Source organism: Winogradskyella vidalii (assembly GCF_013403955.1).
Taxonomy (GTDB): domain Bacteria; phylum Bacteroidota; class Bacteroidia; order Flavobacteriales; family Flavobacteriaceae; genus Winogradskyella; species Winogradskyella vidalii.
In genome coordinates, this window is record NZ_JABFDG010000005.1 from 288357 (window position 1) to 346027 (window position 57671).

Below are 57671 nucleotides of genomic sequence, written 5' to 3' on the forward strand. Positions count from 1 at the left end.
ATTTTGGTTAGGGAGAACAAAAGGGATTTCAATTTACGAAAAACTATCATACCCCTTGATGTTATTAGCTTTTCTAAGTATTTTACAAGATTGGTCATATGCCTATGATTTATATTATGGTTTTGATATAGATCCCAAAATGACGTCTGTTTTTAACATCCATTTTTTAAGCTCACTTTTATTTATTGCAGCTTTTGGTTTTATAGTTTGGCTCTCTAGAAAAGACAACTATATTTCAGCATTTAAACCCGATTCAACTTGGTATAAATTATGTGCTTTTGCTATTCCTGCAGTATTTTTGTTTAGTACTTACTATGCTTTTAGGTTGGAAATCGAATTCTATTGGGATCAATTATATTATGGATCGACAATCAATGTTACTTACGAAGGAAGTTATAATGATACCGTTTATAACTATGATTTAAAGGATTTTAAAACCATTTGGATTGTCAATTATTCATTACTGTTTATGGCTGTGTTAGCTTTTGTGAATCTAAAATTGATCAAGAATAAAATATTAGAAAAAATAGCATTAGGCTTAACGGTTATTACTATTTTAACATTCTTATCATTAGGCCTCTATGCTATAAGTGGATTAAGAGAAAGCTATTTAATGCCTTCAGAATATTTTGCGGTAGACAGTTTCTATTTATGGATTCGCTATGTGTCTTTTATCTTTTTAGCCTTAGCTTTATTGACCTGTTATAAATTTATTAAACGTGAAGGTATCGCCAAAGGTTATAGAATTGCTTATGATATTTTATTACACCTTTCAATTATTTGGGTGTTAAGTAGCGAACTTATTCATTGGATGGATATGTTTGGTTATGATGCTATGTACAAACTAGGCCTAAGCATTCTCTGGGGGATTTATGCTTTTATTTTAATTGCTTTTGGCATCTGGAAGAACAAACCGTATTTACGAATTGGCGGTATGGTTTTCTTTGGTATTACCTTAGTAAAATTATTCTTTTACGATATTGTGCATCTCAATACCATTTCTAAAACTATTGTGTTTGTATCACTTGGTATATTACTTTTAATTATTTCATTTTTATATAATAAATACAAAAACCAAATTACAGATGAGAATAACGACTAAGCTATTTACGGTTTTTTTTATTGGTTTTTCACTTGTTTGTTTTGCACAATTAGAAACTTACAATTATAAGAGAACACTTAACAATGTTAGCGATGAATGGCATCAAATTATTTTGCCAGAAGCTGTATTTGGAAATTTAAACCCGAGTTTTTCAGATATAAGAATTTATGGAATTACCCATAAAAAGGATACTATTGAAGCGCCTTATTTTCTTAAGATTTTGTCAGATAAAATAAGTAATAAGACTGTTCCTTTTAAAATTATAAATAAAACGAAAAGTAATGAAGGCTATTATTATACGTTTCAGTTGCATTCTGAAGCTACCATCAATCAAATTAAATTGAATTTTGAAACACAGAATTTTGACTGGAAAGTTGATTTACAAGGCAGTCAAAATCAAAACGAATGGTTCACAATACTTAATGATTATAGAATATTAGCTATTAAGAATACATCGACAAATTTTAAATTTACAACACTTCAATTTTCTGAAACTAAATACCGTTTTTATAGGCTTTTTATAAAGCATAATGAGCAGCCTGAGTTAGTCTCTGCTCAGCTTTATCAACAAGAAATTATAGAGGGAAGCGCTGTTGATTTTTCAGTTAAAAAGTTGACAACGGAAGACGACAAACAGCTTAAAACCACAACAATTGATTTAGAATTAGAACAAGCTGTAGCCTTGAGTCATTTAAATATAGATATCAGCAATACGTTTGATTATTACAGGCCTATAAAAATTGAATACCGTAGAGATAGTACAAAAACTGAAAACGGTTTGATTTACGACTACAAAACCATAACAAGTGGTACTTTAAATTCTTTAGAACCCAATCATTTTAAGTTTCGAGATATTATTGCTAAACACTTAAGGTTAACAATATATAATGAAGATAATCAAGCCTTAACGGTTTCTAATGTTTTGGTAAAAGGCCATCAATTTCAAATGATAGGACGTTTTACTGAGAAAGCGGATTATAGTCTGGTTTACGGCAAATCTTCTGCAAGATTACCTAATTACGATATAACTAAATTTGAAACTAAGGTTCCGGAGCATTTAAAAGCTTTAAAAGTAGGAACGGAAGAATTGATTTCAAAACCTAAAAAAGTTACCGTAAAACCATTGTTTGAAAACAGTTATTGGCTTTGGGGAATTATTGGTGTGGCAATTTTAATTATAGGTGGTTTTACTTTGCGCATGTTGCAAAAAAGCTAAGAAATATCAGTTTTTAACCTACAATTTTTCCATCAACCATAGTTAATTTTCGGTCAGCCATGTCAGCTAGTTCTTCGTTGTGTGTTACAACCACAAAAGTTTGATTGAATTCATCTCTTAATTTAAAGAATAACTTGTGTAATTGGTCAGCAGAAGCACTGTCTAAGTTTCCAGACGGTTCATCTGCAAAGATGATATTCGGATTATTAATTAATGCTCTTGCAACTGCCACACGTTGCTGTTCGCCACCAGACATGCTATTTGGTTTGTGGTGAATTCGCTCTTTTAAACCTAAATAATCTAATAGTTCAATAGCACGTTTTTCAGCATCAGCTTTAGGTGTATGATTTATAAATGCTGGAATGCAAACATTTTCTAAGGCTGTGAATTCAGGTAATAATTGATGAAATTGAAATATAAAACCAATGTTCTTATTTCTAAATTTAGCTAAGCCTTTATCGTTGAGTGTTTTTATAGATTGGTCGTTAATTACCAATTCAGTATCCGATTTATAATCGGGTTTATCTAAAGTTCCTAAAATCTGAAGCAATGTGGTTTTACCTGCGCCAGAAGCACCAACAATAGAGATGATTTCGCCTTCTAAAATGGTTAAATCAACGCCTTTTAAAACTTGTAGGTTTTTATAGGCTTTCTTAATTTGCTTTGCGGAAATAACTGTTTTACTCATACGCTGTGAAAGTAATACTTAATGCATTAATCTACAATTTTAAACTACAGATTTATGGTCTTTAAACTATAATCCTTAAAATAGGAAAGATGAAATTTTAAACCTTTTTATTCTTTAACTCTAAATTACATTGTATTATGCCGAAAATGGCAGTTGATATTTATTTGGAATAATAATTGCTTTTAATTTTATAATAATATTGATTTTTTAACGTGTTAAAAATAAGAATGCTTCAGAAAGTATATTTATAAAACGCTGCATTATTCACTTACAGTACTTAAAAATTCAACTGAAATTATCTAAAACGAAATGAATAAATACAAAAAATTAGGATTAGGGCTTCTTTTTGATGCCTTAGGTCTTGTCTCTTTTATAATTCCTGGTGTCGGCGAATTTTCCGATATTGTTTGGGCGCCTGTTTCAGCATGGCTAATGACCAAATTATACCTTGGTAAACCCGGTAAGGTTGCAGGTGTTATTTCTTTGGTAGAAGAAGCATTACCTGGCTTTGACGTTATACCAACATTTACACTTATGTGGTTGTACACTTATGTTTTTAGCTCGGATAAACCAGTAGAAGAGATTTAAATGGTTATAACGTATAAGTAACACCAACATTTACATTGCGTCCCATATTTAAAATACCATCCGTTTTTAATCGTGATAAATGGTGGATGTATTTGGTGTTCAATAAATTAGTTGCCGATACGGATACATTCATATCATTATTAAATACGTTAAAAGTGCCGCCAATACCAACGCTTAGTAAATTATAAGCTTCTGAAGTTGTTTCAAAAGTATTCACGTTATTTTGTGCAAATGTAGAACGTAAAGTTGTAAACGCATTAATTTGTTTAATGGCTTTTGTATCAAATTCTACCCTAAGCGTATTTGTTAATGAATTTGCAGGAATTAAAGGTAAATAATCGTCGTTATCCAATTGTCCTGTTACAGTTTCAAAACTGCTTTCCAGGTGTAACCAATGTATAGGGTGCGGATGCAAATGCAAGCCAAATTCGCCACCATATAAAGAAGCATTTTCTTGTTCGTATAAAAATACAGGGTCGTCATTTATGAAGTCACCATTCGGATTTAAGAAAATATAATCGTTGACTTTATTATAAAACGCATTCGCAAAAAGCTCTATATGTTCATTTTTGTATTCTAAAGCTAAATCAATTTGAAAGTTCTGTTCGTTGGTTAGGTTAATATCACCAATTTCATAACGGTTTGTCCCTTCGTGTGAACCATCAGATGCTAATTCCGCTAAATTTGGTGCTCTAAAACCTGTTGCAAAATTTAATCGAGTTGTAAAGTTTTTAAAAATATCAGTTTTAAACCCTAAAGCTCCATTAAAGGAATTGAAGGTTTTATCGGTATTATTTTCAATAGCAATAGACCTGAAATCGTATCGTGCTCCTAATTGGATATCTATAGTTTCAAAATGTACGTGTGAAGTTGCTAAAACACCAAAATCATTAGTCGTAGCATCAGGGATAAGTATTTCTTCGCCATAATTTGCATTGGTTTGATGCATACCTTGCACACCCACAATAGTCTCAAATTTCCCCAAAGTTGGAAGATTGTATTTTATATCGTAATTAAAAGTGGCTAGCTTCATGTTTAAGGCAGCATCTAGGTGTTCTAATTCGTCTTCATGTTCATCATCATGGTCATCAAAGTCATCATGCTCATCATCATGGTCGTGATCGTGGTCATCATCATCATCATCACCTGCATCATGACTATGGTCGTGGTCCTCAAACTCTTTTCGGTTATTATAGATGTAGCCTAAGGTAATATCTAGACTAGAATCATCAAAAAACACCGTTGATTTTGAACTAAATATATGGTTGTCTATTTGTTGGTAAGGCTGTAGAGGGGTTCTGTCTGTAGATTGGATTCCAATACCTTCAGTCAATCCTAATTTTGAACTATTTATATTGTATCTCAATTCGGTTTTAAATTTTGAAGCCTGATAACCCAATCCAGCTTTAAAATCTTGTTCCCTATAGCGTGTGTTGGTTACGCGATAATCTGCTGTTTCGTAATCTGAATGCTCGGTTAAACTACCTCTAAACAAAAATTTGAAGCCATTGCTAGAAGTTTTGTAACCTGCATTGGTATTATAACCTTTGGTGTTGCTAAAATAATTGATAGAAGCATCTGTAGCAGATTGATCCATGCCAGCAAATCGTTCGGGATTAAGATATAAAACACCGCCTAGAGCGTCGCTGCCATAGAGTAGGGAAGCGGGACCTTTTATAACCTCAACACTTTCTATTCCTGCATCATTTATTCCAAGACCGTGTTCGTCTCCATATTGTTGATTTTCTAAACGTACGCCTTGTGTATAAACCAACACCCGATTAGAGCTCAACCCTCTAATAACAGGTTTACCAATACTGTTGCCAGTACTCACACTTTCCACACCAGCAATTGTAGTTATACCTTCGGCTAATGTTAAGGCTCCTGAGGCTTTTAAGTCTTTTATTTTTTTCTGTTCTACCTTCATCACATTGTCACTTTGTAATTTGTGAAAAGGTGTAGAAATGATAACTTCTTCCATTTCCATGGCAGATTTAAGAAGCTCAATAGATATATAGTTATCCGTCGGCACCGAAATGTTTAAGGATTGGGTTTGAAATCCTATATATGAAAATATTAGCTTATGTGTACCTTTTGATAATTCTAGGGTAAATTCGCCTTTTTCGTCGGTTACGGTACCAGTTTCTATTTCTGGGGCATATACCGTAGCATAAGGAATTGGAGTTTGTGTTGATTGCTCTAAAACTATACCTTTTATAACATTTTGTGCATAACTATTGGCGCAAAAAAGGCTTAGTACTATGACTAGAATTCGACTCATAAATAATGATTTATTAATTTGGAATACGTAGAGTATTTGTAATGGATTAGAACCGCTATTTTTCAATTTTAAAATAGCTTAACATGTTCTTTTTTTAATTTAAGAAGCGTTTTAATCCAAATCGACCCAACATTTTCTTTTCAAATTCCCAGAAGAACTTAAACTGACCAAAAAGCCATCCAAACGTCACGAGGAGTATTTGGTAGAAAACGAGTCCAATAGTAATAAATAAAAACCAGTAAAGAATAGGGTTTAAGTTTTCTTTAGTAATTCCCATGAGTATCATAATAGGTCTTCCAATATATAATGAGGAAGTACCTGTAAACGCAAACACCATAAATACACGAATCATTTCCCATTTATAATCGAGAATCCATTTCTTTTCTAATTTTTTAAATATGAAGAGTGTTAATTTCAATAATAGGAAAAAGAGCCCTGAAGCGATAATTATTTTGAAGACAAAATTATAATCTTTAACAATGGCGTTAGAAATTTTAAAAGCAGAATAGCCCAAAATAATTAGACCAAAAAAGGGAAATAACAACTGCCAATTGTGTTGAATCTCCCAATGTTTTTTAAATTTTTCCATAGCACGAATTTCGTGTAGCAAAACTAATAAATTATGATGTATTTACAGACTAAATTCTGGGCGTAAAAGAAGAGAGGCGTTGTTTGTATTTTATTTGAAAGTAAACAAAGTAATTATATAGCTTATAGTTAATCTCGTAACCGTAGTCCGTACGTGTGTCGTAATCAATACGTAGCTCATATAAATCGGGGTCATAAGACATCGGTTGCAAATTTCTTTGATTCCAAGCCTGTACTAATACTTCGTTTCGGGTTTCTAACCACTCTTGTGTATAATAGCCTTCTGGTCTCGCGGTTCCAGCAAGCCAGGCATTAAAACCAGGCTCTATAATAATGATTTCATAATCATTTTCAGCACTACTTATAGAAACCGTATCACTCTGTATTAAGCTGTTTTCGTTTTCATTATTTATAGTTTGATTGGTGTTGTATGATTTACAACTGGCAATTAAAATAAGAATAATAATAAAGGGAATAATCTTTTTCATCTGGGTTTTGTGTTTTTCATAATCCGATTTTGTTCTCGATGTTGTTAGATTTTTAAATGATAAATATTTGAACAAATTCGTTTTATACGTATTAAAGATATTAAAAATGTTAATGCTTTTTTAGTTTTTATCTTGAATTAACACTACAAAGCACGACTATAAATAGTGCTTTTTCAACCTAAAACTTGTAAAAAGGTCTTTTGAATGCGTAAAGTTATTATTAGAGAAAGGAAAAGTACATAACACAAAAAGCAGCTCTTAAGAACTGCTTTGTAAATTATTATAGAAGTATAAATGTTTTATTTCCCGAATAAACCACCTAAAACATTCCCAATGCCACCTTCGCTTTTGTTGCCACCTAAAACCATGCCTGCAACATCATCAATAACACTACCGTCACCATCAGCATCTAATATTTTTTCTAAGAAATTTTGTTCATTAGCAGCATCGCTACCACCAAGTAAACCTCCTAAAAGACCACTAATATCATTTGAAGAGCTCACATTATTTTGGCTCGCTTGCTTTCCTAAAACCCCCATTAAAATAGGCGCAGCTACTTTTAAGATATTCTGAACAGAACTAGCATCTAAACCTGCTTTTTGTCCGATAACTTGTTGTACACCTTCTTGTTTGCTCCCTAAAACATGACTAAGGATTTTATCGCCATCATTTTTTACCGATTCATCAACACCACCACCAAATAAACCACCTAGGTTATCTAAAATGCTACCATCATGTTTGCCTCCACTAAGTGCTCCCATAAGCCCTTCTGCACCTTCAGTTGTAGAAGCGTTACGCTCCATTGCTTTAGTAAGTACAGGTAATGCCATAGTTAATACACTACTTGTTTTACTCTCATCTGTTCCTGTTGATCCAGATACACCACTGATAATGGTTTTTCCTAAATCGCTATTTAATAAATCTAATATTCCTGCCATTTTTATATATAATTAAGGTTAATAATTTGAATGTTTTAAGGTACAAAAAAAGTCCTACATATAGTAGGACTCATTTTATTTGATATGGTCACATAATTATGTTAACCAAGAATTGTAATAATTTGTTCTGCTAGTTCTGTACCAATTCTATCTTGAGCTTCGTTGGTTGCAGCACCAGTATGTGGCGTTAATGATAATGCAGGATTCATTAATAATTGAATCTCTGGTTGTGGTTCTTTTTCAAAAACATCTAAAGCTGCTCTAGACACTTTTCCACTTTTAATTGCATTGACCAAGGCAACTTCGTTAACAACACCACCTCGAGCAGCATTGGCAATGATTACACCATCTTTCATTTGATTGAATTCTTCTTCACCAATCACATAATCCTTTTGGGCAGGAACGTGTAGGGTTAAGAAATCGGCTTGTTTTAAAACGTCTTCTTTTGAAATGGTTTCGATTTCAAAATTCACTTTTTGACCATCAAAAAAGTCCAATTCTAAATTTGCTTTTTCTAAGAATGGATCAAAAGCTACGACTTTCATTCCTGCGCCAATAGCTACTTTAGCCGTTGCCTGACCAATACGTCCAAAACCAAGAACACCTAAAGTTTTACCTTTAAGCTCGGTACCTTTAGCGTATGATTTTTTTAAGACTTTGAATTTAGCATCACCTTCTAATGGCATATCACGATTAGAATTATGTAAAAAACGTGCTAAACCATAAAAATGACCAAATACTAATTCTGCCACGGAATGCGATGAAGCTGCAGGTGTATTAATAACTTTTAAGCCTTTACTACGAGCGTAATCGACATCGATATTATCCATACCAACACCACCACGACCAATAATTTTAAGGCTAGGGCAATTATCTATAATATTTTTTCTAACTGTTGTTGCACTTCGTACTAAAAGAACATCAATATTTTTCTCATTGATGTAGTTTTCTAATTGCTCTTGTGCTACTGTGGTTGTGATAACTTCATAACCAGCAGCTTCTAAGGCTGTAATTCCACTTTGAGAAACGCCGTCGTTTGCTAATACTTTCATTGAAAAACTTGTTTTTTATTTCCGTAAAAACGGAAATATTAAATTTTGTTATAATTATTTTGTGGTGCGATTCCTATTTGTATTGTCGCTCACTTTAAGCTTTGCTTTCTAACTCGCTCATGACTTCAACTAACGCTTTAACGCTATCTAAAGATAAAGCATTATACATTGATGCTCTATAACCACCAACACTTCTATGACCATTAATACCACTGATTCCTGCTTCAGCACACATGGTATCAAACGTTTCTTTTAGGTTTTCATTCTCTAAAGTAAACGTTGCATTCATGTTAGAACGATCTTCTTTTACTGCAAAACCTTTAAAAAGTGGGTTAAGGTCGATTTCAGAATAAATTAAACGTGCTTTTTTATCGTTTTCTTCTTCAATAGCTTTAACACCACCTAAATCCTTTAACCATTGTAAGGTTAACATCGAGGTGTAAACTGCAAATACAGGAGGTGTATTAAACATACTGCTTTTACCGATGTGTACTTTGTAATCCATCATAGAAGGAATTTTACGAGACACTTTTCCTAAAATATCTTCTTTAACAATTACCAATGTTGTTCCTGCTGGACCCATATTTTTTTGTGCGCCAGCATAGATTAAATCGAATTGCGAATAATCTAATTGACGTGAAAAAATATCACTACTCATATCACATACCATTGGGATTGGTGATTTTGGAAAGCTCTTCATTTGTGTTCCAAAAATGGTATTGTTTGTTGTAAAGTGAAAATAATCGTAATCCTCAGGGATATCATAGCCTTTTGGTATGTAATTGTAATTCGCACTTTTAGAAGAGGCTACTTCGTATATATCATCGTAAATCTTAGCTTCTTTAATAGCTTTGTCTGCCCAAGTTCCTGAGTTTAAGTAACCCGCTCTTTTTTCTAATAAATTAAGAGCAACCATTAAAAATTGCGTACTTGCGCCACCTTGAAGAAATAAAGCTTTATAACCTTTACCTTCTAAGCCTAATAATTCTAAAGCTAGTGAACGTGCATTTTCCATAACATCTACAAAAGATTTGCTACGGTGTGAAATTTCTAGAATTGATAAGCCGTTGTCAAAGTCTAAAACAGCCTTTGAAGCTTTTTCCATTACTGATTTTGGTAATACACTTGGTCCTGCACTAAAATTATGTTTTATCATGAAGATTTTGTTTTCATTTCCGTCCTTAAACAATGCGTTTAATAAAATCGGAAATCTTATTAGATTTTTTTTAAACAGCTACAAAGGTGCTAATTAATTGGTTAAAAGATGTTACGAAAATGATAATTTTTGAACTATGTTTTTAACAAGAAATCAACAGTATCCACATTGTCTGCATAATTCCATAGTTTTGGGTGTTGAGTTTTGCCAAATTCTACTTCAGTGTCTTTAATACCGTCGGTAACAATACATTGAATTTTATCCGATTCTGCCTCTAATTTTAGTTGCAACTCATCACTGTTATCATAGTATTCATAAAATAAGGTGGCAATAGGCGAGGCGTAGCTTTGGTCTTCTTTAATCATTAGAAATCCATTTTCTAGCATATTGAATTCACTCATTAAATATACCGCTTTATTGTAATCGTAATTGTTAGCATATTTAGATTCGTGTATAATTTCGTGCCACTTATAAACGGCATTAAAAAAGGCTTCAAAATTATAAGCTTTAGGAACAAATAGTTTAGATACATTTCTACAACCTAAGCCATAATATCTAAAGATGTCATCAGATAACGCTTCCAATTGAGCTTTGGTTTCATTACCGGTTAATACAGCCACTGAATTTCTGTTTTTTCTAATAATTGAAGGCTTGTTTTTAAAGTAGTATTCAAAATAACGTGCAGTGTTATCGCTTCCGGTGGCAATAACAGCATCAAAATTTTCTAGCTTTTCTTCGGTAAACGTTATTTTACCTTTAAAATCAGGTTCTACAACTTCTAAGTATTTAGCCAAAAACGGCAGCAGATGTTTATCGTTAGACGATTGCTTAACTAATACATTATGACCAGAAATCAAAACACATAGAAAATCGTGAAACCCAACTAAAGGAATGTTTCCTGCCATAATAATGGCAACGGTATTTGGTGTTTTAACGGCGATGTTATAGTTGCTTAACCATCGATTAATGTTGCTTTTTGTTAAGGCATCGGCCCAATTGCGCAATGAAAAAGCGATGTTCTTTTTTGTAAACCATCCATTAGATTCTTCGGCTAATTTTAGCTGGTGTTTAAAGCCATCGAAAAACAAATCATTAGCTTCAACGGTGTCATTTTTTATGCTGTCAATTTGTTGAAATTGATTTAAAAATTCGCCTAATTTTATAAATGCGTTAATTCTTTGTTGTAAATCCATGATGTGTTTGGTTATACGATGTTTTGGCTTTATTTTTGCCATTGCAAAATTACGTAAAGCAAATGAGCAAGAAAAGGTTTGATTTTGATAAATTGTATTTTTCAGAAATCAAATAGGGTTCATTTCAAATTATAATTTAAAAAATAAAAATACTATGGCAATTATAATCACAGACGAATGTATTAATTGTGGAGCTTGTGAGCCAGAATGTCCAAATACAGCTATTTATGAAGGTGCAGACGATTGGCGTTATGCAGACGGTACAAGTTTAGAAGGGAAATTAGTACTTCCTAATGGTAAAGAAGTTGATGCTGAGGAGACACAAGAACCTATAAGTGACGAAGTTTATTATATTTCGCCAGATAAATGTACTGAGTGTATGGGCTTCCATGAAGAACCACAATGCGCTGCGGTTTGCCCTGTAGATTGCTGTGTGCCTGATGAAGATCACGTAGAGACAGAAGAAGAGTTATTAGGTAAACAGAAGTTTATGCACCCTAATGGATAGGCTTTTAGTATGACAAAAACATATAGAAATCCTGAGTCTTTGGCTTGGGATTTTTTTTTGCTTTATTTATAATTTAAAATGAGTTTTATTGATTTTTAGCCCTCTAGAATTCATGGTAATTAAACGACTTGTCCTAGGCGTTATTTTGAAATAAATGTCATTTTAATAAAAGAAAAAGACGAATAAAAATTAATGCTTATATTTATAGTTGAATGTTTGCTTTTGCGCTAAAAAAATATATACTATAACATTTTGTGTTTATCCTAAACCTATACACAATTTTACTAAATGAAAAATACTAAACTTCACCTTTTAATCGCAGATGACGATATTGACGATTGCGATTTTTTTCAAGAGGCTATTGATGAAATTGGCAGAATAACACTTTCTGTATTAAATGACGGCGTAGCGCTAATGAATTATTTATCATCCGAACCCGTCAACTATCCCAATTTAATTTTTCTTGATCTTAATATGCCAAAAAAATCAGGACTACAATGTTTGGAAGAAATAAAGGCTATAGATACATTAAAGAATATACCAATTATAATTTATTCTACATCATTAGATAAAACTGTAGTTGATCAGTTATATGATTTGGGAGCGCATCATTATATCCAAAAACCGGGTGAATTTGCCAATATCAAAAAAGTCGTTGAAAAGGCGATTGCATTATTTTCTTCTACCAATTTAGAACAACGTTCTAAAGAAAATTTTATAATACAACCTTAATTTTTACATGATTATAAAACCCGAAAAGCATAAATTTTTACAAGGCGGTGGAGAAATGGGGCAACTCATTAGGTCTAAAGATTGGAGTAATTCGCCTCTTGGTACCCCTAAAGGTTGGCCACAACCATTGAAAACAACAGTCAATGTACTATTGAATAATTCTTTTGGCATGTGTATTTGTTGGGGAAAAGAGTTAACTCAAATTTACAATGATACTTATACTTCTATTTTAGGTGCCAATAAACATCCACTAGCTTTGGGAGGCAGTTTTAAAGAGACTTTTTCTGAAGTTTGGGATGATATAGGTTCTACTTATAATAGCGCAATGGATGGTGAAGCGGTTAATTTACCTAATTTTATGTTGCCCTTAAACCGAAATGGTACTGTTGAAAACTGTTATTTCGATTTTGCATTTAGTCCTATACAATTAGAATCTGGTGAAATAGGTGGTGTTTTAATTACTGCTATAGAAACCAGCAATAAAAAGAAAGTTGAGGATGATTTAGAGAATAGTAAAAATGAACTCCACTTTGTAATTGAAGCCGCTCAATTAGCCACCTATGATTACAACCCACTAACTAATAAATTTTCGTGTAATACGAGGTTGAAAGAATGGTTTGGTTTGGCTCAAAAAGAACAAATAGAACTTTCAGAGGCCTTAAATATTATCTCAAAAAAGGATAGAAATCGTGTGTCTAATGCTATTTTGGCTGTTTTAGATTATGCTTCTGGCGGCCATTTTGATGTCGAATACACCATTATTAATGAGCTCACAAAAAAAGAAACAATAGTACATGCTAAAGGAAAAGCTTGGTTTAACGATGATAAAATTGCTTACCGATTAACAGGTACCGTAGAGGATGTTACCGATCGTGTATTAGCAAGGAAGAAAATAGAGGAAAGTGAGCGTAATTTAAGATTAATGATTCTTCAGGCACCTATAGCAATTGCTATTCTAAAAGGGGCCGACTATAGAATTGAAATAGCTAATAAATATGCCCTAGAATTATGGGGAAGAACAGAAGATGAGATGCTTAATTATCCCATCTTTGAAACCATGCCAGAACTCAATACGCAAGGCATTAGAGAATTGATGGACGGTGTAGTAAATACAGGTAAAAGTTTTTCTACTTCAGAACACGCTGTTCAACTTCTAAGGAATGGAAATTTAGAAACCCTTTATGTTAATTTTTCTTATGAGCCGTTGTATGACTCTAAAGGAAATATTAATGGAATCATGATCATTGCAAACGATGTTACAACCCAAGTAGAAGCTCGGAAAAAAATTGAAAAAAGTGAGCAAAGCATACGCGTTTTAGTAGAAAGTGCACCTTTTCCGATTGGTGTTTATGAAGGAGAAGAAATAAAAATTACCTTGGCCAATAAGTCAATGATAGATGCCTGGGGAAAAGGAAATGACGTTGTAGGTCTGTTATATGAAGATATTTTACCAGAATTTGAAAATCAAAAAATATATGATCAAATACGTAAGGTTTTACGAACAGGTAAACCATACCATGCTAAAGACCAAAAAGTTGATATTGTAAAAGATGGCGACTTAAATTCCTATTACTACAATTATAGCTTTATGCCTCTATTAAATGAATTAGGGGAAACCTATGCTGTAATGAATATAGCTGCCGAAGTCACCGAACTTCACCAAGCGACACAAAAAGTAGAAGAAAGTGAAAAACGTTTTCGAGATTCTGTAATGCAAGCGCCACTAGGTATTGTAATTGTTAGAGGTTCTGAGAATATCATAGAGATGGCAAATGAAAACTATTTGCACATCGTAGACAAAACTAGAAAGGAATTTGTTGGAAAACCGCTGTTTGATATCTTACCCGAAGTTAAAGACGTTATAGCGCCTATTGTTAAAGATATATATAAAACAGGACGTGCATTCTATGGTTACGAATTTCCTATAAAATTAATCCGCCAAGGTAAAATTGAAGAAAGTTATTTCAATTTTGTGTATCAACCATTAAAGGAAAACAATACTATTACTGGTATTATGGTTGTAGCTACAGAGGTAACAGCAACAGTAAAAGCGAAACACATTATTGAGGAAAACGAAGAGAAATTAAAGCTTATTATTGAAGCCAGTGATCTTGGTATTTGGGATTTAAACCTTAAAACCCAAGAGATGGAAGCATCAGACCGATGCTATGATATTTTAGGGTTTTCAAATACCAATATTTTAACTCAAGAAAAATTAATTTCTAATGTGCATCCAGACGACCTTCAAATTAGAGCTAATGCTTTTGAAAGAGCTTATAAAGTAGGGGTATTGCATTATCAAATTAGAACCATTTGGGATGACCAATCCTTACATTGGAAAGATGTTAAAGGGAAAGTGTATTATGATGAAAATGACGAACCCGTAAGGATGTTAGGTACCGTAAGAGATATTACGGAAGAACGCAACTTTCACCAACAATTATTAGAGCGTGAAGAAAAATTCCGATTGCTAGCCGATTCTATGCCTCAGTTTATTTGGACATCTGATCCAGACGGGAGTCTTAATTATTGGAATCAGTCTGTATTTGACTTTTCGGGCTTAACCTTCGAACAAATGATAAAAGATGGATGGTTGCAAATCATACATCCAGACGATACCGAAGAAAATATTAAGGTATGGACAGAATCCATAAAAACAGGTCAAGATTTTTTATTTGAACATCGATTCCGTAAGCATAATGGTGAGTACCGTTGGCAGTTAAGTAGAGCTACGCCTCAAAGAGATGTTAATGGTGTTATTAAACGATGGGTAGGAAGTAGTACTGATATTCAAGAACAAAAAGTATTTACAGCTAAGCTCGAAAATATGGTGAAACGCAGAACCACTGAGTTAGAAAATAAGAATTTGGATCTCGAAAAAATGAATAAAGAGTTACAATCCTTTGTCTATATTTCTAGTCACGATTTGCAAGAACCGCTTCGTAAAATTCAAACCTTTGCTTCGCGAATCAAAGAAAAAGAGTTAGATAGATTGTCAGATAGTGCTAAGAATTATTTTTCTCGAATGCAAACCTCTGCATTTCGAATGCAAAATTTAATTCAAGATTTAATTGCGTATTCAAGAACTAACGTTCAAGAGAACACCTTTGAAATTTACAATCTACAAGACATCATAGACGATACCAAAGAAACCTTAAGTGAAGAATTAGAAGCCAAAGAAGTTATTTTCGAACTCGAAAACATTTGTGATGTTCGTATTATAACGATTCAATTTCAACAGGTGATTTTAAATCTCGTAAGTAATTCAATTAAATTTACGAAAGAGGGAACAACTCCTGTCATTAAAATTTCATGTGACATATTAAAAGGAAAGAAAACAGGAATTCCGGCATTAAAAAACAACCGTACCTATTGCCATATCCGTTTTTCTGATAATGGTATTGGCTTTGAACAAGAGTATAACGAAAAAATATTTGAAGTCTTCCAGCGCTTGCATAGTAAAGAAGACTATTCTGGTACTGGTATTGGTTTGGCTATAGTAAAACGAATTATAGAAAATCACGAGGGCTATATTGTGGCTACAAGTGAATTTGGTAAAGGAGCAACCTTTGATATTTATCTTCCTGAAGACTAAATTACCGAAAGGAAGAACTAACTTTGCACTTTGCTTGATGATATTATTCAAAATCGAGTGATTTAATAAGAACTAACACCACTATGGAACAATCAGAATTTTTAGAACAACATATATTTACCGGTTTAGACAATGTTAATGATAACTTTGAATCTGAAGCGACACATTATTTTTCAGAAACAGATTTTGCAACCGTTTTGGAACGTGCAGAACACTTTGGGCTAAGCATTTATACTATCGAAGCCCGTTTAGATTCGGAGGTTTTTGGTATTTCTAATCACGAAAAATCAAAAAAGAAAGCCACCGACCCAAAATGGTATACGCAAGCCTTATCTGATTTTAAGAAACGCCAATCCGGATTAGTTTACGGTGCCACTTACAAAGTGTCTCAAAAACTTTTAGACCGCCAATAATAAGCTGCTGATAGTATATAGTTTTAAATGTATGACGTATCAAGATGTATTTATAGAATTTTGGGAACAGGTAAAAGTAAGTATTGATGAAGGTACTTTTGCTAAATTAACTATGGCTAAAACCATAGGGAAACCTGAGCTAAAGAATATTTTTCTAAGACCCATCTATGCTGAAGATGATTTTAGAGTAATACTAAAATACAGTTTTAGACCCAAAGAGGTTGAAGATATAGCGGAGGAGATGAGCTTAGAAGCTGCATTACCTATTATAAAGCAGCACATAAAAACTTCATTTCTATCCGTGTTACTTTTTACGACGACAAAAGATGTGACTTTTAAAGTGAACAAAAAAGGCATCGGTAGTATTGTAGAAGGGGCTCCAACGTTTAAAAACATAGTAGAAGGTTAGAATATTAGCCTTATTATTTCGAATTTTTTATCCTTAGTTTGGTTTTGTTATTTTTACTGCAAATAAACCTATCGAGAAAGTGCAGATGATAGCATTTAACAAAACCATTGCTTACACTGAAACATGGAAACACACTTTGTGGATCGCTTTATTGGTTGGTGTAATTCTCCCATTATTACTTATTACTTTAGAGCCTTTTGATACCAGTAATAGTTTTTCTTATAAACACCTAAGGTTAGCAGGGTATGCAATTTGTATTGTTCTGCCTATTCTCGTAGTTCACCCATTTGAAAATTATGTATATAAGCGGCAAGTGAAGCGTTGGTTTGTGCTAAATGAATTCCTTTATATACTCGTTACGTTATTCTTAATATTTGTATGTTGTTTTTTCTATCACTTTTATGTGGTTAGTGGAGCTTCTACTTTAAACACATCTTATATCTGGGGCTTTATTGGAACGTTCGGATTGCCGTTTACACCAATTATTGTGCCTTTGTGGTTGTATCTGCGTTCAAAGTATGGCGTAATTGAAGTGCCACTTCAAGATAAAAAGAATATCGTAGTAGAAAAAAGCATTACGATTCAAGGCGAAAGTAAATCTGAAACCCTCACTATTTTAGAGTCGGATTTTATCTATGCGCAATCCCAACAAAATTATGTTGAAGTCTTTTATCTCACAAAAGATGGGGTGCAACAAAAAATGTTTAGAAGTACACTTTCTAACATTATAAAACAATTACCAAATGCATGGCAAGTTCACCGTTCGTATTTAGTGAATTTAGATTTTTTAACAGCTGTAGAAGGAAATGCTAGAAAGCGTTTCATGAAAATTTCTCATGTCGAAGATAGCATTCCAATTTCCCAGAAGTACTATGCAGCCTTGTCTAAACGGCTTTCAAATTCGTCCCAAGACCTTCAAGATTAGCCCTGAAGTTTCAATTTCGACACAAAATCCTCAGGTTCATCACACTCTTTTTTTTTAGTGGTTTTTATGCGTTCTATTTGTAGGGAACATTAAAAACAACACCAATGAAAAATTTCAAAATCTTAAGCTTTACAATTTTAATCATAGTATTAACGAGCTGTTCTTCGCGCAAATATGTTAACTATTTAAAAGACCATACTGAAGTTGTAGAAATGGCAGATACGCTTCAATTTAATTCCTTAGATGATGACTTTTATAATAACAAACTCTTTTTTGTAGGAGAGGTTCACGAAGTAGCATCATCACCACGAATTGATTATGCCATGTTCACGCAACTTAACGAGAAAGTAAACATAGACATTTACTTAGCGGAGATGGATATTGCCCAAGGCTATTATCTTCAGAAGTATTTAGAAGGCTCAGATGAACATGAATTAAAAGATATTCTTAAAGAATGGGTAGTTTATATCGGAAGCATCTCCGAGCAATACCGAAACAAATGGGTGAAAATGCGAGCATACTATGCCACACTTCCGGAAGTGTCTAAATTTCAGCTTGTGGCTATCGATAAAATTTCAGATTTCAATCTTTTAAGACAATTACTAAATGAGAAATTACCAGTAGCATATCAATCAACAATTCCAACAGATGCTGAAGAATTAATAACTTGGTCAGAGCAGGAGTTAAATACCATCATAGCGTCAGAAGAATCAAAGCTAACAATAGAGGATACTAACCTTCTTAAAAACATTCAATTTAATTTAGCTAACCATAAGAACATAAGGTCTAGAGATCAATTCATGTATCAGAATTTCAAAAGATATTACACACAAAACCATTGGAAAGACGAAAATATTTATGGTGGTTTTGGATTTGCGCACACTTTACAAGCCTATGATTATAGGTTAGCAGGGAAAATAAAAAATGATACTACGATGCCATATTATAATAAAATGGTAAGCATGAATGCCTTATATGTAGATTCTAAATTAACGGTAGATAGTAGGGCATTGCCAAAATTCATGCAAGATAAAGGTCAGGACTTTACACGATTTAAGTATTCGCAAGATAATCGATTGTTCATGTATATTCAAGGTATAGCGGATTATAAATGTGTAACGGAACCAAATTCTATAAGCTTATTAAAATTAGACGCTAAAGATTCACCGTACTTAAATTCTACCCGAGGAACTAAGGTTAAGAAGCTCATCACTATTTGGGATGGTTTGGATATTTTAGAAGGGACTTCCACCACAGATTACGCGCAATATGTGTTTTTTGTAAGAAATGCCGATTGGATTACGCCTGATGAAAATATATAGTCGCAATCATTCTTTGAAATTCTGAGTTTTAGAAGGGGTCATTTCGAACACATGTAAGAATTAGTATGCTTATAATGGATTAAGTTGATGGTATTCCTCGTGCCTTGGAATGACATATTCTGAATTTTTAATATCTGGTATTGATTTCAAAAAATATAATTCAAACTATTACACAAATAACTTACATTTGCAGTCGCAAAATTTCTCATACACATGCTTTTTAATTGAAAGAAGTGGTTTTGAGAAATAAAGTGTTTTATTAATAAGATTCCCGTTTTCACGGGAATGAAAATATATTTTCGATGAAAGCAGGAATCGTAGGATTACCAAACGTAGGAAAGTCAACGTTATTTAATTGTTTGTCTAACGCTAAAGCGCAAAGTGCCAACTTTCCGTTTTGTACTATAGAACCTAATATTGGTGTGGTAAATGTACCAGACCCTAGATTAGAAAAGTTAGAAGAATTGGTGAATCCGGAGCGTGTTTTACCAGCAACAGTTGAGATTGTAGATATTGCAGGTTTAGTAAAAGGCGCTTCTAAAGGTGAAGGTTTAGGAAATCAATTCTTAGCTAATATTAGAGAAACGGATGCAATTTTGCATGTGTTACGTTGTTTTGATAATGAAAATATAGTGCATGTTGATGGTTCTGTAGATCCTATTAGAGACAAGGAAACTATTGATATGGAATTACAGTTAAAAGATTTAGAAACTGTAGATAAAAAACTAGATAAAGTTAAGCGTGCTGCAAAAACAGGGAATAAAGACGCACAAAAAGAAGAAGCTATTCTTTTAAAAATTAAAGAAAACTTAGAGGCAGGAGTTTCAGTTAGAGCTTTAGAATTTTCTGAGGAAGATTACGAAGAGTTTGTACAGCCATCTCAGTTTATTACCGATAAGCCTGTTATGTATGTGTGTAATGTAGATGAAGGCGCTGCAAATACAGGTAATGCCTATGTAGATAAAGTACGTGAAGCGGTTAAAGATGAAAATGCTGAAGTCTTAGTTTTAGCTGTTGGAACAGAAGCTGATATTAACGAGTTAGATGACTACGAAGAGCGTCAAATGTTTTTAGCAGATATAGGTTTAGAAGAGCCAGGTTCTGCAAAATTAATTCGTTCTGCATACAAGTTGTTAAATCAACAAACCTATTTTACGGCAGGTGTTAAAGAAGTGAGAGCTTGGACGGTTAATGTTGGAGCAACAGGCCCGCAGGCAGCAGGTGTGATTCATACCGATTTTGAAAAAGGATTTATTAGAGCTGAAGTTATTGCTTACGATGATTATGTACAGTTTGGAAGTGAAGCCAAAGTAAAAGAAGCAGGAAAAATGCGCGTTGAAGGGAAGAATTACATTGTTAAGGATGGCGATGTGATGCATTTCTTGTTTAATGTGTAACGGTTTATAGCTTGTTGTGTTTAATCTGTTTGTCTGGTTGAGTGCAGTTGAAACCTCTTTTACAAGTTTATTCGATTACTCGTCAATGCTTTGTTTTAAGGTTAGTTTCTAAGATGAACTAAATCACATCAAATGCAACCCCAGAAATCAAAACTTCAATCAACGCAGACTTAAAAACCTGTTTCGATTTGGCTCGCTATATTGATTTTTATCAGCAAAGTCTAGAGCATACTAACAAAAAAGCATTGCAGGTAAAACTTCAGGCTTTACAGAATTAGGGGAGTCAGTGACTTGGGAAGCCAAACATTTCGGAATTAAACACAATCTCACGTCAAAAATCACTGAATTTAATAGTCCGACTTATTTTGTAGATGAAATGGTTTCAGGTGCTTTTATATCGTTTAAGCATGAGCATGTATTTCAGATATAAAACGACAAAGCATTAATGATTGATAAGTTTTATTTTCAATCGCCTTTTGGAACTTTCGTAAAATAAGTGAATCACTTGTTTTTAAAACGTTACCAGACGAATCTTTTGATGACTAGGAAAATACTTTTAAATCAAAAAGCGGAAGAATTATCTGGTATAAGCGATAACGAGCAATAGGTAGATTACCATGTCCTTGGTCATTGAAATGACGGTTTCATTTAGATTGAGTTTAATTAAGAATATTTTGTCTCTAATTTAGTTAGAATTTGTTGAATTCGTGTCAGGTTTCAGTTATTAAGAGTCAATTTCAACCTCAATTTTAAGTTCAGCTTCATTTTCTTATAAGTTGTTAATTACTTTACCTAGGCCTTATTTCATTTTTTAAGGCGATAGTCTTATATTAGCCTTTCATCTTAATGTTTCCAGAATTTCTATGTCAGAACAGACTAACTATACCGAAGATAACATACGCTCACTCGATTGGAAAGAACATATCCGAATGCGACCGGGTATGTATATCGGAAAATTAGGTGATGGGTCTTCTCCAGATGATGGTATTTATATTCTTCTCAAGGAAGTTCTAGATAACTCTATTGATGAGTATGTGATGGGCGCTGGTAAGACCATTGAAATTTCAGTGCAAGGCGAGCGTGTTATTGTTAGAGATTATGGTCGTGGAATTCCTCTTGGTAAAGTTGTAGATGTTGTCTCTAAGATGAATACAGGAGGTAAGTACGATTCTAAAGCCTTTAAGAAATCGGTAGGTTTAAATGGAGTAGGTACCAAAGCGGTAAATGCATTATCGTCTTATTTTAGAGTGGAATCTACAAGAGATAATAAATCAGCCTCTGCTGAATTTGAGCAAGGGAATCTTACCAATCAAGAGCTCTTAGAAGAAACCAGTCGCAGAAAAGGAACCAAAGTAAGCTTTATTCCTGATGAGATTATTTTTAAAAAATATAAGTATAGAAACGAGTATATCGTAAAAATGCTTAAAAACTATGTGTATCTAAATCCTGGATTAACCATAGTTTTTAATGGTGAAAAATATTTTAGTGAAAATGGTTTAAAGGATTTATTGTCCGAAACTATTAATGAAACGGATTTACTCTATCCAATTATTCACTTAAAAGGTGATGATATTGAAGTGGCACTTACACATAGTAAAACTCAATACAGTGAAGAATACCATTCGTTTGTAAATGGACAAAATACAACCCAGGGTGGAACACATCTAGCAGCCTATAGAGAGGCTTTAGTTAAAACCATTAGGGAGTTTTATGGAAAAAGTTATGATGCATCCGATATTAGAAAGTCGGTGGTGTCTGCTATTGCCATAAAAGTGATGGAGCCTGTTTTTGAAAGTCAAACAAAAACAAAACTAGGTTCTACAGATATGGGGGGTGATTTGCCAACAGTAAGAACTTATATTAACGATTTTGTAAAAACCTATTTAGATAATTTTTTACATAAAAATCCAGATACTGCTGAAAAAATCCAACGTAAAATCCTTCAGGCAGAACGTGAGCGCAAAGAATTATCAGGTATTCGAAAGCTAGCTAAAGACCGTGCAAAAAAAGCCAGTCTACACAATAAAAAATTGCGCGATTGCCGTGTGCATTTTGGAGATACAAAAAATGAACGTTATTTAGAAACCACCCTGTTTATTACAGAGGGAGATTCGGCTTCGGGTAGTATCACTAAATCACGAGATGTAAATACGCAAGCTGTTTTTAGTTTAAAAGGAAAGCCTTTAAATAGTTACGGTTTAAGTAAAAAAATTGTTTACGAAAATGAGGAGTTCAACTTGCTCCAAGCTGCATTAAATATTGAAGAATCTCTTGAGGATTTACGTTACAATAATGTGGTAATTGCAACAGATGCCGATGTTGATGGGATGCACATTCGTTTGTTATTGATTACGTTTTTTCTACAGTTTTTTCCTGAAGTGATTAAAGATGGACATTTATATATTTTACAAACCCCTTTATTTAGGGTTCGAAATAAAAAGGAAACCATTTATTGTTATTCCGAAGACGAACGTCGTGATGCGATGGAAAAATTAAAGCCAAAACCAGAAATCACTCGATTTAAAGGTTTGGGTGAAATTTCGCCAGATGAATTTGTGCATTTCATTGGTGAAGATATTCGTTTAGATCCTGTTATGTTAGATAAAGAGATGTCTATAGAAGAATTATTGTCGTTCTACATGGGGAAAAATACACCAACACGACAAGAATTTATTATTGACAATCTTAAAGTTGAACTTGATGTTGTTGAGGAAGCTATATGAGAACTGATAACAGAAAAGTAAAAAACATCATTGTTTCTATCTATTTTCTATTGGTAGTCATTGCTGTTTTTTTAGCTACCGTTTTTAAATCTTATCATTTATTTGAAGGCAGTTCTTTGTATGTCTTTATAGGTTTACTTGTAGCTGTAGTAATTGTGCACTTTATAGCTCGTTTTTTTGAATACGATAGCGATGGTGCTCAAATTATTATCACTAATAGTGGCTTAATACTTAATGATATTTTTAATTATCGAGAAAATAAAGTGGAAATCGCTAAAGATAAGTTGGCAGGTTTTAGGATTATCAATTATTTCTTTTATAAAAGTTTGATTATTTATTCGACCCAAAGCAATGGAAAGATATTAAAGGAACGCTTTAATATTACGTTGTTAAAACGTAAAAAAATCAAATACTTAAAGCAGTCATTGAGGAAGATTATAAAAGAAAACAAAATGCATAAAGAAGGATAAATGGCAGAAGAACATGAAGAGTTATTAAATGAAGAGAGCGGTAACCACGAAACCATAACTAAGGTTACCGGAATGTACAAAGAGTGGTTTTTAGATTATGCCTCTTATGTAATCTTAGAACGTGCTGTACCTGCAATTGAGGATGGTTTTAAGCCTGTGCAACGCCGTATAATGCACTCCATGAAGGATTTAGATGACGGTCGCTACAATAAAGTAGCAAATATTGTTGGTCACACCATGCAATATCACCCTCATGGTGATGCGAGTATTGCTGATGCGATGGTGCAAATTGGTCAGAAAGATTTACTGATTGATACTCAAGGAAACTGGGGGAATATTTTAACAGGTGACCGTGCAGCAGCATCACGTTATATTGAAGCGCGACTTTCTAAATTTGCATTAGATGTTGTTTATAATCCTAAAATTACCGAATGGCAAGCATCGTATGACGGCAGACGAAAAGAGCCTATTAATTTGCCCGTAATGTTTCCTTTGCTTTTGGCACAAGGAGGCGAAGGTATTGCGGTGGGTTTATCGACAAAAATTTTGCCTCATAATTTTATAGAGCTGATTGAAGCTTCTGTAAAGCACTTAAATGGGAAGCGTTTTACGCTTTTACCAGATTTTCCTACAGCTGGTGTTGCTGATTTTACTAATTATAACGATGGTATGCGAGGAGGGAAAGTTAGAGTACGTGCTCAAATTTCCCAGCGTGATAAAAATACTTTAGTTATTACAGAAATCCCTTACGGAACAACAACATCTTCACTCATAGATTCTATACTGAAGGCTAATGATAAAGGGAAAATTAAGATTAAAAAAATTGAAGATAATACCGCTGCAGATGTTGAAATATTAATTCATTTACCTTCAGGATTATCACCCGACAAAACGATTGATGCTTTGTATGCTTTTACCAATTGCGAAACCTCTATATCACCTTTAGGTTGTGTTATTGAAGATAACAAGCCTTATTTTGTGGGAGTCACAGAAATGCTTCGTCGTTCAACTGATAATACGGTTCAGCTTCTCAAAAACGAACTAGAAATAAAACTTGGGGAGTATGAAGAACAGTGGCATTTTGCATCCTTAGAGCGTATTTTTATTGAAAATAGAATTTACCGTGATATTGAAGAAGAAGAGACTTGGGATGGTGTAATTAGTGCGATTGATAAAGGGCTTCAGCCTCACATACAACACTTAAAGCGTAAGATTACCGTTGAAGATATTACCCGCTTAACTGAAATTAGAATTAAGCGTATTTCTAAGTTTGATATTGATAAAGCACAACAAAAAATAGATGCTTTAGAAGATCAGATAGCTGAAGTAAAACATCACTTAGCTAATCTAATTGACTATGCGATAGCGTATTTTGAACGTTTGAAAAAAGAATACGGTGAAGGAAAAGAGCGCAAAACAGAGATTAGAATTTTTGATGATGTAGATGCTACAAAAGTTGTCATTAGAAATACAAAACTTTATGTTAATAGGGAGGAAGGTTTTATTGGGACTTCGTTAAGACGTGATGAGTATGTAGGAGACTGTAGTGATATTGATGATATTATTTGCTTTACTAACGAAGGCAAAATGATGGTCACTAAAGTAGATACAAAAACGTTCATAGGTAAAAATATTATTCACGTTGCAGTTTTCAAAAAGAAAGACAAACGAACTATTTATAACATGATTTATCGTGATGGTAAAAAAGGGCCTTCGTATGTTAAGCGTTTTGCGGTTACGAGTATGACTAGGGATCGTGAATACGATTTAACTAACGGTACAAAAGGGTCTTCGTTATGGTATTTTTCAGCTAATCCTAATGGAGAAGCAGAGGTAGTAACTATCATGTTGCGTAATGTAGGTAGTATTAAAAAATTGAAATGGGATCTAGACTTTGCAGATATCTTAATTAAAGGTCGGACTTCAAAAGGAAATACTGTTACTAAATATGCGATAAAACGTGTAGAGCTGAAAGAAAAAGGGGTTTCTACGTTGAAGCCTCGTAAAATATGGTTTGATGATACGGTGAGACGATTAAATGTTGATGGTAGAGGTGATTTAATAGGTGAGTTTAGAGGTGAAGACCGTTTGCTTGTTGTGAGTCAATCTGGGCGTGTAAAAACTATTATTCCAGAATTGACAGCGCATTTTGAAGATGACATGATTATTTTAGAAAAATGGATTCCTAAAAAACCATTATCAGCAATTTATTATGATGGTGAAAAAGAACGTTACTATGTAAAGCGTTTCTTAATAGAGCAGGAGGGTAAAGAGGATGATTTTATATCGGATCATCCTGACTCGCAATTAGAAATTGTTTCTACAGATTGGAGGCCAATGGCAGAAGTGGAATTCACTAAAGAAAGAGGTAAGGACCGTAAGCCAAACATGGAGGTTAATCTTGAAGAATTTATTTCGGTAAAGGGGATTACAGCACAAGGAAATCAATTAACTAGAGATAAAATAAATCAAGTAAGTTTGCTAGAATCGTTACCTTACGAAGCACCAGATGAAGTGCATGCTGATGAGTTAGAAGTTGTTGATGAGGAAACTGTTGATACTCCATCTCAAGATAGTGCATCATCTAATACTGATACTTCATCTGAAAGGGATAAAGATGATACCGAGTTGAGTGGTGATGGTCAAGGCTCGCTTTTTTAAATATTAGAAGTTTTGAACTTTTCTAATAAATGCTTAGAAAAAGCTTCTACACCTTTTTTAGACATGTGTGTAGCGTCTTTCCAATAGGAATTGTTATTAGTGTTTTTATATAAATTTGTGAAATCCCAATAATTTAGTCCTAATTCTTGCATTAAATTACTGAGTTTTATGTTGTCAGTGTTACAATTATCATTGTACATAGGAGAAGTGACAAATAAAAATGTTTTGTCAGGTGATTTTTCAACGAAGTTTTTAATTGTTTTTAAATAGTCTAGAGCTATAGGGTTTATAGTATGGTTATCTGTGCATTCTGTGTTAATGTGTATAGATTTAGATAGAGTTAAATCTCTCGTTTCTTTGTTAGATTCATTGACGGGAATAGGATCGTATCCATTGTAGGCTTTGTAGTTATAGCTTGGTTTAAAATAATTTTTAATAATACCGATAGCGCTTCCGTTGTAATTTATGCTGTAATAAAACCTCTGAAAAACAGATAATTGTTTAGATTTATGAAGTGCCTTTGTAATTTTGTTGTCTCTTTGGTACTTGGTTTTTAACCCTCTAATATCAGCGCCATCATAGTTAATGTCAAAGAAATTCTTAGTGTCTATATGAACTAAAATGAGTTGTTTTTTAGTTTCAGGTAAGGTGTTAATTAGAGTGCTATTGTATGCAATGTCTACACAATCTACACCCATATTGAAGCTGTTTTTACTAAATAAGTCAACATTGATATGTCTATTTGCCCTTGAATTTCCAAACACCAGAAAATCGGTATTATCTTTCAAAGCCAAGAAGTGATTTAATTTGCCAATAGCTTGGCCTGTCATTACTTTATCACTACTTTATTTAAGCTAAAGAATGCTAACTTGTCTATTCCATAACTAATTAATAGTATGAGGCTAGTGATTTTTAAGAGTTTCTTTAGAGTTTCTAGATTCATATTCTAAAATTGGAAATAAATAAAGTTTTCAGCTGTTGAGTAGAATAAGCATAGTATTAAAATAATAACAGATACAATTATCGAAAGCTTTAAAATACTAAATCGAACACCATATTCTTCTAGTGTTGTATTAGATCTAAATATTTTTAAGTCTATTAAGATGCCTATTGCAAGGAGGAAAAGGGCATTTATAAAAGTGTTGATGTTTCCGATAAACAAAGAATCATAATTAAAGCTGAAAATTTCAGTTAAAATTGTTGATGCGGAATGGAAGTTTGGGGCTCTAAAGAATACCCAAGCAATAAGTACTACTATAAAAGTGTATATATATCCTAGGTTATTGAAGGTTTTAATTTTAAAAGTTGAAAATGTGTATTTTTCCAAACTTAAAAATAAACCATGAATTCCTCCCCATATAACAAAGTTCCATGAGCTACCATGCCAAAGACCGCCGATAAGCATTGTTAATAATAGGTTGCGATAGGTGATAACAATGCCTTTTCTATTTCCGCCTAGGGAGATGTATAGGTAGTCTCGCAACCAGAAGGAAAGTGACATGTGCCATCGCCGCCAAAATTCAGTTAACGTTTTTGAGAAATATGGAAAATTAAAATTCCTATTAAAATTAAATCCAAAGAGCTTTGCGCTACCAATTGCAATGTCTGAATAGCCAGAAAAATCAAAATAAATCTGAAAAGCATAAAAAATAGTAGCTATCAAAAGTGTTGTGCTGTTGTGTATTTCATAATTCCCGTAGACAGAATCTACGTAAACGCCTAAGTTGTCTGCTATATCTACTTTTCTAAATAAACCAATAAAGATTTGAAAAACATCTGTTTTTAATAGTGTTGTATTGAGGTTTCGTTTTTTTTCAATTTGAGGCATTAAATTAGAGGCACGTTCAATTGGTCCTGCTACTAACTGAGGAAACAAACTAACAAACGTAAAAAAACCAACAATATCTCTACTTGCTTTTATTTGGTTCCTGTAGATGTCTATGCTGTAACTCAAAGTTTGAAAGGTGTAAAAACTAATGCCAACAGGTAGAATTATATTTAAGGTCAAGTCATTGACTTGCCAACCTATCGAAGACATCGTACTGGCAAAGGAATCTGCAAAGAAGTTATAGTACTTAAAAATACCGAGCAGACCTAGGTTAGAGCAAAGACTAGCTAATAGCCAGTTTTTTTGTGTTTTTCACTAATAGCATCTTCAATCTTTTGGCCTACATAATAATCTAGAAATGAGCTAAAAATTATAAGTGATAGAAAACGATAATCCCACCAACCGTAAAAAACATAACTAGAGATAAGTAATAAAATATTTTGCTTTTTATAGCTATCTTTTAGTATCCAATACCCGATAAAGACTAAGGGTAAAAAAACAAGATATTCTATGGAGTTAAAAAGCATTAAATAAATGTTTTAAGAACTGAGTTGGTTTGAAAACAATATTAATATTCTTGAAATATAGTGAATCCAATTTCCGGTAGCCAAATAAGTAATGTGATTTTAGTTAAGCGGATTAAAATAAACGTTCTATAGCTTTAGGTAATTTAAAATTATAGGTGATTTGATTTTTATTCCTCATTAGCTTTTACTGTTTAAGTCACTAAATAAAAGCATTATAACGCGAATTTTAAAATTGGGTTAAAATAAATAATGCTGTACTGAATTCTGTGCCGCTAAATAAAGATGGTGCTATTAATAGAATAGCTAGTCAATTTTTACAGCTGTACCTTTTTCAACATTTAAGGGTTTGTTGGGACGCTTAACTGCGAGCTTATATTCAAAGGTATAACTATCTTTAGTAGTTGATAGAATTTTCATGTGAATAGCGTCTTTTTCTGAATTGCTAGTAGGGTGAAGTTTCTTAAGTATAAATTCACAATCATTAATCCAGCGTATAGAAGAGGTGTCAGCCGTTGCTTCATGGTAATCAATATTGTAATCTTCAGTTCTTTTAAACTTGCTAGTTTGTTCTTTTCCGTCTATAGTGTAGGTAAACTCAAAAGTTCCTGTTTTAAAATCTGTACAGTCGCGTTCAATTGAATAACAACTCGATAATAGTGTTAAAGTTAATAGTGCGGAAATTAGCTTCATTTTAGTCTTTTTACAAAGGTAATCAATCGTGTAATTAATATTAAGGGTTATAACTTTTAAAAGTACCGTCTTTGTAAAAAATAACAATTTTATCAATTTCAGAATTTGATTCGGTTTTAGTTGTAGGAACAGGATTTGAAACTTGTGGTTTTGTTTTTGTTTCTGTTTGGTTTGAATTTGGAGATTCTGAAATTTTATGATCTCGAGGAAAATTTCCCTTGCCATTCATCAACCAATATAATTCTACTTCAGGATAGGTGTGAAGTACCTTCATTACAAAGTCTAAACTTGGTTTATTACGGCCACTTAAAACATGTGAAATACTTGAGCGTTGCACACCGACTTTTTCTGCAAAACTAGAAGCTGTTTCGTTGTAGTAATCAATAACTTTTTGGAGTCTTGTTGTGAATTCGGTGGTGTTTATCATTGTAAACTATAGGGTTGAACATTAGGTGTTACAAATGTAATAAATAGTATTGAGACTATGAATATAAATCACCTAACATTACAAATACACATAAACAATTAGTTTAGATAATATTTTTAAATAACTGATTTATAATATTTTGTTGGTTATTTTTTAAAGTGTTTGAATTGTCTTTGTAAACTGATGGTGTTGTAACCATATGTTTTTTATTTGTTGTTTACGTTTGTAACAAAGTGTGAGCTTTTACTTGTTTACAAATGTAAAAAAGTAAATTGTTACATTTGTAACATTAAATTAAGTGGTATGAATATAGAACTTTTAAACAGCGTATTTTCTTCTGATAAAGCTTCAGATTTGCAAGGTCGTTATATTACCAATTCTCACATAGAAAAGTGTTTTGATGCGTTTTCTAAAACTAGAATTTCAACACTTGGACATTCTGTTGAAGGTCGTCCTATTTATAGTTTTAAATTTGGTCACGGTCTTAAAAAAGTATTAATATGGTCGCAGATGCATGGCAATGAATCAACATCGACTAAAGCACTTTTTGATTGTTTTAATCTCTTTGAAGGTGAAAATGATATCATAAAACACATTTTAGAGCAATGTACTTTATTGGTTATTCCTATTTTAAATCCAGATGGTGCTGAACGCTATACGCGTATTAATGCGAATAAAGTCGATTTAAATAGAGACGCTCAAGATTTGTCGCAGCCAGAAAGTAAAGTTCTGAGACAAGCTTATAATGACTTTGAGCCTGATTATTGCTTTAATCTTCATGGGCAACGAACTATTTTTAGCGCAGGGGAAACTAATGCTGTAGCGACACTTTCTTTTTTATCACCTGCACAAGATGAAAGCCGCTCGTTAACGGCTAATAGAAAGTCTGCAATGGCAATTATTGCTGCAATTAATGATTTGGTGCAAAATGAAATTCCTGGAGCTGTAGGGCGCTATGATGATGGTTTTAACTTAAACTGCGTAGGTGATACATTTCAAAATTTTGGTGTACCGACCTTATTGTATGAGGCGGGTCATTATTCTAATGACTATAGTAGGGAAGAAGTGCGACGTTTTATGTTTATAGCTATCTTAAAAGGGCTTGATGCTATTGCTTTGGGAGTCGATAATAGTGGTTATGATGCTTATTTTACGATACCAGAGAACTCTAAATGTTTTTATGATATTATTTTACGAAATGTTAAATTAAAGGAATCTGAATCGGATCTCACAGATGTCGGAATTCAATTTGAAGAAATTTTAGTGGGAAATGAGGTAGAATTTATTCCTAAAATTGCTGCAATTTCAAAATTAAATCAGAAATATGGGCATCGAGAAATTGATGCTGAAGGTCAAATTTTAGCTAAGAAAGAAAATTCCGACCTAAATATAGGCGTCGAAATCGATTTCGTAATGCTAAAAAATGAAAGAATCTTGCTGAAACCTTGAAATAATTCAATTAAAATACATAATTCCTAATGTAAATGTTCTATTTTTGCATTTACTTTAAAGATAATAAGATTATGGCAAAATTTAAATTAGATGAGGTTGATCACCAAATCCTCGACATGCTCATCGATAATACACGAATCCCTTTTACAGATATCGCAAAGAAATTGTTGATTTCTGCAGGAACTGTTCATGTGCGTGTGAAAAAAATGGAAGAAGCTGGTATTATAATGGGATCGTCCCTGACATTAAATTACCAAAAGTTAGATTATACATTTATAGCTTATGTAGGTGTTTTTCTTCAAAATACCTCGCAAACTAAGTTTGTTTTAGAGCGTATTACGCATATTCCTTATGTGACTGTCGCGCATATCACTACAGGTAAGTTTAATATCTTTTGTAAGATAAGAGCTAAAGATACTATGCATGCTAAGGAGATTATTTTTATGTTAGATGATATTGATGGTGTCTATAGAACTGAAACAATGATTTCTTTAGAAGAAAGTTTAAATGATAAAAAACGTTTGATGCATACCATTTTTAATGAGTTGTAATCAATAGTTAGAAAACTATATAGAAAGCCCTTGTATAATTAATACTTAGGGCTTTTTTTATAATCCTACATTTATGAACGAAAGTCTTATAAGCAAAAGTGAATACAATAGTTATTATCAAACGTATATCGATAAAGTTAATTCTGGTATTTCTGTTGTTGAAAGTTTAAAGAAGAATTTAGACGTTGTTGTATCTTTTTACTCAGGTATCCCTAAGGCAAAGCATGATTTTTCTTATGCAGAAGGTAAGTGGACGGTAAAAGATGTTTTGCTTCATGTTATTGATACTGAGCGAATCTTTGCATATCGCGCCTTACGAATAGCGCGCTTTGACGGTACGGCCTTACCAGGCTTTGAGCATAATGACTACGTAGAGGCTGCTAGTGCTAATCATAGAACCTTTACGAGTCTTGTAGAGGAGTATAAATCTGTTAGAGAAGCTACAATAACGTTGTTTAGTAGTTTTAGTTCTGAAGCCTTATTGCAAATAGGTGAGGCAAGTGGATTTCCTATTTCAGTTAGGGCTATTGGCTTTATAATTGTTGGACATGATCATCATCATGCCCAAATTATAAAGGAACGCTATCTTTAGTTGGCGTAGTGTTCAAAAGCCTCTGAAATTAGTTCGTTGCTAACCACACAGTCTATTTTAGGTTTGCCTATAGCTTCAAGTAATACAAATTTTACAATGCCATGGCTGTTTTTCTTATCGTATTTTAATAAATCTATAATATGGTTTTGGTCGTTTTTGGTGATGTCAACCTTAGAGAATGTTTTTAATATTCCTGTTGAAATTAATTCTAAATCTTCAGTACTTAATCCACATACTTTTGTCGATAAATACGTTTCTAAAAGCATTCCAATAGCTACAGCCTCGCCATGAAGTAAAGGTGTTTTGTCAGCATTTTCTAAGAAGTAACTTTCAATGGCATGACCTAAAGTATGACCGAAATTCAATATTTTTCTCAGACCTTGTTCTTTTGGGTCAGAAGTCACTACTTTGTTTTTTATAACAACAGAATCATAGATTAATTGATCTAAATCAGAGATGCTTAGTTTTTCTAAGTGTGTTAAAGTATTCCAATAAGTCTCGTCGTATATTAAGCCGTGTTTCAGCATTTCAGCAAAACCAGAAACCATTTCATTTTGTGGTAAAGTGTCTAAAAAACTAGTGTCTATAGCAACCATTTCCCCTTCATTAATCACACCGATTTGGTTTTTTAATACACCTAAATCAACGCCTGTTTTACCACCAACTGATGCATCTACCATAGCTAATAAGGATGTTGGGATATTAATATAAGTAATTCCTCGCATATAAGTACTGGCTACAAAACCACCTAAATCGGTAACAACACCACCACCGAGATTAATTAATAAGCTATGGCGATCGGCATTATGTTCTGATAAGGCTTCCCAAACCCCTGTACAGATATCTATCGTTTTATGTTCTTCGCCATTAGGCATTTCCATAACTTCTACAGTGATATCAGAAGATTCTAGACGCTCCATAAATTTTGGTAAGCAATAATCATGTGTATTGGTATCTACAAGAATAAAAATTATAGAAGGTTTGGCCTTTTTTATATAACTGTTTAGTGCTGTGTATACTTCAGAATTAAAATATACAGTACTATTTTTTGTTGCAATAGAATTCATTATAAATGATATAGTTTAATGGTGTGAAAATACTTCCTTTTTCAGAAAAAAGTAAAACATATAATAAATATATTTGTGTTTATATATTTTGCTAATGATAAATCACTCTCTTTTTGAAAATACAGCAACAGCGTTTACGCTTAAATCTAATACGGAATTAGATCGTGCTTATTTTTTGTTTAAAATGATTTCTTCAGCGCCTTTGGTACGGATTGGTACGGTTGCAACTAATTTTGCGCTAAAAGCCAATCTACCCGTTGAAGGGTTAATTCGTGCTACGGTTTTTGATCACTTTTGTGGCGGTGTTAGTGAAGAGGATTCTTTACCTGTTATTGATAAATTATACACGGAAGGTGTAAGTTCTGTTTTAGATTATTCTGTGGAAGGTAAAGATGTAGAGAATCAATTTGATAGTGCTATGGAAAAGATCATTAAAATCATTCATTTTTGTGATGATCGCGAAGCCATGCCTATTGTTGTTTTTAAACCATCAGGATTTGGGCGTTTTGAGCTCTATCAGAAGAAAACAGAAGGGAAGGCTTTTACGGCAGATGAAACAGCTGAGTGGGAACGTATTGTAGGGCGTTTTGATGCGGTTTGTAAATTGGCCAAAGAAAAAGATGTGGAAGTACTTGTTGATGCCGAAGAAAGCTGGATGCAAGTTGCTGCTGATGATTTGGTTGAAGAGATGATGCGCCGTTATAATAAAGAGGTAACCATAGTTTACAATACCTTGCAATTATACCGTTGGGATCGTTTTGATTACTTAAAAGATTTGCACCAACGTGCTAAAGCGGCTGGCTTTAAAATAGGTATGAAAATTGTTCGTGGGGCTTATATGGAAAAAGAGCGTGAGAGAGCCTTAGAAAAAGGTTATGATTCGCCAATATGTGAAAATAAAAAAGCTACTGATGATAATTTTAATGAGGCGCTAAATTACATTCTCAATCATTTAGACGAGATATCTGTATTTATCGGGACGCATAACGAAGCGAGTTGCTATTTGGCAATGGAGCTTATGGAGGCGCTTAAAATTTCGAAAGTAGATAATAACGTGTGGTTTGGTCAATTATATGGGATGAGTGATCATATTAGCTTTAATTTGGCTGCCCAGGGTTACAATGTTGCTAAGTATATCCCTTTTGGTCCGGTAAAAGATGTTATGCCTTACTTAATACGAAGAGCAGAAGAGAATACATCTGTTGCAGGACAAACTAGTAGAGAGCTAACCTTATTGAAAAAGGAAAAGAAACGCCGTAAGTTATAGTGTAAAGTATAACTAATGGTTTATAATAAATAAGAAAACCCAATGCATTTTGCATTGGGTTTTTATTATGTCTAAATATCTTTGAAGATTATTCCTCTTCAGATAATTTTTTCATTTCAGTTTCAACCATATCGTAGAACTGATCAATTTTTGGCATTACAACAATACGTGTACGTCTGTTTGTCGCTTTGTTTTCAGCAGTATCGTTTTCTACTAACGGTACATAGTGGCTACGACCAGCAGCAATAAGTTGTTGTGGGTTAACATCTAAGCTTTCTAAAACTCTTACAACAGAAGTGGCACGTTTTACACTTAAATCCCAGTTATCTACTAATGGAGGTCTGCTGTAAGGTACGTTATCTGTATGCGATTCAACCATAGCTTCAAAATCAGGTTTGCTATTAATAACTTTAGCTACTTTTCCTAAAACTTCTTTAGCTCTAGAGGTGACGTTATAACTTCCACTTTGGAATAATAATTTATCAGCAATAGAGATAAATACCACACCTTTTTCTACATTAATTTCAATGTCTGGATCGTTGATACCTACGGCTTTCTTAAGGCTAGTAACAATAGCAAGTGTTACACTATCTTTTTTAGTTAAAGCGTCTTGTAATCTTGTAATTTTTAAATCGCGCTCTTTTAAGCTTTCTAATGATTTTTCAAGGTTTTCAGAACCTTTTTTAGTTAAAATCGTTAAATCACCTTTTGTATCAATTAAATCCTGGTTAGACTTACGTAAATCAGCCAATTGATCTTTCATTGTTTCTACTCTTGCATTAGCAGCAGCAACATCTGATAGACAGCTATTTAATTTAACGGTCGCCGTATTTAATAAATCTTGACTTTCTTGATATCTTTCTTGAAGTGCAACATGCTCTTTTTTAGAGACACACGATGCCATAAATAGCAGAGAAAACACACTCAATAACATTAATTTTTTCATAATTCCAATTTAGTTTAAATAGTTTATATAAGCTAAACAAAATTATGGAAAAGAATAGAGGAGTTGACAACGATTAACATAAATTTTAACAGTTTTAATTAAATTAAAAGGTTTTATTCTTTTTTATAAAATAATACCAGACAATACTGTTTATTTTGTAATAGCCTGAGCGCTTTGGTAAGTGCTTTCTTTGCTTTAAAAGTCGTGGTAAATTGCGGTAAAATACTAAGTGTGCTTTAAAAATAGCAAAGAAAAATGCTAACTTTAGTTGGAGTAAAAATCGAGCAGCAGCAATACCGTCTAGCAGCATCCTAGTTATAACTCTACCAGCCAAATTAGCATCTGTGTTTTTAAATAATGTGGCTAAGCTATTTCTAAAATTTAAATAGGTTTTTTTAGGGTTTGCACTATTTAAAGTAGCGCCACCAACATGATAGATGGTTGATGAACCTACATATTTTGTAATGTAGTTCTTATTAAAAGCACGCCAACACAAATCTATTTCTTCCATATGTGCAAAATAAGAGGCGTCAAAACCATTTAAAGTTTTAAAAACGGTGTTTCTAATAAAGAGACAAGCGCCAGAAGCCCAAAAGATTGTTTCTGTAGTGTTGTATTGTCCTTTGTCTTTTTCAATAGTATCAAATAAACGTCCTCTGCAATAAGGGTAACCATACTTATCTAAAAAGCCACCAGCTGCACCAGCATATTCAAAATGGGTTTTATTTTTATAATCTAGAATCTTAGGTTGAATAATGGCAGTATCTGCATTGGTATTAAATTCTGAAATAATAGGTTGAAGCCAGTTTTCTGTCACTTCAATATCGCTATTCAATAAACAAAGTAGTGGTTCGTTTACTGATTTTAAAGCGTCATTGTAGCCTTTGGCATAGCCACCATTACTGGTGTTTTTAATAATTTTTACAGAAGGAAAATGTTTAGCAACAAAAGCAACAGAATTGTCTGTAGAAGCATTGTCAGCCAAATAAATTACAGCATCATCAGAATAAGTGAGAACAGATGGTAAAAATTGTTCTAGTAAATCTTTACCATTCCAGTTTAAGATAACTATCGCAAGATCTTTTGTTTTAAGCATTTATTGAGGTTTATAATCTGGAATAGTTTTTAGAAACGAATAACGTTCATTGTCCATATCCATTTCACAATAATAATGATTTAAACCATTAGTAACCATTAAAAAGGTGGCATTTAAAACTAAATTATAACGCGCAATTTGATCAAAAGTCGTTTGGTCTATTTTTATGTGGTGCGATTTGCATTCTACAATTAAATGAATACTTCCATCAGGATTAAAAATCACAATGTCATAGCGTTTTTTTAAGCCGTTAATGGTCAGCTCTTTTTCGACATTAATAAGTGATTTTGGGAATTTTTTATGAGTAATTAAGTAATGAACACAATGTTGTCTTACCCATTCTTCGGGTTGAAGAATGATGAATTTTTTCCGAATGACATCAAAAATAGAAATTTTATTTTCAGTACTTTTGAAACGGTATTCAAACTTTGGAAAATTGAGTTCTTGCACTAGTGTATAATCGATTTTTTTCAAAGTTAAAGTAGAATATTAAAATCACAATGATTATATCTCAAAATCTGTAAGTATACATCAGTAGTGTAGCTAGCGATTTGGAGGTTACAACTCTTAAACTTGGAATTTTTTAAACTTTGGACGACGTAAAACAATTAGTAGCTGCAATAAAAAGGGGAGACCTTAAGCCTATTTATTTTTTAATGGGTGAGGAAGCTTATTATATTGATAAGGTATCAGATTATATTGAGGATAATGTGCTCGATGAAGCTGAAAAGGGGTTTAATCAAATGGCACTTTACGGAAGGGATATAACCATAGATGATATTGTGAGTAATGCTAAGCGCTACCCAATGATGGCAGAACGTCAAGTGGTTATTGTAAAAGAAGCTCAGGATTTAAGTCGGACTATTGAGAAATTAGCATCCTATGCAGCTCAGCCGCAACCCACAACAGTTCTGGTTATAAATTATAAATATAAAAAACTAGATAAACGTAAAGCGTTATACAAAGCGATTAAAAAGGTCGGTGTTGTTTTTGAAAGTAAAAAGCTATACGAAAACCAAGTTTCTGATTGGATTAGACGTGTTTTAGCGGGGCAGAATTATGATATTTCCCCTAAAGCGGCACAGATGTTAGTGGAGTTTTTAGGAACTGATTTAGGTAAAATTGATAATGAACTCAATAAACTTAAAATTGTATTACCAGAAGGAACGCAGATTACACCAGAACATATCGAAGCTAACATAGGTATTAGTAAAGATTATAATAATTTTGAACTCCGAAAAGCTGTTGGTCAGCGTAATGCACTTAAAGCACATCAGATTGCGAAGTATTTTGGTGAGAATCCTAAGGATAATCCTCTCGTTGTAACTGTTGCTTTAATGTTTGGTTTCTTTTCGCAGTTATTACAGCTTCATGGTATGACTGATAAAAACCCTAGAAGTGTAGCTTCAGCTTTAAAGGTCAACCCTTATTTTGTGAATGAATATATTGAAGCTGCTAGAAATTACCCCATGAAAAAGGTCAGTTACATTATTGGTGTATTACGAGAATTTGATGTTAAAAGTAAAGGGGTTGGTGCTAATGCAGTACCTCAAGGCGACTTGCTTAAGGAGTTGTTGGTTAAGATTTTAGGGTGATTTTATTTGTGGTTTTAATTATTTAGCGATATTGGTTGAATTTTGCTTTCCAATGCATAGATTTCAAATGAAAAGTCTTAAGATTTTATTTTAAAAAAAACTTAAGACTAACACTAAATTATACTTGTAAACTCATAAAAACTAAGAGGTCTTTTCCATTTGCGACTTTGTAAGATTTACTACGACCATAGCTTTTTCTAACTCATCATTATGAACCCAAACCTCTTGAAAACCTTGGTTCATAGAACCATAACCAGCTAGGCGCTGCGATTCGCCTTCATCCTTAATAATAGGAACAATTCCTGCGTATTGTAATTCTTCTTTAATACGTGTAACTAAAATAAAATTACCATAATAAACTTTTGTATATTCTGTAGTGCTCATAATTAATAGGTTTTAATTTTTAAGAAAAGTTACGAAAATTTATTGATATTTTTTCTAAATAATTCACAATTTTATTTATTATAACTATGAGTTTGTATTAAGTAATAGTTTTTGACTATTGAAATATTAGATAATAAAATATCATATCTTCTATTAGGATTTCATTATATTATACTTTTACCAAAGAAAATCACTAACAAATTATAATATATGGAAAATTCAACTAATAATTCTGCGGATTCAATACATAAGGAAAACGAAGAATTAAATCCACATGGCGGATCAGGTACAGGTAAATGTCCTTTTATGCAAGGTGCTATCACTACCACTGAAAAGTCAGTAACCGATTGGTGGCCAAACACCCTAAATCTAGATATTTTACATCAACATGACACCAAAACTAACCCTCTAGGAGCAGATTTTGATTATCAAGAAGAACTAAAAAAATTAGATATAGCCGCGTTAAAACAAGATTTACATGATTTTATGACTGATTCTCAAGATTGGTGGCCTGCAGATTGGGGACATTATGGAGGATTGATGATTAGAATGGCATGGCATGCTGCTGGATCTTACAGATTAGCTGATGGACGTGGTGGTGGTGGCACCGGTAATCAACGTTTTGCACCTTTAAATTCTTGGCCAGATAATGTGAGTTTAGATAAAGCGAGACGTTTATTGTGGCCTATTAAGAAGAAATATGGCAATAAAGTAAGTTGGGCCGATTTAATTATTCTTGCTGGAACTATAGCTTATGAAAGCATGGGCTTAAAAACCTATGGTTTTGCCTTTGGCCGTCAAGATATTTGGCATCCAGAAAAAGATGTGTATTGGGGTGCCGAAAAAGAATGGTTAGCTCCAAGTGATGAGCGTTATGACAATGTTGATCGTCCAGATACGATGGAAAATCCATTGGCTGCCGTACAAATGGGTTTAATTTACGTGAATCCAGAAGGTGTTAATGGTAAGCAAGACCCCTTAAAAACAGCTTTACAAGTTCGTGAGACGTTTAAACGTATGGCGATGAATGATGAAGAAACGGTGGCGTTAACGGCAGGTGGTCATACGGTTGGTAAAACACACGGTAATGGCGATGCTAGTATTTTAGGTCCTGATCCAGAGAGTGCCGATGTAGATGCGCAAGGTTTAGGTTGGTCTAACCCAACAAAATCTGGTAAAGGTAGATATACGGTGACTAGTGGTTTAGAGGGGGCTTGGACTACACATCCTACAAAATGGGATAATGGTTTCTTTGAAATGTTATTTAATCACGAATGGGAATCTGTAAAAAGTCCTGCGGGAGCTGATCAATGGGAACCTGTAAGTATTAAAGAAGACGATAAGCCTGTAGATGTTGAGGATCTAACAACAAAGCTTAACCCAATGATGACCGATGCTGATATGGCTATGAAAATGGACCCTATTTACAGAGAGATTTCATTGAAGTTCATGAATGATTTTGATGCGTTTTCAGATGCTTTTGCACGTGCTTGGTTTAAATTAACACACCGTGATATGGGACCAAAAGACCGTTGGTTTGGACCAGATGTACCTCAGGAAGATTTAATTTGGCAAGACCCAATTCCGAAAGGAAACTATGATTATGATGTAGAGGCTGTTAAGGCTAAGATTTCAAGTACAGATTTAAGTATATCAGAATTGGTTTCTACGGCTTGGGATAGTGCTAGAACCTATAGAGGGTCAGATTTTAGAGGCGGAACTAATGGCGCGCGTATTCGTTTAGAACCTCAAAATAAATGGGAAGGTAATGAGCCTGCTCAATTAGAAAAAGTACTAGCGGTTTTAGAGCCAATTGCAACTGAATTCGGAATTAGTGTTGCAGATGTAATTGTATTAGCTGGAAATGTTGGTGTAGAAAAAGCCATTAAAAATGCAGGTATGTCTGTAAATGTACCTTTTGCTCCAGGACGAGGCGATGCAACACAAGATATGACTGATGTGGAATCTTTTGAATCTTTAGAGCCTTTAGCAGATGGTTATAGAAACTACCAGAAACAAGAATATGTGGTGAGTCCAGAAGAAATGCTACTAGATAAAACTCAATTATTGGGGTTAACGGCAGCAGAAATGACTGTTTTAGTAGGAGGTATGCGTGTTATGGGCACCAATTATGGTGGTACTAAACACGGTGTATTTACAGAAAATGAAGGGGCTTTAACTAATGATTTCTTTGTTAACCTTACGGATATGATTTACGAATGGAAATCTAAGGACAATGGTACCTATGACATTCAAAACCGTCATACCGGTGAAGTAAAATTTACGGCAACTCGTGTAGATTTAGTATTTGGTTCTAATTCTATTTTACGTGCCTATTCAGAATTATATGCACAAGATGATAGTAAAGCGCGATTTGTAACCGATTTCGTTGCTGCTTGGTCTAAAGTGATGAATTTAGGTCGATTTGATATTTAATAATTATAAACACTAATCTTTTGAAAAAGGAATGGACTATTAACGTGCATTCCTTTTTTATTAAATCATAGAATATGAAAAAAGATAAAGATATTTTTTTTGAGGCTATTCGTTTGAATGATATTGACAGAATAAAAGCGCTCTTAAATATATGTCCTCAACTATTAAGTGAAAAGGATGCACGTGGTTTTACGCCGCTAATTTTAGCTACTTATTTTGATAATGAAATGATAACGGACGTTTTAATTCAAAATAAGGCCGATGTTAATGAAAAGGATGCTTCGGGAAATACTCCATTGATAGGCGTTAGTTTTAAAGGAAATACAGCATTAGCAAATACTTTAATAGCTCATGGCGCGGATGTAAACGCTGTAAATAATAACGGTACAACCGCTTTAAGCTTTGCAACACAGTATAATAAATTAGCCATTGTAGAACTCCTTTTAGAGCATCATGCGGATAAGGCCGTAAAAGATAATGAAGGTCAAACAGCTTTAGATTATGCGAAAGACAAAGGATTTACGGCGATTGTTTCGGTTTTAGAATCGTAATAATAGTCTAGAGCATTGTAAATGGTGTTGCTGCATTGGGTTAGATATTATTTCTGGACACCTGTGGAACCCTGAGGCGAGGGGTGCAATTCATAGGTGAAATCAGGGTGGATGTTAGCCTCATCACGATGTGCTACAAACAATATACTGGTGTCACTTTCCTTGGCGATTTTATTTATTAAAGCCGAAATAAGCGCTCTACCTTCATCATCAACATTAATTAAGGGTTCGTCTAGGATTAATAAAGGCGGATGTTTAATCATTGCTCTTGCGATTAATATTAAACGTTGGGTTGCTGGTGCTAACTTAAGAAAAGAGGTGTTCTTTTCTTTCGTTAAATTGAGGACCTCCATCCACTGCGCAGCCGTTTGTATTTGTAGGGTTGATGGTGTTTGGTATAGGCCAACACTATCAAAAAAGCCCGAGATAATCATGTGCTCTACGGTATGGCTTCGTTTAAATAATTCTAACATTGCAGGGCTGATATAGCCTATCTTTTGTTTGATATCCCAAACACTTTCACCGCCGCCTTTTTTCTTACCAAAGAGGTAGAGGTCTTGGCCGTAACCTTTGGGGTTGTTCCCATAAATCATAGCTAGTAAGGTGGTTTTACCAGAGCCATTAGGCCCTATTAAATGCCAAAACTCCTTTTTTTTGATCGTCCAGTTGATGTCTTTTAGAATGGGACGTTCTTCATAAGTCACATTGACATTATTGAGCTCAACGAGTACTTCTGGAATATTGGTGTAGGTTGTTATTGCGGGTGGGATGTCTTTATTAAAAACGAACTCCATGTTATTAAAGCTATAGTCTTTTATGGGGGTTACAGCTTTAAGCTTGGCTTTTTGAAATGTAAGGATATGGGTGATTATTGGTAATAAATCATCTTGTCTGTTGAAAATAAAGACGATTGGTATGTTTTTAGACAAGGCTATTAATTGCTGTTTTAATTCTGCTACCGATGCTTTATCTAAGGTTTCATAAGGATTGTTTAGGACTATAAAATCTGGGTTGTGTTGGAGTAGATGCGACAGCAATGCTTTTTTCTGCTCCCCTGAAGATAATGTTCTAATGCTTCGGTTTAGTCCGGAGGTTAACTTAAAATTATCATGTTTTTCTTCTTCTTCGATATAGTTTTCTAAAACGGTATTGGAAAACAGCAGCCCTTTTTTGCCTTCTAAGCCTGGTAATTTATAGTCGCCGTTAAGAAGTTTAGGTAGCCAATGCGCTTGTGGTGCTTGCGTGGTGTCTTCAATGGCATAGTGGTGATGTGATGGTGTCATTAGTCGAGTTAGAAGTGTTTTAATATTTGAGCTGTTTCTAATCCTAATTCATGTGAATAGCCATTGTTCTTTAACGCTGATTCAATGGCTGTAACCGTTGCTAGCAAATTATAAATGGTTTTCTCGATTGCATTTATGGCGTGCTGTCGATTATTCAATGATTTTATTTTTTTGATCGTTAATGGTCTCTGAAATTCTAGTATTCTACCTTTGATTTATTCTTTAATTTATTTTCTATGATAGGATATAGGTTGTACGTTGGATAAATTTCTGTTGTAAAAGCCTTCCATGCCGTTCTTTCAATTGCTAAATTCACAGCGGATAATTTAGAGGCAGGAAGTTCTAACACTACCACTTGACCAAGTCCCATAACTACAAACCAATTCACTACAGAAGTCCCTTCTGGAGGGAGATTTTCATAAAAGCCTTGATCTGTTCTTATTTTTTCAATCTCATTTAAAGTCATACTTTGATCATGTTTAAGAACGACGGTTAATAACAACTTGTCATCTTCTTTTTCAGAACTGGGTGTTGTATCTAGCGTTACTTTTGACTTATTTTTCAATTTATGTTCAATAATAGGATACAAATTGTACGTGGTATAAAATTCTGTTTTAAAAGCTTTCCAAGCCGTTTTCTCAAGCGCCACATTCACCGTTCTTAATTTGGAAGCAGGAAGTTCTAATACTACCATCTGACCAATTCCCATTACCACATACCAATCCACAACTGATACACCTTCTGATGGGAAATTTTCATAAAATGCTTGATCGGTTTTTATCTTTTCAATCTCATTTAAATTCATACTTTGATCGTGTTTAAGAACGATGGTTAGTAACAACTTGTCATCCGCTTTTTCAATGCTGGTAAGGGTATCAGCCGATTGTGCATGAACAATCATTTGTAGTAAGAATAATGGGAGTAATACGGCGTATTTCATGTTTTATAAATTTTAGTGTCAAATTTTAGACTTGATTCTACTTAAAGTTTCGTGTGATATATTGATATAAGAGGCTACAATTTTGTTTGGTAAACGCTTCACAATGTTTGGGTTTATCTTGAATAATTGCTTGTATCTTTCTGCTGCATCTAGTGTCGTAAAAGAGATTAATCTTTTCGCATTATTGACATAAGCTTTTTCTAAATAGATGCTATAAAAATCTTTCCATTTAGGAACAATGGTCATAAGATGTCTAAAATCATCGTGAGTGATGTATAGAAGTTCACTGTTTTCAATCACCTGAATTGTTTCTTGTGCCGGTTCATTGGTAATGAAACTCACCAGTTCTGTAGCAAATTGATTTTCGAAGGCGATGTAACGTGTGACGTCTTTTCCTTCTTCATTGATGTAAAAAAGCCTTAAACAGCCTTTTTTTACGAAATAACTCACCTGACTATTCTTTCCATGGGACAGCAAAATGTCGTTTTTCTTTTTTTTAATTGTTTTAAAATAAGACAACACGATTTTTAAATCTTCATCATCAATATTTATATTCTTTTTTATGAAATTAGTGAGTTCTATAGTGTCTGTCATCTATTTGTAGTCTCTTACAAATTTACGATAATGCATAATATCTTGTATAGATAGTACTATTAAATTATGCTCATCTGCAAAGTCTAAAATGGTGTCCATTTTTGCCATTGTTCCATCATCGTTCATTAATTCACACAGTACAGCTTCTGGTTGTAAGCCTGCTAATTTCATTAAATCGACGCTGCCTTCCGTATGACCTTGTCTTTCAAAAACACCATTGTTTTTTGCTCTTAAAGGAAAGATATGACCGGGTTTTGCTAAATCGTTGCTTGTCGCATTTTCTTTACAAGCTGCTTTAATAGTTGTTAGCCTGTCTTTAGCAGAAACCCCTGTGGTAACGCCTTCCTTTGCTTCAATTGAAATGGTAAAAGGGGTTTGGTAACTGCTGGTGTTTTCTTTGACCATATAAGGTAGTTCTAACGCATCTGCTTTTTTATTCGGTAAGCAAAGACAAACGATACCACTGCATTTTCTAATCATGAGTGCCATTTGGTTATTCGTCATGGTATGAGCAGAGAATATTAAATCTCCTTCATTTTCTCTGTCTTCATCATCCATAAGGACTATTCCATTTCCGTTTTGTAGGTGTATTAGGGCTTTTTCTAAGCGTTGTTGACTGTCTTTATTAAATGTTGTTAACGTCTCTATTTCTGTAAGTACCATTTTTGTTTTTATTATTGATAGGCAAAACTAATACTGTCTAAAGTCAGATTATTTGACTTAAGTCAATAAATCGATTTTTTATTACTATAAGTTGTTTGCTTTGGTCTAAGTTGGCTTCAGACATGCTATAAGGTTGTTTTAAGCTTATTATAAGTATGCTATAACCACGCTATAACCTGTATTATAATTTTTTGTATATTGCTGTATTGTAGGTGTTTAACTTAAATTTTGGTGGTATGGCAAAGCAGACTGGAATTATTCCTTTAGTAGGGACCTTAAATGGTATTAATTTTTATTATTTGAATGGCAAACCGATTGCACGCAAAGCGGGTGGTGGTTTTACTAAAAAAGCGATAAAGAACAAGGCTAGCATGCAGCGCGTACGCGAAAATGCTGATGAGTTTGGGCATTGTTCTGCAGTGAATAAAGCGTTTAGATTGGCATTGACTCCGTTTTATAGGGGGTATACTTTTTCGCATTTTCATAGTCGTTTGATGGGCTTGTTTACGCGTATTAAGGCTTTAGATACGATCAACAAACGCGGTAAACGTGTTGTTGCTGAAGGGCTAGGGCAGGCGCAAGGGCTGCAATTATTAGAGCAGTTTAGTTATACACCGGCTTGCAAGGTAGGGCAGGTTTTACCTTTTGAGTTTGGTATTTCTAACAGTGATTATACGTTGACCATTTCTGATTTTAACATAGCGCAGGTAGGCTTTGCGGATGGTGCTACCCATATGGCGCTGACGTATGGGGTTTTGGATTTTGATTTTAACCATTTAAATTATGCCTTGCATTTGGCTCCTCCTTTGGTTTTAGAGCGGTCTTATACGGGGTCTACTTTGGTTTTAACGCCTGATACGTTGCCCAATGGTTTGGGTACTGCGCTATGTGTGCTTGGTGTACGGTTTTACCAGGAGGTTGATGGGGCTTTGTATGTTTTAAATGCTAAAGATAGTGTTGGGATTGCGGTTTTGAAATGTTTGTAGGAAGATTGGGGTAGTGGAGGTGTTTTAGTTTATGAATAGAGCCTAATTTCTTTTTTATGCTAGCAACGTGTTTGTGTATGGTTAGTTGCGTGGTTAAGCAACTAAGTTAGCAAACTTTTATGAACCCGTGAAAATTCCGCAGGAATTTTCGCAAGTAGGCTAGAACAAAGCAATTAATTATACACGGTGTTGGCATTTCGTTGTTTTTTCGTGTTAATTTTGTTAATCTAAATTCCAATGTCCAATATCTTGTTCATCGTCAGGCAAACCTAAATATGGTATATCTATATTACCTCTATCTTCATCTTCTTCTAAAGCGTCAATCGCATCTGACATTGCTTGTTCTTTCCAAGTATAATCTTCACGCTTTTTATTGATTTTTGGATAGTGAAATTTTCCTATTACGAAAGTTGCAGGTATGAAGATTCCATTTCTTGTTATCCCATGCTGATCTTCCAAAGGTTCTGATACATCAAACATCGTTTTCACTTCTGTTTCACAGTCAACTTTGTTGCTTCGGTAGGCATAACATTTATCATAAGTATAATCACAGAGTCTTTTTATGATTTTGTTATGAACACCTGTTATATAACTCATTGTGTGTACAGGATAGTCATATCTGTCGTAGATATACTCTCTCTTATACATTAAGTCTTTGGTAATATCCATAACATTAGCATACATATTACTTCTGAAATAATTCATTGGTGCAATGACTTCAATTGTCGTCTTTATACGCTCGTCATACTCATTTATAACGCTTTGTACTATTGCATGATATGTGTCTTTGTGTATTCTCATATCTTATATCATTTTGATTTAATGTAAAATCCAATTTCTGTTTTGAATATTTACTCTTTATCCATCTTCCTTTCTAGCAATGAATGCCAACTCGTTATATCATAACTTTTATAAGTGATATCCTATAAATTTAGCGGGATATAACAAAAGTTACTTGTCCTAAAAATTAGGCGTGTTAAAGTTAATTATATTTATGAATATAGCTATACGTAGTTGTACGTATATGTCTCTAAATCATGGCTAAGTTAAAAGTTTCTGTTCTAGATAATTTACGGTAAACCGTAATGCTTAAGTTATAACAACCAAAACCCTATAAAACGCCAAAAACCACCAGGCTTTTGCTTTGTGTCTCATTCCTCCAAGTTCCCCATTAACGTCAAATTTTCGTTCGTTTTTGTTTGAGTTTGGTATTACTACTACGGATTTTTGTATGTTTTAAATGCTAAAGATAGTGTGGGGATTACGGTTTTGAAATGTTTGTAGGAAGATTGGGGTAGTGGAGGTGTTTTAGTTTGTTGCGTTACGTTATTGAATAGCGCTAAGTTTTATGGAATTGTTTGGGACGGTCTTGTATATGAAACGTAGCGTATAAATAGACGCTAAACTTTCGGATTGTACACGAGCCAAATTTTTATTTTTTATATTTATCTTTTAATGTTCTAAATATACAAAAATAAAAAATTGGCGACTTCGCAAATACACCTTAACTTCGATTAAGCAACTAACTATCTATTAGCTATATACGTTGTTTAGTAACGTTTTTTCTCTTCAGTTCGATTTCCCCTGTAGTTTCTCTTGATGTCCAATATTCTCCGTCCATTTCAGAAATTTTGAAACCGTCAAAACTCAATAAAGTTGTTCCGTAATGTATTTCACTTCTTTCTCTTACACTTCGTTTAGGTGTATTTTGATAAGAATAAAATAGTCTTTGAAGACCTCTTTCCGTATCTATATCGAAAGATGCTCCCGTACTATAACTAGTACTTTCTCCTGTTTTAATGCTAATCTGAATATTGAAAAAATTCTGTTCGATTTTTACTTCAGTTGGTATTGGGTCAAGGCTTTTGTTTTTATAGTTTGATAATAATGTTCCTTCCCATTCTCCGGATAAGTTTGGAAATGGCACTAACCAAGGATAAAATATTTTGCATTTCCACAACCATTTTATAAATATTAACCAAAGTATAATATTTACAGAAATAGCAGTAGATATATGGCTTAAAGCTTTTGTGAAATTAATACTATCTAGATTTTGAGTAATTAAAAATATGATTCCATAAACAATGAAAGCTAAACCTATTATTGTAAAAGCATAAATTCTAATATTATATTTTATCATATTTTGAGTTTTAGTATTCTAGATAATTCCATAATTCTTGCATATAATTATTTACATCTGAATAAGACCATTTTCTTTCAGAATGGAAAAGATAGAACAATTCTGAAACCTCTCCCCATTCTTTGCAGTCGACTTGTTCTTTAGTGTTCTGATAAATGTAATTTATTGATTCTTTAAGTCTTTTCTCCCAAGTATCATAATCGTTCATAATTCTATTTGGGGTATTCCAAACCAAACACTCTAAAAGAAAAGAAGTAATGTTATCGCTTACATTTTCTCCATCATCTATCATTTTATAACGCAACTTTCGATGTAGTCTAGTAAGTCTTTTAAATCTTCTTGAAGTTTTAGAATTTTTGTCTATACCATTTGCAATATGTTGTTTTGGAAAATTCTCTATCCATTTGCTTTTGTCTGTTCTAAATTTAGTGCCAGTTGTATAACTCCCGTTATTTTTAAATCTACGATACTCCCAAGTTGGGACAACATCTGTTTCAATTCTTGTAGAACTAGCAACGATTGTAATACACTTGTCATTACGTTTTACATCAGACCTTCCAAATTTATCGACTAAAGCTTGTTCTACGTCATCTTTAAATTCCGTATAAGTGTATGTAGCTGGATTTGTAAGACCAAGTTCCTCTTTTGTTTTTTCTTTTGGTAGAGTATAAAAGAAGCCACCTGTATAACAAACATTTATATCAATATCGCTATTAAGTCTTACGTTAGTCTTATTGGCGTAAGAACCTTGACCGAACGTTTCAGTTGATTTTTTCTTTAATTTTTCATTTGAGCTTATTGCATCTCTAACACTAGATTCTGAATTTTTAAGTTTAGTTTCTTCAGTTTTACTAGGTGGTTTAGTGTAGCTTATTAATTGGTCTTCTGTAAATTTTGCCATACAATCAAATAATAATTTTGGTGTTGTTTTTTCCTGTTTTCTTTTTTGCTTTTTGCAAGGCTTGATTTAACCTTTCAAAAACTACTTCTCTTGTTTCCCCAATGTTAAATTCGGTTACTCCACAAGAAACAGTAAGGTTAAAGCTGTCTTTGTCAACTTTGAATGTTGAATCTTCTATTAATTTTCTCTTACGTTCAGAAGCAAGTTGAGCATTCGAAATAGTAGTTTTTTTTGCTATAATTAAAAACTCGTCTCCTCTCATAAAGTATCTAAAAGTTTCGTCTGTTATACGACCATCTTTCTTTAATAAGTTTCCTAGTTTTGATAAAATATTATCAGCTATTTTATAACTGTTTTCTTCATTGAATTTTTTAAAATCGTCAACGTCAATTAGAATTAAGGAAATAGGTTCTTCTTTTGTGTTTCTTACTTTTTCTATTCTTACAAGTTCTAATTCAAGTGCTTTATGATTCTTTAGACCTGTCAAGTTATCTATTTGATTTTCAGATTGTATTGCTTTTAGTTTCCTATTAAACAGGTAAATAGAAAGTAAAAAACTCGCTATAACAAGTAATAATGAAATTAATAAAATTGACCATATTGTTAAATTGAATTCTATTTTAAGCCACTCTTTTACTACAGGAATATATTTTAGAACAATTACAAGTAAAACCGAAAAAATCAAATATTTTAACGAGTCGTAAAAAGCCTTTGAAAGGGCATCTTTTTTAAATTTAATAAATGAGTCTCTTAAATATTTCATTGGTTTCTTCAGATGTTGCCTAACGGTCTTGTATATGGCTCGTAGCGTGCAAATTAGCGATTATTTTTCGGTTGAGCACAAGCCAGATTTTTAAATTTCACTTTTATTTTTTTATTAGAAATCGTCAAATTTAAAAATTTGGCGACTTCCAAATATGCCTTAACTTTGATTTAGCAACTACTTAGCTATGAGTTATATACGTTGTTGGCAACTGGCATTATTTTCAACTTATAAAGTTATCAGCTTCTAATTAATAATTAATTGATGTTTAATTGTTGTTCTTACATTTGTTATTTTCTTATTGTTCATTAAACCACATTATTTTATCAATAATTCGTCTAAAAAAGCCTTTAGTAAATCCCCATCTGGTGCAGGCGCTTTGCTTTTTGTCAATTCACCTTCTTGATTGAATAGCAAATATCTAGGGAAACTTCTAATGTTTGATTCTTGGTAAAACTTTGCTTCAGGATAATTTGTTGCCAAATAGCTATTGGTTAGTTTATTATTGTCTGATGCTGTCACCCATTTACTTTCATAGGTATCAACTGAAATAAAAACAAAAACTATTTCTTCCTGACTGTACGTTTTTTTAAGATATTCATATGATGAAAATGCATCTATACAAGGGGCACACCAACTTGCCCAAAAATCAATAAAAACAATTTTACCTTTATTTTGGTTTAATATTTGACCTAAAGTAGTGGTTGTCATATTGTAAGAAGTCAATTGAACATCTTTAACAAGCCCTAAAATTGATGATGTGTCGTTTTCATCATCTTTAAATTTGTCATCTGGAAATAATAGGTTGTATTTTACCAACCTATCATCAAATGTCGATTTCGGATGATCTATTTTAATATTTTTTAAAGCTTCCTTTAGAAGAATTTTTTTATTTTTCTTCGAGAAATAATCTTTTGAATAAACAAAATCAAAACTTTCAAGAAAATTTCTTGCCATTCCATTTCCCAGAGATACCGTTTTAACCTTTAAGTTTTCAAAGACGAATTTCCTCAAATAATCTTTGTATGCTTTGATATGTAGATCTTCGTTTTTAAATTGATCAATATCAAATTCACTTCGGTTAGCAGCTTTCTTATAGGTATATTTTTTTTGAAAATAAGAATATTCCGCATTGGAAATTAAATCATTATCGCAAAAAGAATCAATAGTAAATAGCACTTTATCATAACTTTCATTCATTTTATCTATTCTCTTCTTTCTATCAAGTTTGAAAGGGTTAAATATTCCGTTCATAGGATCATTTGCACTATCAAATTCAGCTGTTTGTAGAATTAATTCCAAGTCATTTTTCTTTAAAACTCTATTTTTTAAATTTAGAATTGGTTTCTCATCTACGTAATCTATATAAGCTGAGTCTCCTCTTCTCAGAATATACGTTATTGATTTCCCCGGATTATATCTGAGTTTCAAAAAGATGGTATCTAGATCAAATTCTCTGACTAAGGCTGAATCTCTTTTATCATATTCAATTTCATTGACAGTTGTATTGTTAAATGTTTTATAGGTAAAGGCTGGACTTTTATCAGTTCTGGTTCCATTCATCCCGATTTTTACACGATGCTGAATTTTAGGAATATTAGAAATATTCAAGTGTATTTTTTGAGTAACGATTTCTACATTATTTTCTTCATTAAGATTATTGAGCTTTTTTTCTACTTTATTTGTGCACGATAAAACTAAAATTGAGATAATTAAAAGATAGTTTGTTTTATGATTGCTCATTGTTTTTAGAAATAAATGATTATGTAGTTCTTGATTGGTTTTTGCTTGTTGCCAACTCGTTATATCATAACTTTTATAAGTGATATCCCATAAATTTAGCGGGATATAACAAAAGTTACTTGTCCTAAAAAGTAGGCGTGTTAAAGTTAATTATATTTATGAATATAGCTATACGTAGTTGTACGTATATGTCTCTAAATCATGGCTAAGTTAAAAGTTTCTGTTCTTGATCATTTACGGTAAACCGTAATGCTTAAGTTATAACAACCAAAACCTTATAAAACGCCAAAAACCACCAGGCTTTTGCTAGGCGGTTTTTAAATTAATAGTTAGAACATGCTATAAAAGCATTGGTTTTTTACTTTTAAGATTGGTTTAGCAGATATCGACGGTATAGCAAATTTGCGTCTTGATTGCTATTGGGGTTGGTAAGCAGACGAGAAGTAGCAATTAATTTTATACGGTGTTGGCATAGTTATTTTTAGTCAGCAATAAACTCTCCCCAAGTAAATAGTACTTTATCAAAGTTTGTTCTTGTATTTGAAAAGTAAGCTTTAACTTCTTTTTTATAAAATTTGTATTCCAATGTTTTGGTGTCAATTATGATAGTTCCATTCTTATTTTTAGAATATAATTCTGTTAAAAAATATCTGTTGTTTGGTAAAAAAATATTCTTGTTATGTTCTAAAGCTCCTAATTTTCTGCCTTTGAATGCATCAAATCCGCATTTTACCTTGAAGATTAGTTTTTCTGAGCCGTTTTCGGTTAAATATATATTGCAAAGAGTATCATTTTTACTTTGACCAATATATTTGTTCAATTTTTTGCTTTTAACGTTTGCTTTGAAATTAATAAAAATTGAGTCTTGAGTTATTAATTTCCAATCTTTTGTCCTATTAATTGTATCAGTAACTTTTTCATTAACTAAATCATATTTCTTAAATAATCTATCCCCTTTATTGTCATAAGTTGAATAAAACAATTGTTTTTGATTCGGACTTATATAAAAATGTACTGCTTGCTCTTTCAGGTTACACATTTGGACTAATTCTTTAGTGTTTACCGATAACGAATAAAGCGTTGCTTCTTTTAGTTCATTATGTTTCATAAGAAATAAGTTTTCTGAATTTTTACTCCATTGAAATTCAGATTCCCAAAAAGCATTATCATTGTCTAAAATATGATTTTGAATTGGATGTATGCTTTTTATTTCTTTTCCGTTATTGTCAATAATTATAATTTGATTTTCACTTTTAAAGGCTATAAAATTTGAGTTTGGTGATACAAAAACATAGTTGTCATAAAATCGTTCTCCTACAGCACCTTTGAAAATAGGTTTTTCCAAATTTAAATCTCCATTTTTTGAGAAAAACAATTCTCTTTCTGAATAGTAAAAAACGGGTTTAGAAGTTTGAACTTTAAGACTTTCAGTTGGTTTAAATTCAATTAATTCTATTGGTCTGTTTTCATTAGTTTTAAAAAGAATAATCCCTAAAATTTTAAACAAAAGATACCCCCCTAAAATTATAATTCCAATAAATATTATTTTCTTTCTCAATGTTCGTTTTAATTATGCCCAACGTGTTTGTGTATGGTTTACTTCGTCTGTTCGCTGCGCTCGGGTGTGGCGTGGTTAGGCACGTAATTTAGCAAATAAAAACCGAATAGAAAATTTGCGAGGACTTTTGTAAGTAGGCTAGAACTAGCAAGATATGATATGTATATAGTTATTTAAAATTGATAAGTATTCTCAACTTAAAAAATTTATGTATTAGCATTTTGTTAGTTTTTTTTCTTAATTAAAAATATAGCTTTATTTATCCACCTTAATAAGTCTTTCATAGAACATACACTAATACATTAGAACTTTATTGTAAAAATACCCAATAGCGGGTATTTTATCCCTTATGGTTATTATATAGATTTGGATTGTTATTAATCAATGCATTATAAATTATGAAAAAAATTATTTTAGGATTATTTGTGATATTATATTTAGGCTGTGATAAAGATGAAAATATTCAAATTGAAGCTCCGCCAGAAAATATTGAAATTGAAATTGAAGGATTAAATGGTTTTGACTACAGTGATGTAAATGCCTTATCAGCTTCAAATGATATAGAAATAGAAGCGGATGGAACTTTTCAAAATCCTTATCAGGATAATGGCATCGAAGATTTGCCCGTGCTTTTTGTTAAAAATGAAACATTACTTTATGGGTATTTTCCGCATACATTAGCAACTAATAAAGTCACTACTGATGATATAATATTATTTTTCGCGATGCTATATCCTAATATAGCAATAAGGGGATGGGAGCATCAAGATTTAAGAAATTTATTGACTTCTCATGATAGCTATGACCAAATGAAAACGGTGGTTTTAGAAAATTTAAATGCAGGCTTACCTGTTTTAGAAAACCCTGATTTTATTGATTTTTTACGAGAACTCTCGCAAAGTAGTATAACAAGTATTACTGGACGTGGAGCGAATGACGTAGTAGCTCAGTTTCAGTTTGATTACAAGAGAGATGGAACTATTGAATGGGTAGAAGAAGTGCCTCTATTTTCTACTTTAGGTATGACCATAAAAAATTTAGAAACGGATGAAATCGTTTTTGGACCAGAATTACTTAAGACAAAAAATTTAGAATTTAATACTCAATCTATAGCTAATTGGATTTCAGATCAATTTTCTACTCCTCTAAGTGATCCTGTACAGAGTTTTAACCTTTCAGAAGATGGAAATTATGAGGTGTTATTGTCTAATGGATTTTCGTATAATGAAGAGCTAAATACTATGCTTGAAAATAGATTTAAAAGACAATATGCAGCTACTTCAGTAGGTCTTGTTTTAACATCTGGTTTGAAAACTACTGCCGGTTCAAATGAGTGTCATGAAGCAATTGCAAGTTTTTATGCGCAACAATTTACGTTTGTAACAAATATGCTAATTACAAATGAGGTGCCTACAAATGATGATATGTTACAACATCTTAAGAGTACAGGTCTTCAGTTTTTTAACAGTGTAAATCAGTGTACAACAGGAACTGTAGTTAAGAAATTTTTTAAATTTTTAATAGGTATATCATTAGGGTTATTAAATGATGCATTAGATATTTCCGAATTAATTTTTATGACGAGAGATTATAGAGGGTCAAACATTTTGGTACTAGAAAATAGATATTTTGATAATGGCGTGTCTTTTGGTTATTTACAGGAAATTGGTAATACAGATATGATGAGTTTTACTGGTACTCCAGAGAGTGAATTTCCATATACAAGAGAATTTAAGGAGTTAGTTGAGAAATATGATATTGATAGAGGACTTACTACAAGTGAATTTTTAAATGTTAATGAGTGGGTTTCTGCAGAAAATTTACCCTTTAATGTGAATTTATTGGAAGGTGACGCTGAATTGGTAGGTGATTTTGGTGTTAAGGAAACTAATTCAGAAGGAAAAATAAATTTGAATTTGTTGATGGGAGAGTCAGAATCAATAATAGAAATTGAGCCTGATTTTGAAAATGATTTTATAAATGGAAATGAAATAGAGATGATTTCTGTTGGAGCGTGTACTGTATTTACTGATACTAGAGATGGAAAAGTCTATCAAACCGTACAAATTGGAGGTGATTGTTGGTTTGTTGATAATATGAATTATGACAGTTATAATAGTATGTGTTACGATAATAATGATGAAAACTGTGAGACTTATGGGAAACTTTATGATTATGCAGCAGCTACTAGTGCTTGCCCTCCAGGCTCTCATTTACCTAGTTCTACTGAATGGCAATCTCTTTTTGATGCCTTAGGAGGAATCGATATTGCTGGAGGAAAAATGAAATCTACAGATTTATGGAATACGCCTAATGTTGGTGCTACCAATGAAAGTGGATTTAATGGTCTTCCGGGAGGAAATTGGACTACTTATCCACCACCAAGTGGCTCATCAGGTAATATGGGAGGGATTGGTTATTGGTGGGCTTCAGATGGGTCTACAATAGTACTTAATAGTGGTTCTGAAAATGTTAGTTTTGGTAGCCCTAATTCTGATTTTAAATTTTCGTGTAAATGTATTGTTGATTAAAAAGTAAATTAGCGAAACTATTTATCACTAATAAAATTTTTCAAATAAAAACCTTTCATAAGTAAATATAACTTGTGAAAGGTTTAATTTTTTTTTTTCTAAAGTGACACTATTTTTATTTTAATGTAGTTTGCTTTGTTCTACTATGCAATTGTTCCACCTGGTGCTCTATTATTTAACGGTGTTGTGCACCGTTGGTTTAGCAACTAAATTAGTAAACATTTACGAACCCGTGAATATTCCGCAGGAATATTCGCAAGTAGGGAAGAACCTAGCAATTAATTATACACGTTGTTGTGTGCAGTTTTTGTTCGTTGTGATTGAGCGATTCACGATTTAATTTAGTTTACTAATATTGAGGTTGTACGAACTTGACCTGATTCAACTGTTAAAGAAGGATGAGTAATACTTTCTAAAGAAAAACCATTTGAAACCGTTAAAAAAGCTTCAAAGTAATATGGTCCACTACCATTTTGCATTACATAATCTTCTAAATCAAAACTAACTTTTCCTTCAGAATTACTAGTTTCTTGAAATAAAATTTCAGGTAATGGCTGATTTTCTTGCACTTCTTCATTAAAAATCATTACAATATAGCCAGATTGCGCATCATTTGAGCTATTTATTACAGTTAAATTTACAGTGGCTGTCGTTCCGCCAGTTGTTGTTCCTCCAGTTGTTGTAGTTGTTTCTGATTCAGAGTCGTCTGAAGAACAAGAGAATAAAGTTCCAATTAAAAGGAACAGCATAAACATTTTTTTCATTTGTTTTGTTTTTAATTATTAATTTTTGTTGTGAACCGCTCAAATTGCACACAACTCGTTATATCATAACTTTTATAAGTGATATCCTATAAATTTAGCGGGATATAACAAAAGTTACTTGTCCTAAAAATTAGGCGTGTTAAAGTTAATTATATTTATGAATATAGCTATACGTAGTTGTACGTATATGTCTCTAAATCATGGCTAAGTTAAAAGTTTCTGTTCTAGATAATTTACGGTAAACCGTAATGCTTGAGTTATAACAAACAAAACCCTATAAAACGCTAAAAACCACCAGGCTTTTGCTAGGTGGTTTTTAAATTAATAGTTAGAACATGCTATAAAAGCATTGGTTTTTACTTTTAGGATTGGTTTAACAGATATCGATGGCATAGCATATATGCAATAGCGCTTACTTTTTTACCATTATTGGCTCTGGTTTTTGCCATCTTTTGAGCCATTGAATAAGCTTAACCAAAGCTTGACCAAATACAATAGAGGATGATAAAAACAAGCGTGTTAATACACCAATTATATATATCATGTTATATGATTTTAATCTACAAATTTGACTGTTTTAACTGCTGTCTTAATACCATCTTACTTATTGGATTACTTTTTTTTATAATTATTGATAGCTTGCTGTTGCTGTAAATCCTGCTGTAACTTCTATGGTAGCGTTATTCACAAAGTAGTTTTCTACGATTTCAGTTGCCATTGTAGCTACGCATTTTGGATCTCCTGGTTCTTTAGGGAAAATTGCAGCTTCCTGCCACTGAGCTCCAGCAATACCTTTAATTTCTTCTACAATTTTGGTGTCAAAAAATCCCGGTAGTATGGAGTTAACTCGTATGCCGCCTGGTGCAAAATTCACAGACATTTCTTTAGTTAAGCCTAACAAACCTGCTTTACTAGAAGCATAACCACAGTTAAATCCTGGAGAATGTCTTT

The 57671-nt window shown here is 33.0% G+C and carries 54 protein-coding genes (2 of these 54 cut by a window edge); 23 read left to right on the forward strand and 31 right to left on the reverse strand.

Annotated features, from left to right (window positions below):
* Positions 1 to 1102 carry the end of a DUF2339 domain-containing protein gene (locus HM982_RS13240; protein ID WP_179353724.1) on the forward strand. Its footprint begins 1316 nt before the window's first position, so 1102 of the gene's 2418 nt are visible here — the last part of the coding sequence; its start codon lies beyond the left edge, outside the window; it ends in the stop codon at positions 1100 to 1102.
* The gene (locus HM982_RS13245; RefSeq protein ID WP_179353725.1) at positions 1086 to 2318 is read left to right on the forward strand and encodes a DUF3999 family protein; all 1233 of its coding nucleotides are present in this window, start codon (positions 1086 to 1088) and stop codon (positions 2316 to 2318) included. The genes HM982_RS13240 and HM982_RS13245 overlap by 17 nt, the downstream gene beginning before the upstream one ends.
* Positions 2319 to 2331: 13 nt before the next feature.
* Here HM982_RS13245 and HM982_RS13250 read toward each other — a convergent pair whose 3' ends face one another.
* The gene (locus HM982_RS13250; RefSeq protein WP_179353726.1) at positions 2332 to 3006 is read right to left on the reverse strand and encodes an ABC transporter ATP-binding protein; all 675 of its coding nucleotides are present in this window, start codon (positions 3004 to 3006) and stop codon (positions 2332 to 2334) included.
* 309 nt (positions 3007 to 3315) lie between these two features.
* Here HM982_RS13250 and HM982_RS13255 point away from each other — a divergent pair, with 309 nt between their 5' ends.
* Entirely contained in the window at positions 3316 to 3594 is a 279-nt protein-coding gene (locus HM982_RS13255) for a hypothetical protein (protein WP_179353727.1), read from the forward strand.
* Between the two features lie 4 nt (positions 3595 to 3598).
* Here HM982_RS13255 and HM982_RS13260 read toward each other — a convergent pair whose 3' ends face one another.
* The 7 genes from HM982_RS13260 to HM982_RS13290 all read right to left on the reverse strand — a co-directional run bounded on the left by HM982_RS13260 (position 3599) and on the right by HM982_RS13290 (position 11290).
* Complete coding sequence (locus HM982_RS13260; RefSeq protein WP_179353728.1) at positions 3599 to 5875, reverse strand: TonB-dependent receptor; 2277 nt, start codon at positions 5873 to 5875, stop codon at positions 3599 to 3601.
* 94 nt (positions 5876 to 5969) lie between these two features.
* Positions 5970 to 6464: a DUF6787 family protein gene (locus HM982_RS13265; RefSeq protein WP_179353729.1), complete on the reverse strand. Its 495-nt coding sequence runs from the start codon at positions 6462 to 6464 to the stop codon at positions 5970 to 5972.
* 49 nt (positions 6465 to 6513) lie between these two features.
* Complete coding sequence (locus HM982_RS13270; protein ID WP_179353730.1) at positions 6514 to 6951, reverse strand: DUF6146 family protein; 438 nt, start codon at positions 6949 to 6951, stop codon at positions 6514 to 6516.
* 299 nt (positions 6952 to 7250) lie between these two features.
* Complete coding sequence (locus tag HM982_RS13275; RefSeq protein WP_179353731.1) at positions 7251 to 7889, reverse strand: DUF937 domain-containing protein; 639 nt, start codon at positions 7887 to 7889, stop codon at positions 7251 to 7253.
* Positions 7890 to 7990: 101 nt separating this feature from the next.
* Complete coding sequence (locus HM982_RS13280) at positions 7991 to 8941, reverse strand: D-2-hydroxyacid dehydrogenase (RefSeq protein ID WP_179353732.1); 951 nt, start codon at positions 8939 to 8941, stop codon at positions 7991 to 7993.
* 94 nt (positions 8942 to 9035) lie between these two features.
* Entirely contained in the window at positions 9036 to 10097 is a 1062-nt protein-coding gene (gene serC, locus HM982_RS13285) for a 3-phosphoserine/phosphohydroxythreonine transaminase (protein ID WP_179353733.1), read from the reverse strand.
* Between the two features lie 134 nt (positions 10098 to 10231).
* Entirely contained in the window at positions 10232 to 11290 is a 1059-nt protein-coding gene (locus tag HM982_RS13290) for an acyl-CoA reductase (protein ID WP_179353804.1), read from the reverse strand.
* 154 nt (positions 11291 to 11444) lie between these two features.
* Between HM982_RS13290 and HM982_RS13295 the strand changes: the two genes are divergently transcribed.
* From HM982_RS13295 to HM982_RS13345, 11 genes are all read left to right on the forward strand, one after another.
* Positions 11445 to 11798: a 4Fe-4S dicluster domain-containing protein gene (locus HM982_RS13295; protein ID WP_179353734.1), complete on the forward strand. Its 354-nt coding sequence runs from the start codon at positions 11445 to 11447 to the stop codon at positions 11796 to 11798.
* 288 nt (positions 11799 to 12086) lie between these two features.
* Entirely contained in the window at positions 12087 to 12530 is a 444-nt protein-coding gene (locus tag HM982_RS13300; protein WP_179353735.1) for a response regulator, read from the forward strand.
* 7 nt (positions 12531 to 12537) lie between these two features.
* Positions 12538 to 16125: a PAS domain S-box protein gene (locus HM982_RS13305; RefSeq protein ID WP_179353736.1), complete on the forward strand. Its 3588-nt coding sequence runs from the start codon at positions 12538 to 12540 to the stop codon at positions 16123 to 16125.
* An 83-nt stretch (positions 16126 to 16208) separates the two neighbouring features.
* A complete protein-coding gene (locus tag HM982_RS13310; RefSeq protein WP_179353737.1) occupies positions 16209 to 16538 on the forward strand; it encodes a hypothetical protein in 330 nt (109 codons plus the stop codon).
* Between the two features lie 31 nt (positions 16539 to 16569).
* Complete coding sequence (locus tag HM982_RS13315) at positions 16570 to 16947, forward strand: hypothetical protein (protein ID WP_179353738.1); 378 nt, start codon at positions 16570 to 16572, stop codon at positions 16945 to 16947.
* An 85-nt stretch (positions 16948 to 17032) separates the two neighbouring features.
* A complete protein-coding gene (locus HM982_RS13320) occupies positions 17033 to 17872 on the forward strand; it encodes a LytTR family DNA-binding domain-containing protein (protein WP_179353739.1) in 840 nt (279 codons plus the stop codon).
* A 104-nt stretch (positions 17873 to 17976) separates the two neighbouring features.
* Positions 17977 to 19194 (forward strand): hypothetical protein, encoded by a 1218-nt coding sequence (locus HM982_RS13325; RefSeq protein WP_179353740.1) that lies wholly within the window; start codon positions 17977 to 17979, stop codon positions 19192 to 19194.
* 302 nt (positions 19195 to 19496) lie between these two features.
* On the forward strand, positions 19497 to 20591 hold the full coding sequence (gene ychF / locus HM982_RS13330) for a redox-regulated ATPase YchF (protein WP_179353741.1): 1095 nt from the start codon (positions 19497 to 19499) through the stop codon (positions 20589 to 20591).
* An 863-nt stretch (positions 20592 to 21454) separates the two neighbouring features.
* Positions 21455 to 23314, forward strand: a complete 1860-nt coding sequence (locus HM982_RS13335; protein WP_179353742.1) for a DNA topoisomerase IV subunit B — start codon at positions 21455 to 21457, stop codon at positions 23312 to 23314.
* Positions 23311 to 23784: a hypothetical protein gene (locus HM982_RS13340; protein ID WP_179353743.1), complete on the forward strand. Its 474-nt coding sequence runs from the start codon at positions 23311 to 23313 to the stop codon at positions 23782 to 23784. The genes HM982_RS13335 and HM982_RS13340 overlap by 4 nt, the downstream gene beginning before the upstream one ends.
* Positions 23785 to 26445 carry a DNA gyrase/topoisomerase IV subunit A gene (locus HM982_RS13345; protein WP_179353744.1) on the forward strand — a complete coding sequence of 887 codons (2661 nt, stop codon included), beginning with the start codon at positions 23785 to 23787 and terminating at the stop codon, positions 26443 to 26445.
* Here the strand turns inward: HM982_RS13345 and HM982_RS13350 are convergent.
* The 5 genes from HM982_RS13350 to HM982_RS13365 all read right to left on the reverse strand — a co-directional run bounded on the left by HM982_RS13350 (position 26442) and on the right by HM982_RS13365 (position 29917).
* Positions 26442 to 27275, reverse strand: coding sequence for a hypothetical protein (locus tag HM982_RS13350; RefSeq protein WP_179353745.1), 834 nt, complete (start codon positions 27273 to 27275; stop codon positions 26442 to 26444). The two genes, HM982_RS13345 and HM982_RS13350, sit on opposite strands and share 4 nt — an antisense overlap.
* Before the next feature lie 116 nt (positions 27276 to 27391).
* Complete coding sequence (locus HM982_RS13355) at positions 27392 to 28483, reverse strand: MBOAT family O-acyltransferase (RefSeq protein WP_246296792.1); 1092 nt, start codon at positions 28481 to 28483, stop codon at positions 27392 to 27394.
* Between the two features lie 77 nt (positions 28484 to 28560).
* Positions 28561 to 28800: a hypothetical protein gene (locus HM982_RS18550; RefSeq protein WP_246296799.1), complete on the reverse strand. Its 240-nt coding sequence runs from the start codon at positions 28798 to 28800 to the stop codon at positions 28561 to 28563.
* A gap of 303 nt (positions 28801 to 29103) precedes the next feature.
* A complete protein-coding gene (locus tag HM982_RS13360; protein WP_179353746.1) occupies positions 29104 to 29490 on the reverse strand; it encodes a hypothetical protein in 387 nt (128 codons plus the stop codon).
* Between the two features lie 40 nt (positions 29491 to 29530).
* Positions 29531 to 29917, reverse strand: a complete 387-nt coding sequence (locus HM982_RS13365; protein WP_179353747.1) for a helix-turn-helix domain-containing protein — start codon at positions 29915 to 29917, stop codon at positions 29531 to 29533.
* A 303-nt stretch (positions 29918 to 30220) separates the two neighbouring features.
* On the opposite strand from HM982_RS13365, the gene HM982_RS13370 reads away from it, so the two are divergent.
* The 3 genes from HM982_RS13370 (at position 30221) to HM982_RS13380 (ending at position 32512) form a co-directional block, all read left to right on the forward strand.
* The gene (locus HM982_RS13370) at positions 30221 to 31366 is read left to right on the forward strand and encodes a M14 family zinc carboxypeptidase (RefSeq protein ID WP_179353748.1); all 1146 of its coding nucleotides are present in this window, start codon (positions 30221 to 30223) and stop codon (positions 31364 to 31366) included.
* Between the two features lie 74 nt (positions 31367 to 31440).
* Entirely contained in the window at positions 31441 to 31920 is a 480-nt protein-coding gene (locus HM982_RS13375) for an Lrp/AsnC family transcriptional regulator (RefSeq protein WP_179353749.1), read from the forward strand.
* Between the two features lie 73 nt (positions 31921 to 31993).
* Positions 31994 to 32512, forward strand: a complete 519-nt coding sequence (locus HM982_RS13380; RefSeq protein ID WP_179353750.1) for a DinB family protein — start codon at positions 31994 to 31996, stop codon at positions 32510 to 32512.
* Here HM982_RS13380 and aroB read toward each other — a convergent pair.
* Positions 32509 to 33579 carry a 3-dehydroquinate synthase gene (gene aroB, locus HM982_RS13385; RefSeq protein ID WP_179353751.1) on the reverse strand — a complete coding sequence of 357 codons (1071 nt, stop codon included), beginning with the start codon at positions 33577 to 33579 and terminating at the stop codon, positions 32509 to 32511. The two genes, HM982_RS13380 and aroB, sit on opposite strands and share 4 nt — an antisense overlap.
* Positions 33580 to 33673: 94 nt before the next feature.
* Here aroB and HM982_RS13390 point away from each other — a divergent pair, with 94 nt between their 5' ends.
* A complete protein-coding gene (locus HM982_RS13390; protein WP_179353752.1) occupies positions 33674 to 34846 on the forward strand; it encodes a proline dehydrogenase family protein in 1173 nt (390 codons plus the stop codon).
* An 88-nt stretch (positions 34847 to 34934) separates the two neighbouring features.
* Here the strand turns inward: HM982_RS13390 and HM982_RS13395 are convergent, their stop codons facing one another.
* From HM982_RS13395 to HM982_RS13405, 3 genes are all read right to left on the reverse strand, one after another.
* A complete protein-coding gene (locus HM982_RS13395; protein WP_179353753.1) occupies positions 34935 to 35792 on the reverse strand; it encodes an OmpA/MotB family protein in 858 nt (285 codons plus the stop codon).
* A gap of 103 nt (positions 35793 to 35895) precedes the next feature.
* Positions 35896 to 36888: a glycosyltransferase family 2 protein gene (locus tag HM982_RS13400; protein ID WP_179353754.1), complete on the reverse strand. Its 993-nt coding sequence runs from the start codon at positions 36886 to 36888 to the stop codon at positions 35896 to 35898.
* A complete protein-coding gene (locus HM982_RS13405; RefSeq protein WP_179353805.1) occupies positions 36889 to 37338 on the reverse strand; it encodes a type I restriction enzyme HsdR N-terminal domain-containing protein in 450 nt (149 codons plus the stop codon).
* Between the two features lie 140 nt (positions 37339 to 37478).
* Between HM982_RS13405 and holA the strand changes: the two genes are divergently transcribed.
* A complete protein-coding gene (gene holA, locus HM982_RS13410; RefSeq protein WP_179353755.1) occupies positions 37479 to 38483 on the forward strand; it encodes a DNA polymerase III subunit delta in 1005 nt (334 codons plus the stop codon).
* A 141-nt stretch (positions 38484 to 38624) separates the two neighbouring features.
* On the opposite strand, the gene HM982_RS13415 is transcribed toward holA, so the two are convergent.
* Positions 38625 to 38867, reverse strand: a complete 243-nt coding sequence (locus tag HM982_RS13415) for a putative signal transducing protein (RefSeq protein ID WP_179353756.1) — start codon at positions 38865 to 38867, stop codon at positions 38625 to 38627.
* Between the two features lie 210 nt (positions 38868 to 39077).
* Here HM982_RS13415 and katG point away from each other — a divergent pair, with 210 nt between their 5' ends.
* Both katG and HM982_RS13425 read left to right on the forward strand, forming a co-directional pair.
* On the forward strand, positions 39078 to 41303 hold the full coding sequence (gene katG / locus HM982_RS13420; RefSeq protein WP_179353757.1) for a catalase/peroxidase HPI: 2226 nt from the start codon (positions 39078 to 39080) through the stop codon (positions 41301 to 41303).
* Positions 41304 to 41377: 74 nt separating this feature from the next.
* On the forward strand, positions 41378 to 41854 hold the full coding sequence (locus HM982_RS13425; RefSeq protein ID WP_179353758.1) for an ankyrin repeat domain-containing protein: 477 nt from the start codon (positions 41378 to 41380) through the stop codon (positions 41852 to 41854).
* Between the two features lie 47 nt (positions 41855 to 41901).
* Here the strand turns inward: HM982_RS13425 and HM982_RS13430 are convergent, their stop codons facing one another.
* Genes HM982_RS13430 through ribB form a run of 5 tightly spaced genes read right to left on the reverse strand, consistent with a single transcriptional unit; the run spans position 41902 to position 45334 of the window.
* Positions 41902 to 43137 carry an ATP-binding cassette domain-containing protein gene (locus HM982_RS13430; RefSeq protein ID WP_179353759.1) on the reverse strand — a complete coding sequence of 412 codons (1236 nt, stop codon included), beginning with the start codon at positions 43135 to 43137 and terminating at the stop codon, positions 41902 to 41904.
* Positions 43138 to 43145: 8 nt separating this feature from the next.
* Positions 43146 to 43295: a hypothetical protein gene (locus HM982_RS13435; protein ID WP_179353760.1), complete on the reverse strand. Its 150-nt coding sequence runs from the start codon at positions 43293 to 43295 to the stop codon at positions 43146 to 43148.
* 38 nt (positions 43296 to 43333) lie between these two features.
* Complete coding sequence (locus HM982_RS18460; protein WP_218849843.1) at positions 43334 to 44077, reverse strand: hypothetical protein; 744 nt, start codon at positions 44075 to 44077, stop codon at positions 43334 to 43336.
* Between the two features lie 18 nt (positions 44078 to 44095).
* A complete protein-coding gene (locus HM982_RS13445) occupies positions 44096 to 44671 on the reverse strand; it encodes a Crp/Fnr family transcriptional regulator (RefSeq protein ID WP_179339047.1) in 576 nt (191 codons plus the stop codon).
* A complete protein-coding gene (gene ribB / locus HM982_RS13450) occupies positions 44672 to 45334 on the reverse strand; it encodes a 3,4-dihydroxy-2-butanone-4-phosphate synthase (RefSeq protein ID WP_179353761.1) in 663 nt (220 codons plus the stop codon).
* Positions 45335 to 45570: 236 nt separating this feature from the next.
* Here ribB and HM982_RS13455 point away from each other — a divergent pair, with 236 nt between their 5' ends.
* On the forward strand, positions 45571 to 46320 hold the full coding sequence (locus HM982_RS13455) for a hypothetical protein (RefSeq protein ID WP_179353762.1): 750 nt from the start codon (positions 45571 to 45573) through the stop codon (positions 46318 to 46320).
* Positions 46321 to 46542: 222 nt separating this feature from the next.
* Here the strand turns inward: HM982_RS13455 and HM982_RS13460 are convergent, their stop codons facing one another.
* From HM982_RS13460 to HM982_RS13485, 6 genes are all read right to left on the reverse strand, one after another.
* A complete protein-coding gene (locus tag HM982_RS13460) occupies positions 46543 to 47121 on the reverse strand; it encodes a hypothetical protein (RefSeq protein ID WP_179353763.1) in 579 nt (192 codons plus the stop codon).
* Positions 47122 to 47857: 736 nt separating this feature from the next.
* Positions 47858 to 48460 (reverse strand): Cap15 family cyclic dinucleotide receptor domain-containing protein, encoded by a 603-nt coding sequence (locus HM982_RS13465; protein WP_179353764.1) that lies wholly within the window; start codon positions 48458 to 48460, stop codon positions 47858 to 47860.
* 10 nt (positions 48461 to 48470) lie between these two features.
* Complete coding sequence (locus HM982_RS13470; RefSeq protein ID WP_179353765.1) at positions 48471 to 49361, reverse strand: nucleotidyltransferase domain-containing protein; 891 nt, start codon at positions 49359 to 49361, stop codon at positions 48471 to 48473.
* Positions 49362 to 49365: 4 nt separating this feature from the next.
* Positions 49366 to 50124 (reverse strand): GGDEF domain-containing protein, encoded by a 759-nt coding sequence (locus HM982_RS13475; protein WP_179353766.1) that lies wholly within the window; start codon positions 50122 to 50124, stop codon positions 49366 to 49368.
* A 318-nt stretch (positions 50125 to 50442) separates the two neighbouring features.
* Entirely contained in the window at positions 50443 to 51867 is a 1425-nt protein-coding gene (locus tag HM982_RS13480; RefSeq protein ID WP_179353767.1) for a TlpA family protein disulfide reductase, read from the reverse strand.
* 481 nt (positions 51868 to 52348) lie between these two features.
* On the reverse strand, positions 52349 to 53425 hold the full coding sequence (locus HM982_RS13485; RefSeq protein WP_179353768.1) for a hypothetical protein: 1077 nt from the start codon (positions 53423 to 53425) through the stop codon (positions 52349 to 52351).
* Between the two features lie 398 nt (positions 53426 to 53823).
* Between HM982_RS13485 and HM982_RS13490 the strand changes: the two genes are divergently transcribed.
* Positions 53824 to 55956, forward strand: coding sequence for an FISUMP domain-containing protein (locus tag HM982_RS13490; protein WP_179353769.1), 2133 nt, complete (start codon positions 53824 to 53826; stop codon positions 55954 to 55956).
* Between the two features lie 341 nt (positions 55957 to 56297).
* Here HM982_RS13490 and HM982_RS13495 read toward each other — a convergent pair whose 3' ends face one another.
* Positions 56298 to 56720: a hypothetical protein gene (locus HM982_RS13495; protein ID WP_179353770.1), complete on the reverse strand. Its 423-nt coding sequence runs from the start codon at positions 56718 to 56720 to the stop codon at positions 56298 to 56300.
* Positions 56721 to 57348: 628 nt separating this feature from the next.
* On the reverse strand, positions 57349 to 57671 hold the 3' end of the coding sequence (locus HM982_RS13500) for an SDR family NAD(P)-dependent oxidoreductase (protein WP_179353771.1). 514 nt of this gene lie beyond the right edge of the window; 323 of the gene's 837 nt are visible here — the last part of the coding sequence; the start codon falls outside the window, past its right edge — the gene reads right to left on this strand; it ends in the stop codon at positions 57349 to 57351.

Coding starts and splice junctions, on each gene's coding strand:
- HM982_RS13245 (WP_179353725.1), top strand. CDS start 1,086: ATGAGAATAACGACTAAGCTATTTACGGTTTTTTTTATTGGTTTTTCA.
- HM982_RS13250 (WP_179353726.1), bottom strand. CDS start 3,006: ATGAGTAAAACAGTTATTTCCGCAAAGCAAATTAAGAAAGCCTATAAA.
- HM982_RS13255 (WP_179353727.1), top strand. CDS start 3,316: ATGAATAAATACAAAAAATTAGGATTAGGGCTTCTTTTTGATGCCTTA.
- HM982_RS13260 (WP_179353728.1), bottom strand. CDS start 5,875: ATGAGTCGAATTCTAGTCATAGTACTAAGCCTTTTTTGCGCCAATAGT.
- HM982_RS13265 (WP_179353729.1), bottom strand. CDS start 6,464: ATGGAAAAATTTAAAAAACATTGGGAGATTCAACACAATTGGCAGTTG.
- HM982_RS13270 (WP_179353730.1), bottom strand. CDS start 6,951: ATGAAAAAGATTATTCCCTTTATTATTATTCTTATTTTAATTGCCAGT.
- HM982_RS13275 (WP_179353731.1), bottom strand. CDS start 7,889: ATGGCAGGAATATTAGATTTATTAAATAGCGATTTAGGAAAAACCATT.
- HM982_RS13280 (WP_179353732.1), bottom strand. CDS start 8,941: ATGAAAGTATTAGCAAACGACGGCGTTTCTCAAAGTGGAATTACAGCC.
- serC (WP_179353733.1), bottom strand. CDS start 10,097: ATGATAAAACATAATTTTAGTGCAGGACCAAGTGTATTACCAAAATCA.
- HM982_RS13290 (WP_179353804.1), bottom strand. CDS start 11,290: ATGGATTTACAACAAAGAATTAACGCATTTATAAAATTAGGCGAATTT.
- HM982_RS13295 (WP_179353734.1), top strand. CDS start 11,445: ATGGCAATTATAATCACAGACGAATGTATTAATTGTGGAGCTTGTGAG.
- HM982_RS13300 (WP_179353735.1), top strand. CDS start 12,087: ATGAAAAATACTAAACTTCACCTTTTAATCGCAGATGACGATATTGAC.
- HM982_RS13305 (WP_179353736.1), top strand. CDS start 12,538: ATGATTATAAAACCCGAAAAGCATAAATTTTTACAAGGCGGTGGAGAA.
- HM982_RS13310 (WP_179353737.1), top strand. CDS start 16,209: ATGGAACAATCAGAATTTTTAGAACAACATATATTTACCGGTTTAGAC.
- HM982_RS13315 (WP_179353738.1), top strand. CDS start 16,570: ATGACGTATCAAGATGTATTTATAGAATTTTGGGAACAGGTAAAAGTA.
- HM982_RS13320 (WP_179353739.1), top strand. CDS start 17,033: ATGATAGCATTTAACAAAACCATTGCTTACACTGAAACATGGAAACAC.
- HM982_RS13325 (WP_179353740.1), top strand. CDS start 17,977: ATGAAAAATTTCAAAATCTTAAGCTTTACAATTTTAATCATAGTATTA.
- ychF (WP_179353741.1), top strand. CDS start 19,497: ATGAAAGCAGGAATCGTAGGATTACCAAACGTAGGAAAGTCAACGTTA.
- HM982_RS13335 (WP_179353742.1), top strand. CDS start 21,455: ATGTCAGAACAGACTAACTATACCGAAGATAACATACGCTCACTCGAT.
- HM982_RS13340 (WP_179353743.1), top strand. CDS start 23,311: ATGAGAACTGATAACAGAAAAGTAAAAAACATCATTGTTTCTATCTAT.
- HM982_RS13345 (WP_179353744.1), top strand. CDS start 23,785: ATGGCAGAAGAACATGAAGAGTTATTAAATGAAGAGAGCGGTAACCAC.
- HM982_RS13350 (WP_179353745.1), bottom strand. CDS start 27,275: ATGACAGGCCAAGCTATTGGCAAATTAAATCACTTCTTGGCTTTGAAA.
- HM982_RS13355 (WP_246296792.1), bottom strand. CDS start 28,483: ATGTCTTCGATAGGTTGGCAAGTCAATGACTTGACCTTAAATATAATT.
- HM982_RS18550 (WP_246296799.1), bottom strand. CDS start 28,800: ATGCTTTTTAACTCCATAGAATATCTTGTTTTTTTACCCTTAGTCTTT.
- HM982_RS13360 (WP_179353746.1), bottom strand. CDS start 29,490: ATGAAGCTAATTTCCGCACTATTAACTTTAACACTATTATCGAGTTGT.
- HM982_RS13365 (WP_179353747.1), bottom strand. CDS start 29,917: ATGATAAACACCACCGAATTCACAACAAGACTCCAAAAAGTTATTGAT.
- HM982_RS13370 (WP_179353748.1), top strand. CDS start 30,221: ATGAATATAGAACTTTTAAACAGCGTATTTTCTTCTGATAAAGCTTCA.
- HM982_RS13375 (WP_179353749.1), top strand. CDS start 31,441: ATGGCAAAATTTAAATTAGATGAGGTTGATCACCAAATCCTCGACATG.
- HM982_RS13380 (WP_179353750.1), top strand. CDS start 31,994: ATGAACGAAAGTCTTATAAGCAAAAGTGAATACAATAGTTATTATCAA.
- aroB (WP_179353751.1), bottom strand. CDS start 33,579: ATGAATTCTATTGCAACAAAAAATAGTACTGTATATTTTAATTCTGAA.
- HM982_RS13390 (WP_179353752.1), top strand. CDS start 33,674: ATGATAAATCACTCTCTTTTTGAAAATACAGCAACAGCGTTTACGCTT.
- HM982_RS13395 (WP_179353753.1), bottom strand. CDS start 35,792: ATGAAAAAATTAATGTTATTGAGTGTGTTTTCTCTGCTATTTATGGCA.
- HM982_RS13400 (WP_179353754.1), bottom strand. CDS start 36,888: ATGCTTAAAACAAAAGATCTTGCGATAGTTATCTTAAACTGGAATGGT.
- HM982_RS13415 (WP_179353756.1), bottom strand. CDS start 38,867: ATGAGCACTACAGAATATACAAAAGTTTATTATGGTAATTTTATTTTA.
- katG (WP_179353757.1), top strand. CDS start 39,078: ATGGAAAATTCAACTAATAATTCTGCGGATTCAATACATAAGGAAAAC.
- HM982_RS13425 (WP_179353758.1), top strand. CDS start 41,378: ATGAAAAAAGATAAAGATATTTTTTTTGAGGCTATTCGTTTGAATGAT.
- HM982_RS13430 (WP_179353759.1), bottom strand. CDS start 43,137: ATGACACCATCACATCACCACTATGCCATTGAAGACACCACGCAAGCA.
- HM982_RS18460 (WP_218849843.1), bottom strand. CDS start 44,077: ATGAAATACGCCGTATTACTCCCATTATTCTTACTACAAATGATTGTT.
- HM982_RS13445 (WP_179339047.1), bottom strand. CDS start 44,671: ATGACAGACACTATAGAACTCACTAATTTCATAAAAAAGAATATAAAT.
- ribB (WP_179353761.1), bottom strand. CDS start 45,334: ATGGTACTTACAGAAATAGAGACGTTAACAACATTTAATAAAGACAGT.
- HM982_RS13455 (WP_179353762.1), top strand. CDS start 45,571: ATGGCAAAGCAGACTGGAATTATTCCTTTAGTAGGGACCTTAAATGGT.
- HM982_RS13460 (WP_179353763.1), bottom strand. CDS start 47,121: ATGAGAATACACAAAGACACATATCATGCAATAGTACAAAGCGTTATA.
- HM982_RS13465 (WP_179353764.1), bottom strand. CDS start 48,460: ATGATAAAATATAATATTAGAATTTATGCTTTTACAATAATAGGTTTA.
- HM982_RS13470 (WP_179353765.1), bottom strand. CDS start 49,361: ATGGCAAAATTTACAGAAGACCAATTAATAAGCTACACTAAACCACCT.
- HM982_RS13475 (WP_179353766.1), bottom strand. CDS start 50,124: ATGAAATATTTAAGAGACTCATTTATTAAATTTAAAAAAGATGCCCTT.
- HM982_RS13480 (WP_179353767.1), bottom strand. CDS start 51,867: ATGAGCAATCATAAAACAAACTATCTTTTAATTATCTCAATTTTAGTT.
- HM982_RS13490 (WP_179353769.1), top strand. CDS start 53,824: ATGAAAAAAATTATTTTAGGATTATTTGTGATATTATATTTAGGCTGT.
- HM982_RS13495 (WP_179353770.1), bottom strand. CDS start 56,720: ATGAAAAAAATGTTTATGCTGTTCCTTTTAATTGGAACTTTATTCTCT.